The organism is Streptomyces sp. NPDC012637, from assembly GCF_042954805.1.
Taxonomy (GTDB): domain Bacteria; phylum Actinomycetota; class Actinomycetes; order Streptomycetales; family Streptomycetaceae; genus Streptomyces.
In genome coordinates, this window is sequence record NZ_JBIBDS010000004.1 from 694,927 (window position 1) to 738,654 (window position 43,728).

34 protein-coding genes, 2 tRNA genes, 1 pseudogene and 1 riboswitch are annotated in these 43,728 nt (G+C 73.9%); of the genes and pseudogenes, 20 read left to right on the forward strand and 17 right to left on the reverse strand.

The window, feature by feature from the left end; translation table 11 throughout:
* Window positions 1-508 (forward strand): annotated as a pseudogene (locus ACFY8W_RS20250) (hypothetical protein); the annotation flags it as partial.
* A gap of 98 nt (window positions 509-606) precedes the next feature.
* A tRNA-Lys gene (locus ACFY8W_RS20255) sits at window positions 607-679 on the forward strand.
* 77 nt (window positions 680-756) lie between these two features.
* Here the strand turns inward: ACFY8W_RS20255 and ACFY8W_RS20260 are convergent.
* Both ACFY8W_RS20260 and ACFY8W_RS20265 read right to left on the reverse strand, forming a co-directional pair.
* The gene (locus tag ACFY8W_RS20260) at window positions 757-1,767 is read right to left on the reverse strand and encodes an NAD-dependent epimerase/dehydratase family protein (protein ID WP_391106726.1); all 1,011 of its coding nucleotides are present in this window, start codon (window positions 1,765-1,767) and stop codon (window positions 757-759) included.
* Window positions 1,764-2,378, reverse strand: a complete 615-nt coding sequence (locus ACFY8W_RS20265; RefSeq protein ID WP_391106729.1) for a ScbR family autoregulator-binding transcription factor — start codon at window positions 2,376-2,378, stop codon at window positions 1,764-1,766. The genes ACFY8W_RS20260 and ACFY8W_RS20265 overlap by 4 nt, the downstream gene beginning before the upstream one ends.
* Before the next feature lie 129 nt (window positions 2,379-2,507).
* Here ACFY8W_RS20265 and ACFY8W_RS20270 point away from each other — a divergent pair, with 129 nt between their 5' ends.
* On the forward strand, window positions 2,508-3,437 hold the full coding sequence (locus ACFY8W_RS20270) for a ScbA/BarX family gamma-butyrolactone biosynthesis protein (RefSeq protein ID WP_391106732.1): 930 nt from the start codon (window positions 2,508-2,510) through the stop codon (window positions 3,435-3,437).
* Window positions 3,438-3,449: 12 nt separating this feature from the next.
* A complete protein-coding gene (locus ACFY8W_RS20275; protein WP_391106735.1) occupies window positions 3,450-4,661 on the forward strand; it encodes an FAD-dependent monooxygenase in 1,212 nt (403 codons plus the stop codon).
* Between the two features lie 300 nt (window positions 4,662-4,961).
* Here ACFY8W_RS20275 and ACFY8W_RS20280 read toward each other — a convergent pair whose 3' ends face one another.
* From ACFY8W_RS20280 to ACFY8W_RS20310, 7 genes are all read right to left on the reverse strand, one after another.
* Entirely contained in the window at window positions 4,962-6,032 is a 1,071-nt protein-coding gene (locus tag ACFY8W_RS20280; RefSeq protein ID WP_391106737.1) for an alcohol dehydrogenase catalytic domain-containing protein, read from the reverse strand.
* Window position 6,033: 1 nt separating this feature from the next.
* Window positions 6,034-6,861 (reverse strand): TIM barrel protein, encoded by an 828-nt coding sequence (locus ACFY8W_RS20285; protein WP_391106740.1) that lies wholly within the window; start codon window positions 6,859-6,861, stop codon window positions 6,034-6,036.
* On the reverse strand, window positions 6,858-7,649 hold the full coding sequence (locus ACFY8W_RS20290; protein WP_391106743.1) for an SDR family NAD(P)-dependent oxidoreductase: 792 nt from the start codon (window positions 7,647-7,649) through the stop codon (window positions 6,858-6,860). Before ACFY8W_RS20290 ends, ACFY8W_RS20285 begins: the two co-directional genes overlap by 4 nt.
* A complete protein-coding gene (locus tag ACFY8W_RS20295; protein WP_391106746.1) occupies window positions 7,643-8,788 on the reverse strand; it encodes an alcohol dehydrogenase catalytic domain-containing protein in 1,146 nt (381 codons plus the stop codon). Before ACFY8W_RS20295 ends, ACFY8W_RS20290 begins: the two co-directional genes overlap by 7 nt.
* The gene (locus tag ACFY8W_RS20300; RefSeq protein WP_391106749.1) at window positions 8,785-9,858 is read right to left on the reverse strand and encodes an ROK family protein; all 1,074 of its coding nucleotides are present in this window, start codon (window positions 9,856-9,858) and stop codon (window positions 8,785-8,787) included. Before ACFY8W_RS20300 ends, ACFY8W_RS20295 begins: the two co-directional genes overlap by 4 nt.
* Window positions 9,855-11,078: an iron-containing alcohol dehydrogenase gene (locus tag ACFY8W_RS20305; protein WP_391106751.1), complete on the reverse strand. Its 1,224-nt coding sequence runs from the start codon at window positions 11,076-11,078 to the stop codon at window positions 9,855-9,857. The genes ACFY8W_RS20300 and ACFY8W_RS20305 overlap by 4 nt, the downstream gene beginning before the upstream one ends.
* 336 nt (window positions 11,079-11,414) lie before the next feature.
* Window positions 11,415-11,873 carry a MarR family transcriptional regulator gene (locus tag ACFY8W_RS20310; RefSeq protein ID WP_391106754.1) on the reverse strand — a complete coding sequence of 153 codons (459 nt, stop codon included), beginning with the start codon at window positions 11,871-11,873 and terminating at the stop codon, window positions 11,415-11,417.
* A 162-nt stretch (window positions 11,874-12,035) separates the two neighbouring features.
* Between ACFY8W_RS20310 and ACFY8W_RS20315 the strand changes: the two genes are divergently transcribed.
* Window positions 12,036-13,271 (forward strand): MFS transporter, encoded by a 1,236-nt coding sequence (locus tag ACFY8W_RS20315; protein WP_391106757.1) that lies wholly within the window; start codon window positions 12,036-12,038, stop codon window positions 13,269-13,271.
* A 165-nt stretch (window positions 13,272-13,436) separates the two neighbouring features.
* Here ACFY8W_RS20315 and sigJ read toward each other — a convergent pair whose 3' ends face one another.
* Window positions 13,437-14,339 carry an RNA polymerase sigma factor SigJ gene (gene sigJ / locus ACFY8W_RS20320; RefSeq protein ID WP_391106759.1) on the reverse strand — a complete coding sequence of 301 codons (903 nt, stop codon included), beginning with the start codon at window positions 14,337-14,339 and terminating at the stop codon, window positions 13,437-13,439.
* A gap of 208 nt (window positions 14,340-14,547) precedes the next feature.
* On the opposite strand from sigJ, the gene ACFY8W_RS20325 reads away from it, so the two are divergent.
* The 9 genes from ACFY8W_RS20325 to ACFY8W_RS20365 all read left to right on the forward strand — a co-directional run bounded on the left by ACFY8W_RS20325 (window position 14,548) and on the right by ACFY8W_RS20365 (window position 22,783).
* The gene (locus tag ACFY8W_RS20325; RefSeq protein ID WP_391106762.1) at window positions 14,548-15,042 is read left to right on the forward strand and encodes a rhodanese-like domain-containing protein; all 495 of its coding nucleotides are present in this window, start codon (window positions 14,548-14,550) and stop codon (window positions 15,040-15,042) included.
* Between the two features lie 64 nt (window positions 15,043-15,106).
* Window positions 15,107-15,180 (forward strand) — tRNA-Met (locus tag ACFY8W_RS20330).
* Window positions 15,181-15,329: 149 nt separating this feature from the next.
* Window positions 15,330-16,070 (forward strand): TipAS antibiotic-recognition domain-containing protein, encoded by a 741-nt coding sequence (locus ACFY8W_RS20335; RefSeq protein ID WP_391106765.1) that lies wholly within the window; start codon window positions 15,330-15,332, stop codon window positions 16,068-16,070.
* Window positions 16,071-16,173: 103 nt separating this feature from the next.
* The gene (locus tag ACFY8W_RS20340) at window positions 16,174-16,575 is read left to right on the forward strand and encodes a hypothetical protein (protein ID WP_391106768.1); all 402 of its coding nucleotides are present in this window, start codon (window positions 16,174-16,176) and stop codon (window positions 16,573-16,575) included.
* A gap of 83 nt (window positions 16,576-16,658) precedes the next feature.
* Window positions 16,659-17,684: a pyridoxal-phosphate dependent enzyme gene (locus tag ACFY8W_RS20345; RefSeq protein ID WP_391106770.1), complete on the forward strand. Its 1,026-nt coding sequence runs from the start codon at window positions 16,659-16,661 to the stop codon at window positions 17,682-17,684.
* Window positions 17,681-18,958: an MFS transporter gene (locus tag ACFY8W_RS20350; protein WP_391106773.1), complete on the forward strand. Its 1,278-nt coding sequence runs from the start codon at window positions 17,681-17,683 to the stop codon at window positions 18,956-18,958. The genes ACFY8W_RS20345 and ACFY8W_RS20350 overlap by 4 nt, the downstream gene beginning before the upstream one ends.
* An 83-nt stretch (window positions 18,959-19,041) precedes the next feature.
* Window positions 19,042-20,283 carry a SpoIIE family protein phosphatase gene (locus tag ACFY8W_RS20355; RefSeq protein WP_391106776.1) on the forward strand — a complete coding sequence of 414 codons (1,242 nt, stop codon included), beginning with the start codon at window positions 19,042-19,044 and terminating at the stop codon, window positions 20,281-20,283.
* Between the two features lie 202 nt (window positions 20,284-20,485).
* Window positions 20,486-20,650: riboswitch (cyclic di-AMP (ydaO/yuaA leader) on the forward strand.
* Between the two features lie 11 nt (window positions 20,651-20,661).
* Window positions 20,662-21,759: a peptidoglycan DD-metalloendopeptidase family protein gene (locus ACFY8W_RS20360; protein WP_391106778.1), complete on the forward strand. Its 1,098-nt coding sequence runs from the start codon at window positions 20,662-20,664 to the stop codon at window positions 21,757-21,759.
* A gap of 67 nt (window positions 21,760-21,826) precedes the next feature.
* A complete protein-coding gene (locus tag ACFY8W_RS20365; protein ID WP_391106780.1) occupies window positions 21,827-22,783 on the forward strand; it encodes an aldo/keto reductase in 957 nt (318 codons plus the stop codon).
* Here the strand turns inward: ACFY8W_RS20365 and ACFY8W_RS20370 are convergent, their stop codons facing one another.
* From ACFY8W_RS20370 to ACFY8W_RS20385, 4 genes are all read right to left on the reverse strand, one after another.
* The gene (locus tag ACFY8W_RS20370; protein WP_391106922.1) at window positions 22,784-24,079 is read right to left on the reverse strand and encodes a PrsW family glutamic-type intramembrane protease; all 1,296 of its coding nucleotides are present in this window, start codon (window positions 24,077-24,079) and stop codon (window positions 22,784-22,786) included. It abuts the gene before it with no gap.
* 249 nt (window positions 24,080-24,328) lie between these two features.
* Window positions 24,329-25,156, reverse strand: coding sequence for a tRNA (guanosine(46)-N7)-methyltransferase TrmB (gene trmB, locus ACFY8W_RS20375; RefSeq protein WP_391106783.1), 828 nt, complete (start codon window positions 25,154-25,156; stop codon window positions 24,329-24,331).
* Between the two features lie 184 nt (window positions 25,157-25,340).
* A complete protein-coding gene (gene lhgO / locus ACFY8W_RS20380) occupies window positions 25,341-26,540 on the reverse strand; it encodes an L-2-hydroxyglutarate oxidase (RefSeq protein WP_391106786.1) in 1,200 nt (399 codons plus the stop codon).
* Window positions 26,541-26,627: 87 nt separating this feature from the next.
* Window positions 26,628-28,130 carry an MFS transporter gene (locus ACFY8W_RS20385; protein WP_391106789.1) on the reverse strand — a complete coding sequence of 501 codons (1,503 nt, stop codon included), beginning with the start codon at window positions 28,128-28,130 and terminating at the stop codon, window positions 26,628-26,630.
* A gap of 552 nt (window positions 28,131-28,682) precedes the next feature.
* Between ACFY8W_RS20385 and ACFY8W_RS20390 the strand changes: the two genes are divergently transcribed.
* The 3 genes from ACFY8W_RS20390 to ACFY8W_RS20400 all read left to right on the forward strand — a co-directional run bounded on the left by ACFY8W_RS20390 (window position 28,683) and on the right by ACFY8W_RS20400 (window position 34,798).
* On the forward strand, window positions 28,683-30,803 hold the full coding sequence (locus ACFY8W_RS20390) for an asparagine synthase-related protein (protein WP_391106792.1): 2,121 nt from the start codon (window positions 28,683-28,685) through the stop codon (window positions 30,801-30,803).
* Between the two features lie 131 nt (window positions 30,804-30,934).
* Window positions 30,935-31,519: a Uma2 family endonuclease gene (locus tag ACFY8W_RS20395; RefSeq protein WP_391106925.1), complete on the forward strand. Its 585-nt coding sequence runs from the start codon at window positions 30,935-30,937 to the stop codon at window positions 31,517-31,519.
* 93 nt (window positions 31,520-31,612) lie between these two features.
* The gene (locus ACFY8W_RS20400; protein WP_391106927.1) at window positions 31,613-34,798 is read left to right on the forward strand and encodes a BTAD domain-containing putative transcriptional regulator; all 3,186 of its coding nucleotides are present in this window, start codon (window positions 31,613-31,615) and stop codon (window positions 34,796-34,798) included.
* Between the two features lie 108 nt (window positions 34,799-34,906).
* Here ACFY8W_RS20400 and ACFY8W_RS20405 read toward each other — a convergent pair whose 3' ends face one another.
* Both ACFY8W_RS20405 and ACFY8W_RS20410 read right to left on the reverse strand, forming a co-directional pair.
* Window positions 34,907-36,898: a sigma-70 family RNA polymerase sigma factor gene (locus ACFY8W_RS20405; RefSeq protein WP_391106794.1), complete on the reverse strand. Its 1,992-nt coding sequence runs from the start codon at window positions 36,896-36,898 to the stop codon at window positions 34,907-34,909.
* A 206-nt stretch (window positions 36,899-37,104) separates the two neighbouring features.
* Window positions 37,105-37,863, reverse strand: a complete 759-nt coding sequence (locus ACFY8W_RS20410) for a TetR family transcriptional regulator (RefSeq protein ID WP_391106796.1) — start codon at window positions 37,861-37,863, stop codon at window positions 37,105-37,107.
* Window positions 37,864-38,216: 353 nt separating this feature from the next.
* Between ACFY8W_RS20410 and ACFY8W_RS20415 the strand changes: the two genes are divergently transcribed.
* Both ACFY8W_RS20415 and ACFY8W_RS20420 read left to right on the forward strand, forming a co-directional pair.
* Window positions 38,217-39,605: an FAD-dependent oxidoreductase gene (locus ACFY8W_RS20415; RefSeq protein WP_391106799.1), complete on the forward strand. Its 1,389-nt coding sequence runs from the start codon at window positions 38,217-38,219 to the stop codon at window positions 39,603-39,605.
* 106 nt (window positions 39,606-39,711) lie between these two features.
* Window positions 39,712-41,364 (forward strand): SpoIIE family protein phosphatase, encoded by a 1,653-nt coding sequence (locus ACFY8W_RS20420; protein ID WP_391106802.1) that lies wholly within the window; start codon window positions 39,712-39,714, stop codon window positions 41,362-41,364.
* A gap of 41 nt (window positions 41,365-41,405) precedes the next feature.
* Here ACFY8W_RS20420 and ACFY8W_RS20425 read toward each other — a convergent pair whose 3' ends face one another.
* A complete protein-coding gene (locus ACFY8W_RS20425; protein WP_391106930.1) occupies window positions 41,406-42,683 on the reverse strand; it encodes an MFS transporter in 1,278 nt (425 codons plus the stop codon).
* A 142-nt stretch (window positions 42,684-42,825) separates the two neighbouring features.
* On the opposite strand from ACFY8W_RS20425, the gene ACFY8W_RS20430 reads away from it, so the two are divergent.
* Window positions 42,826-43,392, forward strand: a complete 567-nt coding sequence (locus ACFY8W_RS20430; RefSeq protein ID WP_391106805.1) for a MarR family transcriptional regulator — start codon at window positions 42,826-42,828, stop codon at window positions 43,390-43,392.
* Window positions 43,393-43,728: the final 336 nt, after the last annotated feature.

The window sequence follows — 43,728 nt, forward strand, 5'->3', positions numbered from 1 at the left end:
GCGCACGGCGGCGTCGAACCTCAACTTCACGGCGGGCCAGACCGTCCCCAACCTGGTCGTGGTCCCGGTGAAGGACGGCAAGGTCACCTTCTACAACCACGCCGGTTCGGTCGACCTCATCGCCGACGTGGCGGGCTACTTCAAGACGGGAGCCTCGGGCGCCGAGTACAAGCCGGTCACGCCGGCCCGCCTGATGGACACCCGCGCCGGCCTCGGCGTCCCGCAGGCCGCCCTCGGCGCGGGCGAGACCGTGGACCTCGCCGTCGACCGCCCCGGCGCGTCGGCGGTGGTCCTGAACGTGACGGCGACGGGTCCGACGGCCGGGAGCTTCGTGTCGGTCTACCCGTACGGCACCGAGCGCACGGCGGCGTCGAACCTCAACTTCACGGCGGGCCAGACCGTCCCCAACCTGGTCGTGGTCCCGGTGAAGGACGGCAAGGTCACCTTCTACAACCGCACCGGCTCCGTCCACCTGATCGCGGACATCGCCGGCTACTACCGGAACTGACCGTCCTCGGCCCCGGCGCGCCCACGGTGCGCCGGGGCCGATACCCGATCGGTTTCGCAGAGCTCTCCGGCTATGCTGCACGGGTGTGCTTGTGCCACGGGCCGTTAGCTCAATTGGCAGAGCAGCGGACTTTTAATCCGTTGGTTGTGGGTTCGAGTCCCACACGGCCTACCGAACGGCCCCAGGTCAGAGACCATCTGACCTGGGGCCGAGCCCTTTCCGGAGCCCGTCCGCGCGGGGCGCGACCGTCAGGTGTCCGCCGTCGCGCGTCGTGCGGCGAGGTGACCGCGGTACCAGGGCGCGGCCGCCCGCAGGCGGGCCAGCGGGCCGGGGCCTGGCGGGCAGTCGGCGAGGGGCCAGATGTCGTCGCTGCGGAACCAGTGCTCTCCCGCCAGCAGTTCGAACTGACGCTCGCTCACGCCGCGCGGACTGCGCCGCAGGGTCTCCACGCAGGTCTCCCAGGACAGGTCCGCCCCGGGCGTGGGGAGCACGCCGAGTTCGCCGAGGGCCGCCATCAGGTCGCCGTTGCGGACCGGACGGGGGTGGGCGGCGTGGAAGATCCCGGCGGGGGGCCGGTGCGGCAGGACGGCCAGCGCGGCGACCAGCCGGGCCAGGTCGTCGGCGTCCACCAGGGACAGCAGTCCGCTGCCGCCGTCCCAGCGGCCGGGCAGCTGTTCCAGCAGGGCGGCGAGGGCAGGCACCACCCAGCGGTCGCCGGTGCCGGTGACGAGTCCCGGCCGGAGGACCGTGGCCCCGGCGTCCAGCGCGGCGCGCTCGCCGAGCAGCCGGGTGCGGCTGGCGGGGGAGGCGGGGGCCGGCGCCTTCTCGTTCACGCCGATCCCGCGGTGCGGCCCGGGGCCGTACACCGCGGCGGTGGACAGGTGGACGATCCGCTCCACGCCGCAGCGGCGGGCCTCGTCCATGAGCGCGGCGGTGCCGTCGACGTTCACCGCCGCGCACTCCTCCTCGGTCCCGGAGATCCGTGAGGCGAGGTGGAGCAGCACGTCCGCGCCCTCGCAGACCCCGCGCAGCGACTCCGGGCGGCTCAGGTCCGCGGGCAGCCACGACAGGCGGGGCGCGCCGGACGGCCCGGGCGGTCCGGGCTGTGGGGGCGGTCCCGGCGGCCGGGACGGCCCGGGCACGCCCGGCGGGGGGTTCCGGGCGAGGGCCCGGAGTTCGGCTCCCGGCTCCCGCAGGGCGCGCAGGACCTTGGAGCCGATGAACCCGGTGCCACCGGTGACGACGACCCGCAGGGTCATGCGCCGGCCTCCGCGCGGGCCCCGGGGATCGTGATGCCCGCGATGACCTCGGCCGGCGCGAGCGCCGGCAGGAGACATCGCCACATGTCGGAGATCCGGCCCGGCAGGTCGGCCCGGTTGGTGGAGAGCTGCGACATGATCTGGGTGCCGGTGTACGCGGCCACCAGCAGGGAGGCGAAGACGGCCTCGTCGGCCGTGGGGAGGAGCTGACCCTTGCGGCGCGCGGCGAGGAGTTCCTCGTGGAACTGCTCGGCCCACCACTCGTAGATCGCGTACTCCTGGAGGTCGGCCTCGTTCTGCTCGACGGCGAGCCGGACGCCCGCGCGCAGCAGGGTGTTCTGCTGCATCTCCACGGCGAGGTAGTCGGTCATGTCGATCAAGTGCTGGAGTCCGGGCTCCCCTTGGGGGAACTGCAGGTCCTTCGCCTGCTCGTGGATCACCGCTCGGGCGAGCCCCTCCTTGGACTTGAAGTGGAAGTACACGGCTCCGGCGGTCAGCCCGGCCCGGTCGATGATCCTGGTGATGCTCGCCCGGGTGTAGCCGACGTCGTCGAACACCTCCGCGGCAGCTCTGAGAAGGGCCTCCCGGGTGCGAACGGCGCGCTGCTGCATGGGTCGTGTGCCCTCTTCCACCTGCACTTTTTCCCTCTCGACAAATAAGAATAATCATGGCTATGTTATTCGTGGCGTACGTGGAAGCACCAGTGCGAGCGAGCTCACGAGCCAGTTAGGGGAACTGCCTTGCCAGCGCTTGACCTTGCCAACGACGAGGCGGCCTTACCGGCCGCGCCCGTGCCCCAGGTCTACATCCACAAGGTGAACCCGGCGGAGGTCCTCCTCACCGGCTGGCGCCGGACCGGGCCGGACGCCTTCACGGTCACGGCCCGCTGGCCGCACGCCCACGAGTTCTACGCCGCGCGCCACGGCCTGCTCGACCCCCTGCTGCTGAGCGAGTCGGTACGGCAGACCCTGCCGCTGCTCTCGCACGCCGCGTACGACGTGCCGCTCGGCCACCAACTGCTCTGGCAGGACTTCCACTGGGAGCTCGACCCCGCCGCGCTGCGCGACGAAGGGCGCGGCGCCGACGTCGAGTTACGGATCACGGCCACCGACGTGAGGTACCGCAGGGGGAGAGCCGCGGACCTGGTCCTCCAGGTACAGGCGTGGCGGGGCGGCGCCCGACTGGCCGAGGCCCGGACGCACTTCACCGTCCAGGACCGTCCCGTGTACGACCGCATACGCGGTCCGTACGCCGACGTCGCCCTCGCCAACGCCCGCGCCCTACCCGCCCCGCCCCCCGCCCCCGCGTCCGTGCTGGGCAGGTCCCGCGACGAGGACGTGGTGCTCTCCTGCGTCGACGGCGAGGACCACTGGCGGCTGCGGGTGGACACCTCGCACCCGATCCTCTTCGACCATCCCGTCGACCACGTCCCCGGCATGCTGCTGCTGGAAGCGGCGCGCCAGGCCGCGCAGTTCACCTCGCGTCCGCGGGCCGCCGTCGTCGTCGGCATGGAGACCCGCTTCATCCGCTACGCGGAACTCGACGCCCCGTGCCGGATCGACGCCCGCCCGCTCCCGGACGCCCCGGCCGGCCGCCAGCGGGTCCTGGTCACCGCCCGGCAGCACGACGAGGAGATCTTCACCGACGTCGTCACCCTGGGCGAAGTCTGAAGGCATGGACACATGGACGCCGCGTTGATCGACCCTTCCTCTCCGGGCTGCGCCACCTCTCCGCGAGCGACCGGCGCGGGCGCCCCGGACCCGTCGGCCCCGCGCGTCCTCGTCGCCGGCGGCGGCATCGGCGCGCTGGCCACCGCGCTCGCCCTGGGCCGACGCGGCCACGAGGTCCTCGTCCTGGACCCGCGGCCGGCCCTCACCGAGAGCGGCGCGGGCGTCCTGCTGGCACCCCGGGACTTCCACCTGCTCGACCGACTGGGCGTCGGCGACGCCGTACGGGACCGGTCGCTGACGCTCGACGCCTTCCGCGTCCGGGACGGCGCGACCGGGGAGCTGGTCACCTCGGTGACGCTGCCCGGATCCCGCCGGGGCTCCGCCCCGCCCCACGCGACGGCCCACCGGCTCGACGTGTACGAGCCCCTGCTGGACGCGTGCTGGGAGCTGGACTCCGTCCAGCTGGCCACCGACAGCCGCGTCATCGGCTACACCCAGCGCGGCGGGACGGTGCGCGCGGCGCTCGCCGACGGGCGCACCGTGACGGGCCACGCGCTGATCCTCGCGGACCGCGCCCGCTCCGGCGCCGACCGCGACGCGGACCGGGCCCACGGCGCTCCCGAGGGGCGGCTCGCCGTCTACCACTCGGTCGTCCCCATGGACTCGGTCGACGACCGGTGGCAGGACGGCGCGGCCACCTGCTGGGTGGGACGGGACTGGCACCTCTCCCACTTTCCGCTGCCCGACCACCGCTATCTGAGCCTGACCGCGACCCGGCTCCGGCACACCGGCGCTCCTCTCCGGGGCGCCCGGGTCGGTCTCGACGAGGTGCTCGACGCCTTCCCCGGGATCGGATACGCCGCCCGCAACGTCTTCACCCTGGGCAGGCACTGGCGGGCGCGGACGCTGCCCGTCCGGCAGACCGCCGCGGACGCCGTGCACGGCCGGATCGCGATGGTCGGTGACCCCGCGCACGAGGCGCGCCGGCCGGAGACTGGCAGCTGTCTGCACCGGACGCTGGACGACGCCGTCGCGCTCGGCGGCTCCTGGGACGTCTCGGGCGGCGGCGTCCTCAGGTGGCTGGCCGACTACGACGCCCGGCGCGGCGAGCGGGTGCGGCAGAGCCACGAGGGGCACGGCCCCGGACACCCGCGGGGCCGCTGGGCCGAGGACCGGGTCCTCGCCGACCACTTCCTGTTCCTGTCGACGGGCTGCGCGGGCTAGGACCGGTCCGGCCAGGACCGGTCCGGCGGACGACGGCCGGACAGGCCCCGGGGCCGGTCGTCCGATGCGCGGACGGGTGGCGGGGCGGTCGTCCGGTACGCGGGCGAGCGGAGGGCGCGCACCCGGCCGGACCGGCCAGGCAGGTCCGACAGGTCCAGCCCCGGCAGGTCCGGCTCCGGCAGCTCCGGCAGGTCCGGCCAGGCAGGTCCGGCAGGTCCGGCCCCAGTAGGTCCAGCCTCGGCAGGTCCAGCCCCGGCAGGTCCAGCCCCGGCAGGTCCGGTAGGTCCGGCCGGGCGGTGCTCAGCCCTGCGGCGCGGCCTCGATCAGGACCTTCCCGGGGTGGTCCGTGCGGCCCGCGGCGATGTCCATCACGAACTCCGGGAGCTCGTCGAGGGTGATCCGCCGCGAGGCCATCCGGTCCAGGGGGAAGTCGGCGGGGTGCTCCGCGCGCAGCCGGAAGCCCTCCTCGTAGTCCTCCTTGAAGCAGCCGTACGCGCCCGAGACGCCGAGCCGCTTGCCGGCGCGCTCCACCCACTCGACGAGTTCGCCGCGGCGGACCGCGTCGACGTCCACCGAGGTGCCGGGGAAGCGGTCGCCCTTGCGGGTGCCGCCGTAGACGAGCACGACCGCTCCGTCCGCGGCCATGCCGGCCGCGGTCTCCAGGAGCTCCGCGGTGGCCACCGTAGGAGCGACGACGACCACGTCGAACGCGTCGGGGTGTGCCCCCGCCTCCGCCAGCGGCCGGATCTCGTCCGCGGTGAGGATCCCCTGCTCGCGGGCGAAGGCGCGGCGGGCCTCGCCGCGGTTGAACACCGTGACGGACGCCCCCAGGTGACGGGCGTACATGGCGAACATGAGCCCGGCGCAGCCGGCGCCGACGATTCCCACCCGCTTGCCGGCGAGGGAGTCGAGCCGTGCGGGTTCGAGCAGCTTCCGCACGGCGTGCACGATGCAGGCGAAGGGCTCCGGCATCCAGACGTCCTGCCGGGGATCCGGCCCGGGGACCCGTACAACCGCCTGCTCGAGCTGCTCCTTGGTGCCACGCACGAAGACGTACTCGGCGAAGCCGGTGGTGCGGGCGGGGGTGATGTTCGGGTTGAGGGTGACGGTCTCCCCCTCCGTGAAGCCGCTGGCGGACCCCGCGAAGAAGACGGAGCCCACGAGCTCGTGGCCGAACAGCGGCCCGCGGTCCTCGGGGACGTCGCGGGAGCCGAGGATCTCCTTCACGTCGGCGCGGCAGATGCCCATGTGGTGGGGCCTGATGACGACGGCGTCGTCAGCGAGCGCCTCGTGCGGGAAGGGGTGCGCACCGAAGCTCACCACGCCCTCCCTCAGCCTGGTCGTCCGGTATGTCGAGGGAACGCTGGACATGTCAACTCCTGGGGTGTGCCGGGTCGGTGGCGAGGCGGGCCGCGCGGGCGCGCTCGACATCGAGCGCGAGACGCCGTGGGTCGCCGTCGCGGTAGTCGTTCTCGAGGACCAGCGCCCGGGGTGCGCCCGCGTGCCCGACGAGGGCGGCGAGGGTCTCCCAGACCCCGCCGTCGCCGTCACCGAGCAGCTCCCGGTCCACGACGCCGCCGGTGCCGTCCTTGAGGTGGACCTGCGGCGCGATCCACTCGTGCGTCGCTTCGATCAGCGCCAGGACGTCGATCCCGTGCGCCACCGGGTTGTAGGTGTCGAGCACCAGCCGGAAGGACGGCTCCGCCACCTGTTCCACCAGGGCGCGCGCGGCGGCCGGCCCGAGGGCGTTCTCGCTGGCCAGGAGCAGTCCGCGGGCCTGCGCCTCGCGCGTCGCCCAGGCCAGGACGTCCGCGGTGCGCCTCAGGTCCTCCGCGTCCTCGATGGCGCTGCGGCGGAAGCTCGGCGCGAACGCCAGCGGTGCGCCCAGGGCCCGCGCGGCGTCGAGGACGCGGACGAGGACGTCCCGGGCGCGCCGCGCGTCCCGGCTGCCGGAGGGTGCCGTGAGCCCGATGTCGTTGAGGGTGTTGCCCGCGACCGCGAGGAGCTGCAGGCCGTGCGCGGCGCAGTCCTCGCGGAGCCGGTCCACGGTGCCCGGCGCGTCGAGCCACGGCCCGCGGCCCGGGCCGCCGAGGTCGAGCTGGAGGCCGTCCGTACCGGCCCGGTGGGCCAGTTCGACGGCGTCGGCGTGGTCCCCCGGCAGCCGCCAGCCGGCGAGCGCCACCAGGGGAGGCCGGGTCACGGCGCCGTCCGCGCGGTGAGGGTACGGCTCTGGGAGACGGGCATCGCCTCGGCGACCGGGCGCCAGCTGCCGTCGCCGTCGACCACGAGGTGGGCGCCGTGCAGTCCGGCGCCGGACGTCGCCGCCAGCTCGCGGGCCAGCGGTCCGAAGCTCGCGGGCGTCATGTAGGCGCTGTAGTCGAAGTCCTCCGGGCGGCGGCGCCGGATGCCGGGGGTGTCGACCATGCCGGCCGGCAGGGCCTGGACGACGCGCAGGGCCTCCGCGCCGGGCGCCTCGGACGTCTGCTCCTGGGCGAGGGAGTCGAGCAGCGCCGCGGCGGCGGCCTTCGAGGCGGCGTAGCCGGACCGGCCCGGCCCCGCGTTGTAGACGACCTCGGAGGACACGCCGAGGAAGACGCCGGGGGACCCGGTACGGCGCAGGGCGGGGAGCGTACGGTCCAGCGTCAGCCAGAGCCCGTGCAGGTTGACGTCGATCTGGCGGCGCCACTCGCTCACGTCGCAGTCCTGGAACAGGGCGCGCCCGGAGCCGTAGTGGACCGCCGAGTAGCAGACGGCGTGCAGGGGTTCGGCGGCGGCCGCGGCCAGCGTCTCGGTGACCCGGTCGGGGTCAGTGAGGTCGGTGGCCGTCCAGCGGAGCCGGTCGGCGCCGGGTCCGGCCGGAGCGGACCGGCTGAGCACCGTCACGTCGAGTCCCGCGGCGGCCCAGGCGTCCGCGACGCCGCGGCCGATGCCCGTCGATCCGCCGACCACCAGCGCGCGGCGGTGGTCCTGTCCTGGTGCTGTCACCATCTCTCCCTGGGTGGGGCCGGCGCCGGGGCGAAGCGCACGGCGAGTTTGAGCAGCCGGTTCCCGTCGACGGTGCGCCGGCGGCCGGCCGCGAGGTCGTTCATGATCCGGGCGGCTTCGGCGGGTTCCACGACATGGGTCACCAGGTCGCGGTACAGCGCCGGTCGGCGGCACAGCTCGGCGGCCGCCTCCAGGAGGTGGCCGTTGGCCACGCCGCGGTGGCCGGTCAGCCGGACCCGCCGGCCCTCGGTCGTGGTGGCCTCGGTGAAGGAGGCCGGCACCGGGTGCCCGGCGCGGTTGGCGGCCCGTACCGCGGTCAGGTCGACCCCGGGCAGCAGGGGGCTGGAGGCGCCCGGCGGCAGGCCGCCGAAGAGGTTGACGGTCAGGTCGCCGCCGCCGAGCCGCAGGGCGGCGTCGAGGGCGGCGAGGGTGCCGTCGCGCGGGGTGGCGAGCAGCGCGGCCACGGGTCCTTCGGCGATCTGCGGCAGCGCGTGCGGCTTCCCGCCGCCCAGCAGTTCCGTGCCGGGAACGGGGTGCCGGGCGCTCCACTCCAGGCCCTCGGGCGTGTGGTGTACGAGCAGGACGCGGACGTCCGCCCCGAGCAGGCCGCGGGCGGCGCGCACGGCGAGCTGTCCGATGTTCCCGTCGCCGTACACGACCAGGGTGCGCGGGCGTGCCGTCGCCAGCAGGCCGAGGGCGTACCGCACGCCGGCCAGCGGCTCGACGAGGGTGCCGAGCACGGCGTCGGGCACCTGCTCCAGCGGGACGACGAGGCCGGCGCCCACCGCGGTGGCGGGGATGCGGGTCAGCTCCTGGAGCAGGCCGTCCACGTTGTGCCCGAGCAGGAAGGACGGGTCGTCCCGGTGCGTCGGGTTGATCACGACGGGGGTCCCGGGCGGCGGCCCGGGCACGCCCGTTCCGGCTGCGACCACCCGGGCGATGCCCTCGTGGCCGATGACGGGTGCCGGGTCGTCGCGCAGCCCGCGCAGCATCTGGATGTCCGTCCCGCACAGCCCGGCCACGGGGGTGGTCACCAGCAGCTCGCCCGGGGCGGGCCGCTGGGTGGGGCGCAGGGCCAGCCGGACCCTGCCCGCCTCGCGGACGAGGGCCCGGTGGCTGGGTATCTCCTCCGGCGCGGTCATGCCGCCGCTCCGGATGCGGCGGTCGCGGCGGCGGCCTGCGCCTTCGCCTCGGCGGCACAGGCCGCTATGCCGGCCCCCACCAGTCCGTCGGCCTCCCCGGGAGCGCTCACGGTGATGCGGCGTTCCCACCAGCCGGGGGTCCGCTCGCTGGTCAGGTACAGCCCCTGCCGGGTCAGGTGTCCCAGCAGGGAACGCCGGTAGTGCTCGCCGAGGCCGTGCACGACGCCGCCGGTCAGCACGGCCTCGTCGATCTCCGGGTCGAGGCACAGGGTGGTGCGCAGCACGTCCGCCACGGGAGCGGTGACCGCGTCGAGCAGTTCGCCCGCGAGGTCGTCCCGTTCGTCGAGCGCCCGGCGCAGCGCCGCGTCGAAGCCGAGGCCGCCGGAGGTCAGCGCTCCGAGCCGGGACGCCGACCAGCTGCCGGGTTCCCGTTCCCGGAGGATGTCCGCGGCGCGCGCGATGCCGGGGCCGGAGGAGTACGCCGCCAGGTGCCCGGTCCGCCCGCAGTCGCAGCTCAGTTCGAGCGGCCGCCCGGCCAGTTCGGCGTGGGCGGGCAGATGGCCGATCTCGCCCTGCAGGCCGCTGCTGTCCACCGGGATCAGGCCCTGCCGCTGGTCGATGACCCGGCAGGCGATGCCCGAGCTGATGGTGGCCAGCAGGACCTTGCGGTGTGCGCTGCGGCCGGGGTGGGCGGCGGCGTGCAGGAGCGCGGCCGTCACGTCGTTGACGATGTGCCAGCGGACGTCGCTCCGGCGGGCCGTGAGCGCGGCCCGCAGGTCGTACGGCTCGCTGTGCGCGCCCCACAGGGGCGCGGAGGCGTAGACGATTCCGGAGCGGTGGTCGAGCGCGGCTCCGAAGGAGATCCCGGCCACCGCGTCCGGCGTCTCCGGAACCGCGTCGCAGAGGTCCTTGACCATCATGGCCCGGAGCTCGGCGGCGCTCGCGTCGGGGAAGCGCCTGAAGCTGGGGGAGGGGCGCGAGGTACGGGCGCGCAGCTCGCCCTCGCGCAGCCACCACGCCTGGCGGATGTGGGTCCCGCCGACGTCGAAGACGGTGACGGCGGTGCTCATATCGCGGCGTCGGCGAGTGCGCCGTCCCTGGCAGCCTGCCAGCCGGCGATGAAGTCCAGCGCGCGGCCGAGCTCTTCGGAGGTGAGGTCGTTGGCGAAGACCACGGAGCCGATGCCCTGCGTGAGGGGCACCCGCTGGAGCCCGTCGCGGTGCTTCACCGCGTCCTCGAGGGCCTCTTCGAGGAGCTCCCGGGTGAAGATCGGGTGGGCGATGGGCAGGTCGAAGCCCTGCATCAGCTTCAGTGCCCGGTCGGTGTCCTCCTCCGACAGGTGTCCGCGCAGGTGGGCGAGCGCGAGGCAGATGGCCATGTCGACGGCGACGGCCTCGCCGTGCAGCAGGGGAGGGTCGGCCCGCAGCTCCAGGGAGGGGCTGAAGGTGTGGCCGTAGTCGACAGATCTCTCCAGGATCTGCTCCCAGAGGTTCGGCTCCAGCTCGTCGAGCATGCCGGAGATCGCCCGGGACAGGACCTCGCTCACCGCGGAGCCGCAGCCGGCGAGGGTGTCGGAGGTGATGGTGCCGACCGTGGCCTCGAGGAGGCCGAAGAGGGCGGCGTCCTTGACCAGCGCCATCTTGATGATCTCGGCCATGCCGTTGGCCACGTGCCGCGCATCGATCGTGCGGAGGAACTCGGGGTCGATCAGGGCGAGTTCGGGCGCGAAGTAGGAGCCGAGGCGGTTCTTGTGGTGACCGTAGTTGATGCCGGTCTTGACCCCGATGCCCGCGTCGATCTGGCCGATCAGCGTGGTGGGGACGCGGATGTAGGGCACGCCGCGGCGGTACATGCTCGCGGCGAAGCCGACGATGTCGAGGACGACGCCGCCGCCCACGGCGATGACCTTCTCGGCGCGGCGCAGGATCCCCATGCGCGACATGGCCTCGGTGACGCGGATGGCCTGTTCCAGGTACTTCGCGTCCTCGTCGCCCCGGACGACCTGCCAGGTGACCTCGATCTGCCAGTGGGCGAAGTACGTCTCGAACCGCTCCCGGTAGAGCGCGTCGACGGCGGCGTCGATCACCAGGAGGGAGCGGAAGGGCCGGCCCCGGCCGCCGCCGCAGGCATGGGCGAGGGTCGGGTTCTCGGGTTCGAGCAGCCCGCGCACCATGCTGACGCTGTAGGCGACGGGCTGCTTAGCCCGGACGTTCCAGTGCAGCCCGGGCGGCTTGGGAAGGTCGGCGACCTGGTCCGGGCCGGCGGGCCGGGACAGAGCGGTACCAGACATGACAGGACCTCCATGAGGGATCGATGGGGACCAGAGATGGCGAACCGGCCGGAGCGGGCTGACCGTCGCGTTCGAACGCTAGAGCGTCACTTGGATGGATTTCAACGTGAGCACGGTCACGTTACATGCATTCAAATGCATGAATCTGCTTCTTGTGAACCCCTGGTTCGGGCAGGACGGAAGGGCGGTACGCCGATGTGGCGGGGGGTCGCCCGGGGGTGGCGCGGCGGTTGGTCCCGGGGGTGACGCAGCGGTTCGCCCCGCACGTGACGGAGCGACCCGTCGCGGGCGTGGTGCCCGCGGCCGGGCCGCTTGCGGGGTTTCGTAGGCCGGTCGTCAGTCCACCGGCATGGCCGGCGCGTACCTGAGCCGGGCGACCAGCGAGGCCGTCGCGTCGTTGACCGCCGCCGCGTCGAGGGCTTCGGCCAGCGCCTTGCGCAGGGTCTGCTCCGCCGCCCTGGCGACCTCCCGGCCGGCCTCGGTGACCTGCGCGTCCACGCCGCGCCTGTCGTCGACGGCGCTGCGGCGCACCACCCATTCGGCTTCCTCGAGCCGGGCGACCATGCGGCTGACGGAGGGCTGGTTGCTGCCCAGCGTCTTGACGAGCTCCGAGATCCGGAGGGTGCCGTCCCGTCGCTCCGACAGGGAGAGCAGGAGCAGCAGCTCGTTCATGGAGATCCCGTGGTTGCGGGCCAGCCGCCGGCCGGCCGCCGCGTTGACCTGCTCCATCAGACGGGCGAGCTGCCGCCAGAGGGTGATCTCGTCCACCCCGCCACCGGGTCCCCAAGTCTCCATTGACGCGGCCCTTCGCTGAGTCTTTCGGACGTTCCGTTCACCCGCCTGTCACGTCGCCCAGCGTAACTCCTTGCGTCGGTTGACCACACCCTCATGTTCGTCCATCCTTTATATGCAATCGGATGCATTGAAGGAATGGTCTCTAGGAAAGGCTCGGTCACCATGCCCCTGCCCCTACTTGCCCTCATGCTCGGGGTCTTCTGCGTGGGCACCGCCGAGGTCGTCATCGCGGGGATCCTGCCCGAGATGTCCGCTGATCTGGACGTGTCCATCCCGACGGTCGGCCTGCTGGTCACCGGCTACGCGCTGGGCGTGACCATCGGCGGCCCGATCATCACCCTGCTCACCACCAAGTGGTCGCGGAAGGGGCTGCTGCTCGGGCTGATGGGCATCTTCATCGTGGGCAACATCGTCGCGGCGCTGGCGCCCAACTACGGGATGCTGATGGGCGCGCGCGTCTTCACCTCGCTCAGCCACGGCACCTTCGCCGCCGTCGCCTGGCACGTCGCCGCTCTCATGTCGCCGCCGGACAAGCAGGCCACCGCGATGGCCAAGATCGCGCTGGGCTTCAACTTCGCCAACGTGCTCGGCTCTCCCATCGGCACGTTCATCGGCCAGCAGTTCGGGTGGCGCTCGACCTTCGTCTTCATCACGGTCTTCGCCGTGGCCTGCATCCTGCTCATCTACAGGTTCGTGCCGAGCGGCCTGTCGACCGGCAACGAGGAAGGCGCCGAGGAGAACACCTCGCTGCGGGAGCAGCTGAAGGTGTTCCGCAAGGGCAGCCTGCAGCTCTCGATGCTGATCACCGTCCTCGCCCAGGGAGCGGTCTTCACCACCTCGACCTACCTGGCGCCCCTGCTGCGCGACGTCGGCCACTTCGTGCCGGCCATGGTCGGCATCCTGCTGATCGTCTTCGGCATCGGCTCGGTGCTGGGCAACATCCTGGGCGGCAAGGCCGCGGACGCCAACGTCATGCGCGGAGTGCTCACCGCCCAGACCGCCCTGCTGGTCTCGCTGGTGCTCTTCTGGGCCGTCAGCCCGTACCAGATCCCCGCGGTCGCCGCGCTGTTCCTGTTCGGCGCCGCCGGCTTCTCCATCATTCCGGCGCTGCAGGCCCGGATCCTCTCCGTGGCCGCCGCGGCACCGGCCCTCGCCCTCTCGGCCAACGTGTCCGCGTTCAACCTGGGCAACGGACTCGGCGCGTGGCTCGGCGGCACGACCATCGACCTCGGCTTCGGCGTCCGGGACGTCACGCTGACGGCGGCCCTGGCCACGACGGTCGCCCTGCTCCTCTCGGTGGCGATGTGGGCGCACTCCCGGCGGACGAGGCCGGAACTCCCCGTCCTCGACACGAGCACGGCCGACGCCGGCACCCCGGTGCGCCAGAAGACCCCCTAGACGGCGCGGGTTTCCCCCGGCCCGCGCACGACGCCCCGCCCGGCGAGACCGGGCGGGGCGTCTTTCCGTGGCGCGTCTTGTCGTGCGGTCGTGCGGGGCGTCTTTCCGTGCCGTCGTGCGGGGCGTCCTTCCGTGCCGTCGTGCGGATGGTCGGTCCGTGGAGCCCTACCCGTCGGACGGGTCACCGGCCGTCCCGTGGCCGCGCACTCCCAGCGCCGCCAGGCGCTCCGTGTCCGCCACGATGTCGATCTGGACGATGCGGGCGCCGACGATCGTGAAGGCCATCAGGCCGACCGGGGCGCCGTTCACCAGGGAGACGAGGCCGGCGGCGCCGTTGACGGTGACCTCGCGGGAGTCGTGGCGGAACTTGGCGAAGGTGAGCGCCTGGGCGGTCACCGCCTCGGCGCCGCGGATCAGCTTGGAGGCGGCCGCCGCGAGGTCGCCGCCGTCGACGCGGAGGAGCACGTCGGGGTCGAGGACGGCGAGGAGGCCCTCGAAGTCGCCGGCCTGGGAGGCGGCGAGGAACGCGTCGACGACCCGGCGCTGGCGGGCCGTGTCGGGCGCGGGGGCCGGGGCCGCCCCCTGGACCCGGCGGCGGGCGCGGCTGGCGAGCTGGCGGGTGGCGGCGGGCGTGCGGTCGACGATGGGCGCGATCTCGTCGAAGGAGACGGAGAACATGTCGTGGAGGACGAAGGCGAGCCGTTCGGCCGGGGCCAGGGTCTCCAGGACGACGAGGAGGGCCAGGCCGACGGAGTCCGCGAGCAGGGCCTCCTGCTCGGGGTCGGCGGCGCCCTCCTCCCGTACGACCGGGTCGGGGACGTGGTACTCGAGCGGGTCCTCGCGCCGGGAGGCGCGCGAGCGGAGCATGTCGAGGCAGACCCGGCCCACGACGGTCGTGAGCCAGCCGCTGAGGTTGCGCACGTCGCTGACGTCGGAGCGGTCCAGCCTGATCCAGGCCTCCTGGACGGCGTCCTCCGCCTCGCTCAGCGAGCCGAGCATCCGGTACGCCACCGCCCGCAGGTGGCCGCGGTCGGCCTGGAAACGTTCCGCCAGGAGGTCCTTGTCCATCGGTCCTTCTCTCCCCTTCGCGTCCGGTGCGACGACGTGCGACGACGTCGCACAGTGATGACGGACGGAAGAGCGGGAACGTGACACGTCCCGGTGCGTGAGATTCCCGCCGCACGTCGGCCAACGCGCGGGAATCCCCGGCCGTACCCCCCGACAAGCCGTGGATCGCCACTTCAGCGCGATGATCATCGTCCCTAGATTGATCACCATGACGACGACAGCGCACCAGGTCAACCCCGTTCTCCGGACGCCCCCGGCCTCCCCGGCCGCCGCCGCGGCCTACTTCTCCGCCAGCCTCGCCTTCCACGCCGACGTCTCCGACGTGGCCTCCGCCCTCGCCGACGCCCGCGCCACCGGCGGCGACCCCGGCTTCGTCGTGATCGACTCCCGCTCGACCGCCTCCTGGGACCAGGGGCACGTGCCCGGCGCCGTGCACCTGCCGACCGCGCTCATCCCCGAGCAGGCCGAGCAGCTCCTCGACAGGAGCGTCCCGGTCGTCACGTACTGCTGGGGCCCCGGCTGCAACGGCGCCACGCGCGCCGCGCTGGCCCTCGCCGAGCTGGGCTTCCAGGTGAAGGAGATGCTGGGCGGCTTCGAGTACTGGGTGCGCGAGGGCTTCGCGTACGAGACCTGGGAAGGGCCCGCGAAGAAGGACGCGGACCCGCTCACGGCGCCGGTCGACGACGAGGACTGCGGCTGCTGAGAAGGGCGAGCCGGGAATGGATTTCCTGACCTGGGCATCCATGCCGTAAGGTGGTGTTCACCGACGCGGGGTGGAGCAGCTCGGTAGCTCGCTGGGCTCATAACCCAGAGGTCGCAGGTTCAAATCCTGTCCCCGCTACTCAGTAGCACGAAGGCCCGGATCGTCTCGACGATCCGGGCCTTCGTCGTGCTCGCCCGTTCTCATCGCTCCTCGTCGCCTCCCCCGCCCTTTCCCTCCACCTTTCGGCGCTTGACCTTTACGCAACGTCAAGATCTAGCGTTCTCGCCATGGAGTGGTCGATCCAGGAGATCGCCAGGAAGGCCGGCACCACCAGCCGCACGCTGCGCCACTACGGCGAGCTCGGGCTGCTGGAGCCGAGCCGGACCGGCGCGAACGGTTACCGGTACTACGACCAGGCGGCGCTCGTCCGGCTGCAGCGGATCCTGCTGCTGCGCGAGCTGGGGCTCTCCCTCGCCGCCATCGCCGAGGTCCTCGAAGGCCAGCGGGACCCCTCGGCCGCCCTGCGCACGCATCTGGCCCTCCTGGAGCAGGAGCGCGAGCGCATCGGGCGGCAGATCGAGGCCGTGCGCACCACCCTCCACAAGACCGAGAGAGGAGAACGGCTCATGGCCGAGGAAGTCTTCGACGGCTTCGACCACACGCGGTACGAGGCCGAGGTGACCGAGCGCTGGGGGCGCGAGGCGTACGAGAAGGGAGACCGCTGGTGGCGCTCGCTCAGCGACGCCGAGAAGAAGGCCTTCCAGGACCGGCAGGCCGGCATCGCCCGTGACTACGGCGCGGCCGCCGCGCGCGGGCTCGCGCCCGAAAGCGACGAGGTGCAGGCGATCACGCGGCGCCACTACGAGTGGCTGTCGATCACGACGACGCCGAGCAGGGAGTACTTCGTCGGGCTCGGGCGGATGTACGTCGACGACCCGCGCTTCACCAGGAACTACGACAGGCACGGGGACGGCACGGCCGTTCTCGTGCGGGACGCCATGGCGGTCTTCGCCGAGCGGAACCTGTAGCCGCAGGCAACCGGTAAGTCGGTACGGCCGCAAATAAAGGGTGGCCAAAAGCGCGCATGTCCTTTTGCGTGGCCCGTGTGTCGCCCGTAACCTCGCGCACACCATGAGTGACCGGGCTGTGACGGTGCGCGAAGCAGGACGGCGGGCGCCCGCCGTCCTGCTGCTGTTCGCGCTCGTCGCCCTGCTCGCCGGCGTCTGCCACGGCGCGGACGGGCACGCGCTGCCCCTCACCGCCGGACCCGCCGGGTCCGCGGGCGTCAGCGCCTCCGCGCCCGTCCTGCCGCACGGCTGCGAGCGGCCTGGCGAGGGCTGGTCCTTCGACGCCCACCTGCCCGCGCAGTCCGCCGGCACCCAGCTGTCGGCGCCGGACGCCACGGGCGCCGTCCTCCTCGCGCACGACGAGGTGTTCCCCGAGGCCCCGCACGCGCGCTGCGTCCGCGGCAGGGCCGGGCCCGGGCCCGAACCGGGAAGTCTGCTCACCGCCCTCGGAGTGAACCGGAACTGAGCCGGGTCGCGCACCACCACGACCACGGCTCCTTCCGTACGCCCGCGCACGCGCGGGACCTCACCCAAGGGACGCAAACCCCCATGACGCACCCCGCCAACCTCCTCTCCGTCGCCGAGCAGACCGTCGGCAACACGCCCGTGCTGTGGATGGACGACGGCTACTGGGCCAAGCTCGAAGGCTTCAACTTCGGCGGCATCAAGGACCGCGCCGCGCTCCACATGGTCGAGCAGGCCCGCCGCCGCGGCGAGCTGCGGCCCGGCGCGCCGATCGTCGAGTCCACCTCCGGCACCCTCGGGCTCGGGCTCGCGCTCGCCGGGATCCTGCACGGCCACCCCGTCCACGTCGTCACCGACCCGGGTCTCGAACCGATCGTGGAGCGGATGCTGACCGCCCACGGCGCGCAGGTCCACGTCGTGCCGGAGCCCAGTCCGCAGGGCGGCTGGCAGCAGGCACGGATGGACCGGGTGGCGGAACTACTCCTCGCCCTCCCCGGCGCCTGGTGGCCCAACCAGTACGGGAACCCCGACAACCCGGAGGCGTACGCCGGGCTCGCCGCCGAGCTCTCCGAGCAGATCGACCGCGTCGACGTGCTGGTCTGCGCGGTCGGCACCGGCGGCCACTCGGCCGGGATCTCCCGCGCCCTGCGCGCGACCTCCAGCCCCGCGCTCGAACTCGTCGGCGTCGACTCCGTCGGCTCCACCGTCTTCGGGCTGCCGGCCGGCCCGCGGCTGATGCGCGGGCTCGGCTCCTCCATCCACCCCGGCAACGTCGACCACGGTGCCTTCGACGAGATCCACTGGGTGGGTCCCGCGGAGGCGGTACGGGCGGCCCGCCGGCTGGCCGCCCGGCAGTTCGCGACCGGCGGCTGGAGCGTCGGCGCGGTCGCGCTGGTCGCCGGCTGGCTCGCCCGCACCCGGCCGCGCGGCACCCGGATCGCGGCGGTCTTCCCCGACGGGCCGCACCGCTACTTCGACACCGTGTTCAACGACGAGTTCTGCGCGGCGCACGGCCTGCTCGACGGTCCGGTACGGGAGGAGCCCGTGGCCTTCGCCGAGGGCGAGCCGGTCAGCGGCTGGACCCGGCGCGTCGTGGAGCGGGCCCGATGAGCCGTCGGACGGCCGGGCCGGCGGGCAGCACCACCGCGGCCCCGAAGGGCGGCATCGGGAAGCGGTCGCGCGGCTTCGAACCGGCCGTGCGGCTGCTGTTCCTCAACCAGCTCACCATCAACCTCGGCTTCTACATGCTGATGCCGTACCTGGCGGCCCATCTGGCCGACGGGCTCGGCATGGCCGCCTGGGCGGTCGGCCTGGTGCTCGGCGCGCGGAACCTCTCCCAGCAGGGCATGTTCCTCGTCGGCGGCGCGCTCGCCGACCGGCTGGGCTTCAAGCCGCTGATCGTCGCCGGCTGCGCGCTGCGGACGGCCGGCTTCGGGGCGCTCGCCTTCGCGCAGTCGCTGCCGATGCTGATCGCCGCCTCGCTCGCGACGGGCCTCGCGGGTGCGCTGTTCAACCCGGCGGTGCGGGCGTACCTGGCGGCGGAGGCGGGAGAGGAGCGGCGCGTCGAGGCGTTCGCCCTGTTCAACACGTACTACCAGGCGGGCATCCTGCTCGGGCCGCTGGTCGGGGTGGCCCTGACGGGGGTGTCGTTCCGGCTGACGTGCGTGGTGGCCGCGCTCCTGTTCGCCGCGCTCACCCTCGTACAGCTGAGGCATCTGCCCGTACGGCACAAGGACGACGGGGCGGCCGGGGCGGCCGGGCAGGACCGGGGGCAGTTCCGGACGGTGCTCGCCAACCGGGTCTTCTGGCTGTTCTCGCTGGCGATGACCGGTTCGTACGTGCTGTCCTTCCAGGTCTACCTGGCGCTGCCGCTCGCCGCGGGCGGCACGGCGGCGACGACCGCCCTGTTCGCGGTGTCGGCGCTGGTCGCGCTCGCCGGACAGCTGCGGATCACCGCCTGGTGCAAGGCGCGGCTCTCCCGGGAGCGGTGTCTGGTCCTGGGGCTCGCCCTGATGGGGGCGGCGTTCCTGGTGCCGGCCGCGCTGGGGCGCTCGCTGCCCGCGCTGCTGCTGTGCGCGGCGGTCCTGGCGGTCGCGAACGCGGTGCTCTACCCGTTCGAGATGGACACGGTCGTCGCCCTGTCCGAGGGCCGCTGGGTCGCCACCCACTACGGGCTGTACAACACGGTCTGCGGGGTCGGCATCACCCTGGGGAACCTGGGGACGGGCGCGCTGCTCGACGTGACGGGCTGGTCGGCGGTGCCCTGGCTGGTGCTGTGTGCGGTCGGCCTCGGCTGCGCGGCCGCCATGGCGGCCCTGGCGCGGGGCGGGCGGCTCGCCGTACGCCAACCGGCCGAGGAGGAGTCGCCGAGCCGTACGGCCTGACGGCACCCTGAGGTGGGCGCGGAACGGTCCGCCGCCGTGGACGGACGGGCGGACCGGCCGACCGACCGGGCAGGAGAGCACAGGTGGGGCGAGCAGCGGCGGCCGGCGGAGCGGGCGGTGAGGTCCCGGGCGGCGGCGCGGGCCCGTACCGCGGTGCCCGGCGCTTCCTGCGGGCCCTGCCTCCGCTGCTGATCCTCGGCGGCGTGGCGTACGACCTGTCCACGCCGCCGACCTACACGGCGGCGCCGCTGTACTCGGCGGCGCCGCTGATCGCGGCCCCGTTCTTCTCCATGCTGACGACGCTGGTCACGGGGCTCGCCGCGGTCCTCGCGAGCATCGGGCTGCACCTCTACAACGGGACCGCGGACAGGATCCCGGCGCTGACGGAGACGCTGACGGTCGTCACGGTCTCGGCGCTCGCCGTGCTGATCAACCGGGTGGTGCGGCGCAGCGGGGAACGGCTCGCCTCGGCGAGGGTGATCGCCGAGACGGCGCAGAAGGCGGTGCTGCCCACGCCCGCCGAGCGGATCGGCGGCCTCCAGATCGCGGCGCGGTACGTGGCGGCCCAGGCGGACGCGTTCATCGGCGGCGACCTGTTCGCGGTGCAGGACACCCCGCACGGGGTGCGGATGGTGGTGGGCGACGTGCGGGGCAAGGGCCTCGACGCGGTGGAGGCGGTGGCGGTGGTCATCGGCGCCTTCCGGGAGGCGGCCGAGCAGGAGTCGACGCTGGAGGGCGTGGCGGCGCGCCTGGAGCGGGCGCTGGCCCGGGAGGGCGCGCGGCGGGCGGGTCTCGACGCCTTCGAGGGCTTCACGACGGCGGTGCTGGCCGAGATCCCGGGCGGCGACCGGGTCGTACGGGTGGTCAACCGGGGGCATCCCGAGCCGCTGCTCCTGCACGCGGACGGCGGTGTCGAGCTGCTGCGGCCGAGCGAGGCCGCGCTGCCGCTGGGCATGGGGGACCTGGGCGTGTGGCCGGACCGGGCGGACGTGACGCCGTATCCGCAGGGCGCGACGCTGCTGTTCTACACGGATGGTCTCTCGGAGGCGCGGGACTCGGCGGGGGTGTTCTACGAGCCGGGGGCGCGCCTCGCGGGGCGGATCTTCCCGGGGCCCGAGGAGCTGCTCGACGCGCTGGTGGCGGACGTGCGCCGGCACACGGACGGGGGTACGACGGACGACATGGCGCTGCTGGCGGTGAGCCGCCGGGCGGCGGGGCAGCCGGAGCGGCGGCGGACGATGCCGGTGGTGCCGCCGGACGGGGCCGGGCCGCAGCATCCGGAGGCCCTCTCGTCGCGACCTCGGGCGGACGGTGACCGGCCGTAGTCGACAGGTGTCCCTCCGATAACAATTGACGTAACGTCAGTTCCGGAGTTTGCTCCTGACGCTTTTCTGAGTGGGGGTCAAATCGGGCGATGCCCTCCCAATTCAGCTAATGATCAAGGGGAACAGCTTGGAATCGGGTGGTCGAGTCTATTAACGTTCGATAACGCAGCGCGGTCGTCACAGCCGTCGCAAGAGACGGCACCGTGCGCGCGCGCCGAATCCCGCAAGGGAACCGGGGAACCACCACTTGGGGTGAATCGGGCCCCACCGCACTCGTCCGCCTCGTGCGACCGTGCGGCACAGCCCGTAGGAGACCTTCCTGCTCCGAACCCGTCAGCTAACCCGGTAGGCGAGAAGGAAGGAAAGGAGAGCGCCTCCGTGGCGTCCAACACCCCGGCTCCGCAAGCCCCCTTCGCCTCCTACGACGCCCCCGGCGCGGCGGGCGCCCTGGACGGGGCCGCGGAGGAGTGGAACCCCACCGAGGACTCCCTGCGGGACCGGAACCGCTCCGGCGGACGCCACCGCGTCGTCAAGCAGCGCTCCAACTTCGCCCGTTCCTCCACCGTGCTCGGTGTCGGCGTCATCGCCGCCGTCGGCGCGGGCGGCCTGGCCACCGCCCAGCAGAAGCCTCCGGTCTCGATAGCGCTGCCGGACCTCGACCTGCCCGACGCCTCCGAACTGCCGGGCGTCGGCGACCTGATCGGCTCGGACGCCGAGAGCAAGGGCATCGCGGACAGCGCCGGCAACAACGCCCAGCCGCTCACCGCGCTCACCTACACCACCGCCGCGAACGAGGGCGCCGGCACCGACGGCGCGGACACCCGGGCCGGGACCAGGACGTCGACCGACGCCGGCGAGGCGCTGCGCGCCCGCATCCTCCAGCAGGCCGAGCAGCAGCAGGCCGCCGCGGACGCCGCGGCCAAGGAGGCGGCGGAGAAGGCCGCGGCCGAGAAGGCGGCGGCGGAGGCCGAGGCCAAGGCCGACGCGGCGGAGCAGGCGGCCGCCGAGGCGAAGAAGAAGGCCGAGGAGGAGGCCGCGGCGAAGGCCGAGGCCGAGCGCCTCGCCCAGCTCGCCGCCAGCTACGCGCTGCCGACCTCCTCGTACACGATCACCTCGACCTACGGCCAGGCCGGCTCGATGTGGTCCTCCGGCTACCACACCGGCCTGGACTTCGCCGCTCCCACCGGCACCCCGGTCAAGGCCGTCCACGGCGGCACCGTGCAGTCCGCCGGCTGGTCCGGCGCGTACGGCTACCGCATCGTCCTGGAGCTGGAGGACGGCACCGAGGTCTGGTACTGCCACCTCTCGTCGATGACCGTCGGCGCCGGCCAGTCCGTCGGCACCGGCGAGACCATCGGCCGTGTCGGCGCCACCGGCAACGTCACCGGCCCGCACCTCCACCTCGAGGTGCACACCCCGTCCGGCGACGGCATCGACCCGGCGGCGTGGCTGAACTCCAAGGGCCTGAGCGTCTGACCTGCGCAACCGCGGATCCTGCCGCACCGCCGGAATACGCCCGGTGGTGCGGGAGGTTGATCGACCCATGACTTCTCTTCGCCAGCTGGGCACCTCCGACCTGCACGTCTTCCCGCTCGCCCTGGGCGGCAACGTCTTCGGCTGGAGCGCCGACGAGGCGCAGTCCTTCGCCGTCCTCGACGCCTACGCCGCCGCCGGCGGCAACTTCGTCGACACCGCCGACGTCTACTCGGCCTGGGCCGAGGGCAACGAGGGCGGCGAGTCCGAGACCGTCATCGGCCGCTGGCTCGCCTCCCGCGGCAACCGCTCCGACATCCTCGTCGCCACCAAGGTCGGCTCGCACCCGCAGTACAAGGGCCTGAGCGCCACCACCATCAAGGCCGCCGCCGAGGAGTCGCTGCGCCGCCTCGGCACCGACCACATCGACCTCTACTACACGCACTTCGACGACGAGTCGGTCCCGGTGGAGGAGATCGTCACCGCCCTCGACCAGCTGGTGAAGGACGGCAAGGTGCGGGCCGTCGCCGCCTCCAACATCTCCCCGGAGCGGCTGCGCGCCTCCCTCGACTTCGCCGAGGCCGAGGGCCTCGCCCGCTACGTCGCCCTGCAGCCGCACTACAACCTGGTGTCCCGCGAGACCTACGAGGGCCCGCTCCTCGACACCGCAGCGCAGGCCGGGCTCGCGGCCGTGCCGTACTTCGGCCTCGCCTCCGGCTTCCTCACCGGCAAGTACCGCCCCGGTGCCACCGTCTCCAGCGTCCGTGCCGCGGGCGCCGCCAAGCACCTGGAGACCGAGCGCGGCCAGAAGGTGCTCGCCGCACTCGACGCGGTCGCCGAGGCGCACGGCGCCGAGCCCGCCACCGTGGCCCTCGCCTGGCTCGCCTCCCGTCCGACGGTCGTCGCCCCGATCGCCTCGGCCCGGACGGTCGAGCAGCTCCCCGCGCTCGTCGCGGTCGCCGACCTGACGCTGACCGAGGCGGAGCTCGCCACGCTGACCGAGGCCTCCGAGGCGCCCGCCGCCTGATCAGCCGCGGTACGGGTTGTAGCCGCCGTAGTCCAGGTACTGCGGCGGCACCCACACCCGGCCGGTCGCCCGGGCCGCGTACGTCAGGGCGGGCGAGGCCACCTGCCGCCGCTGCCACAGGTGGTGCAGCAGCTCCTGCTCGCGGGCCGCGAAGTCCGGCGCGGCCTGCCCGCGCCGCGCCCGGTGGCGAAGGAACGCCAGCGTCGTCGCGAACGCCTCGTACTCGCCGACGGCCTGCGCGCCCGGCTTGCCGAAGGTCCGGGCCGCATAGCCGCGGGCCATCGAGCGGGCCCGCATCGAGGAGAGCGCGAGCGGTTCGTCGTGAGCGAGCCAGCCGGCCGTCGCGTAGGCCGGGAGCTCGCCGGATATCGTGCGCAGCTCCTTCTGCCGGCTCCATATCGCGAGCCAGGTGAGCAGTCCGAACACCGGCACCATGAACATCCCGTAGACGAGGACGAACGCCAGCGGGTGGAAGGTCGCCGAGCCGTTCCACAGCGCGTGCAGGCCCATCGCGAGGAGCAGGCCGGCGGACGGCAGCAGCCACAGGCGGGTGCGGCGGAACCGGGCACCGGCCGGGAGCAGCGCGGCGAAGCCGAGGCCGAGGCCGGTGAGCGACGTGAACAGCGGGTGCGCGAACGGGGACATGATGACCCGGGCGAAGAAGGTGGCCATGGTGACCGAGCCGAGGCCGTCGGCGCCGAACTCCTGGTCCTCGCCGAAGGCGTTGCCCAGGTAGAGGATGTTCTCGGTGAAGGCGAAGCCGGTGGCCGTGAACCCCGCGAAGACCAGGCCGTCGACCGGCCCCGTGAAGTCCCTGCGGCGGAAGAGGAAGAGCAGCAGCAGCGCCGCTCCCTTGGCGGTCTCCTCCACGACGGGCGCGACGGCGGTGGCGCCGAGTGACTCGGCGGAGCCGGGGTCGGCGGTGGCGCTGCTGATCCACTCCACGGCGAAGGAGTTGGCGAGGATCGCGACCAGGGTGGAGGCAAACGCGCCCCAGGCGAGCGCGAACAGCAGGTTCTTCCACGGGGCCGGCTCGACCCGGTCGAGCCAGCGGAACGCGGCCATGAGCAGCGGCACCGGCAGCACGGCGAGGCCGAGGCCCACGAGGAAGCCCTCGGTGCCGGTCTCCTCCCGCACCATCGCCAGGATCGCGAGCGCGCACAGCGCGAGCGCGGCGATCAGGGCGACGGCCCGGACCAGCCGGCTGCGCCAGAACGCCTTGCGCGGCTTGTAGCGCCACTTGGACCGCTCCGGCACGGCACCGAAGTCCGGCTGGTCGCTCTCGAGCGAAGGCACGGGAGCGGGCGCGGGAACCGGAGCGGGCCCGGCGGCGACCGCTTGGGCGACCGGTGGGGCGACCGGAGGGACGACCGCCTGGGCGGGGTCCGCCGCCTGCGCGGGGACGACCGCCTGTGCGGGTGTGGGGCCGGGCTCGGTGGCAGGTCCGGCTCCGGCGATGGGATTCGACGACACGGAACGACCCTAACCAGCGTCACCGACAGCGGCGAGGGAGTTCCGGCAGCCTGTGGAAAACCCGCCGGAGCGTCAGCGCCTGTGGAAAAGCAGGTCGTGGACCACGTGCCCCTTGTCCAGGCCCTGGCCCTCGAAGCGGGTCAGCGGCCGGAACGCGGGCCTGGGCGCGTAACCGCCGTCGGCCTGGCTGTTCTCGAAGTCGGGGTGCGCGTTCAGCACTTCCAGCATCTGCTCCGCGTACGGCTCCCAGTCCGTGGCGCAGTGCAGCAGGCCGCCCTTCTTCAGCCGGGGCGCGAGCAGGCTCAGGAACTCGGGCTGGATCAGCCGGCGCTTGTGGTGGCGCTTCTTGGGCCAGGGGTCGGGGAAGTAGACCCGGCAGCCGGCGAGGGACTCCGGCGGGAGCATCTCGCGCAGCAGGATGATCGCGTCGCCGTTGGCGACCCGCACGTTGGTGAGTCCGTTGCGGTCGGCGAGCCCGAGCAGATTGCCCTGGCCGGGCGTGTGGACGTCGACGGCGAGAATGCCGGTTCCGGGGTCGGCGGCGGCCATCTGCGCGGTGGCCTCGCCCATGCCGAAGCCGATCTCCATGACGACCGGCAGCCCGTCGAACATCTCGTCCAGGTCGAGCACCCGCTTGCCGTCGATGTCGAGCCCCCAGTCGGGCCACCGCTTCAGCATGGCCTCGGCCTGGCCGGCGGTGACGCGGCTGCGCCGGGGCTGGAAGCTGCGGATCCGCCGCTCGAAGTGGGCGCCCGCCGGATCCGGCGCGGGCCCCTCGCCCGGCGCGAACATCCGGCTGCCGCGCCGCGCGACGGGACGGTCGTCCGCGGCGGCGACGCCGGCGGGGCTGTCGTGGCCGTCGGGGACGGAGTACGGGGAGTTCTCAGGCTGCTCAGACACAATGCCCCGATTCTACGGCGCCGGGCGCAGCGCCCGGCGGGGCCGCAGCCGTCGGAGCGGGGCTCCGCCGGGAGGAGGGGGCCTCGCCGGGGCGGGGCTGCGTCGGGGAGGAGTGCGGGGCCCGCCCGGGCGGGGACGGGACTACAGCAGCGCCAGCGCCCGGCCCGCCCGGGCGGGGACGGGACTACAGCAGCGCGAGCGCCCGGCCCGCGACCTCGCGGCCGATCGGCAGGGAGGCCGTCGCCGCCGGTGAGGGCGCGTTCAGCACGTGGACCGTCCGCACCGACTCGCGGATCAGGAAGTCGTCGACCAGCGTGCCGTCCCTGAGCACCGCCTGCGCCCGCACGCCCGGCGCCGCACGCCGCAGGTCGCGCTCCTCCACGAGCGGCAGCATGCGCCGCACGGCCTCGGTGAAGGCGCGCTTGGACAGGGAGCGGTGCAGCTCGCCCGCGCCGTAGCGCCAGTGGGCGCGGGCGATGGCCCAGCTGCCGGGCCAGGCGAGGGTGCCGGCGAGCTCGCGGGGGCGTACGACCGACCAGCCGTAGCCCTCGCGGGCGAGGGCCGGGACCGCGTTCGGCCCGACGTGGACGCCGCCGTCGATGCCGCGGGTGAGGTGGACGCCGAGGAACGGGAAGGCCGGGTCGGGCACCGGATAGACCAGGCCGCGCACCAGGGACGGGTCGGCCAGCTCGTAGTACTCGCCGCGGAAGGGGACGATCCGCATCTCCGGGTCGTCGCCCGCGAGCAGGGCGACCCGGTCGCAGTGCAGTCCCGCGCAGTTCACCAGGACCCGGCCGCGCACCACGCGCCCGGCGGCCGTGCGCACGGCCACGCCCCAGGTCCGCCGGTCGATCGTCGTGACCGCGGAGCCGTACAGGATCCGCGCCCCCGACGCGTCGGCGAGCTTGGCCGCCACCGCCCCGTAGTCGACGATGCCCGTCGTGCCCACGTGGATCGCGGCCAGGCCGCGCACCCGGGGCTCGTACTCGCTGATCTGCGCCGGGCCGAGCTCGCGCACCGGGATCCCGTTCTCCCGGCCGCGCTGCACGAGCGCGTGCAGCCGGGGCAGCTCCTCGCGCCCGGTGGCGACGATCAGCTTGCCGGTGACCTCGTGGGGGATGCCGTACTCCGCGCAGAACTTGACCATCTCGGCCGCGCCCTCGACCGCGAAGCGGGCCTTGAGCGAGCCGGGCCGGTAGTAGATCCCGCTGTGGATCACGCCGCTGTTCCGACCGGTCTGGTGGCGCGCCGGGGCGTGCTCCTTCTCCAGGACCGTGACCCGGGTGCCCGGCGCGGCGCGCGTGATCGCGTACGCGGTCGACAGACCGACGATCCCGCCGCCGATCACGAGCACGTCACAGTCGTAGCGGTCCGACACGGACACCAGCGCCACCTCCCACCCCTGATAGTGCACTGGCCCACTGACATCCCGGCTAAACCGACCGCACCGTGGGACGAGTGTCACGCCGCGTCATGCCGGAGCCACGAGCAGCGGGCGGGCCCGCTCGCGCAGCTCCATGACCCGGGGCTCGTCCCCGTACGGCTCCAGGCGGTGCAGCAGGTCCCGTACGTACTCGGTGGTCCGGGCGGAGGAGATCCGTCCGGCGACCTCCACCGCGCGCGTGCCGGCGGCGCAGGCAGCGTCCAGGTTGCCGGACTCCAGCTCGGCCACCGCCGACACGACGAGCCGCAGCCCGTGGGAGCGGACGTACTCCTCGGTGGGCTGGGACAGCGCCTGCTCCGTGAAGCGGCGCACCTGCCGGGGCAGCTTCAGGTCGCGGTAGCACTCGGCGGCGTCGGCGCAGAACCGGTCGTACGAGTAGAAGCCGAGCCAGGACGGGTCGGGGTCGCCGTCGCGGGAGCGTTCGAGCCAGCCCTCGGCCGCCTTGAGCGCGGCGGCTGCCGCCGCTCCGTCGCTCGCCTTGGCGTGCGCCCGGGCCTCGACGAGCCGGAAGAAGGACATGGTGCGGGCGGTGGCGAGGCCCCGGTTGCGTTCGAGGGCGGCCTGGGCGAGGTCGACGCCCTCGTCGGCGAAGCCCCGGTAGGTCGCCTGGAGCGACATGGAGGCGAGGACGTAGCCGCCGAGGGGCACGTCGGCGGCGGCGCGGGCGAGCCGCAGCGCCTGGATGTAGTAGCGCTGGGCGGCCTCCTGCTGGCCGGTGTCGAAGGCCATCCAGCCGGCCAGCCGGGTCAGCTCGGCGGTCGCGCCGAACAGGGCGCGGCCGACCTCGTCCGAGTACGAGCCGAGCAGCAGCGGCGCGGCGTCGACCCTTAAGCACTCGGGGACCATGGAGGAGCGCCAGTCGCCCCCGCCGTACTTGGAGTCCCACCGGCGTGCGTCCTCGGCGGCCTCGCGCAGCTTGGCGACGTCGCTGTGCCCCACGCGCGCGTGCTCGACGGTCTCGGCGGCGGCGCTCGGGGTGCTCGCGGCGCCCGAGGGGCTCGTGGCGCTCGCCGGGTCCGCCGTGTCCGTGCCGCCCCCGCCGGCCGGGCGCGGGGCCAGCCGCTCCACCGACGGGTCGGCGGGCGTGATGAGCCAGCGTGAGGCGGGGGTCGCGTAGGCGCTGACGGAGAAGGAGCCGGCGAGCGACTGCCATATGCCGCCGCCGCCCCGTCGGCCGGCGAGATCCAGCCGGTACAGGTCGGTCGCGGAGCGGACCGCCTCTCCGACGTCGCGCGGGAAGGCGAGCCCCACTTCGGGCGCCGGGTCGGCGTCGGCGAGCCCGATCTCGTGCAGCGGCACGGGCCGGCCGAGCTTCTGGCCGATCGCGGCGGCGATCAGATGCGGGGCGGCGCCCTGCGGCACCATGCCCTTGGACACCCACCGGGCCACCGACGTCTTGTCGTAACGAAGCGTCAGGCCCCGTTGCGCACCGAGGTCGTTGACGCGCCGGGCGAGCCCGGCATTGCTGATTCCCGCGAGGGCGAGAACCGTGCCGAGCTTGTCGTTCGGCCCGCGTTGCTCCCTGGACATGACGCCACCCCTCGACACGACACCCAGACGGCCGCCGCACGCCGGGCACAACGCCGGGCATAGGCGTGCGGCATTCGTAAGCACAGCGTAGTTCGCCGGATCCTGACCGTTAAGGGGTGGTGTTCCGTATGGCGAGATTGTTGTGGGATGGAATGAGTGGCGCCCCGCGGTCCGTCCGTCGTGCTCCTGCCGTGTGGCCGTGCGCCCGGCCGTGCGCTCTCGCCCGGGCCGAGGGGGGACGCTTCCATGAGTGCTGCGTGGGTCGGCCCACTTGGCCGAGGACCGATGTCCCGGACCGGGTGGGCTGGGGGACACCGTCGCCCCATTCCCCGCGGGCGGCGGACGGCTCCGGGAGGCGAACGCCTCCCGGGCTGCCGAGGAAACCCCGTCCTGCCGGGCAGTTGAGAATGGCCGAAAGACAGCGGTTCGGCAGCGCTTCGCAACTGGCCCATGCCAGGGGCGCATTCGCGTTGTCGCGAAGCCTCCTGTGACACCTCCTGTGCGCCGTTGTCATGGCAGCATGTCCTCCACTCGACCTTTGTGGAGGCGGCGATGCGGTGGCTGGTGGGCTGGAGCAGTGTCGCCGCGCGCTTCGGCACCTCGCACACGGTGCCGCCCGGTTCGGCCGGCGCCGTCGGCGACCCCGCCGAGGGGCGCACGGTGCATCCGGTGGGAGCGCAGCTCCTGTGGGGCGACCCCGATCCGCTGTGGGCGGTCGGCGACTGGCGGCCCGACGAGGTGCGCCTGGTCGACGTCGACGCCCAGACCCGGCTCGCCGTGCTCGGCTGCTGCGCCGCGAGCGACGAGGAACTGCGGCGCGGGCTGCTGACCGCGCGCGGGGGCGCACTGCGGCACCTGACCGCGTGGGCGGGCAGCTACACCGCCGTCGTCAAGGTCGGCCGCCGCATCACCGTGACCGGTGATCTCGCCGGCGCCCGCCCGGTGTTCCACACGCCGTGGGCGGGCGGCACGGCCTACGGCACCGCCGCCCTGCCCCTCGCCGACCTCACCGAGGCCCAGCTCGACATCGGTCACGTGGCGGCGCTGCTCGCCTGCCCCGAGACCCCGGAGGCGCTGCGCGACTCCACGCCGTACGAGGGCGTGCGCCGGGTGCCGCCCGGCCACGCGCTGATCCTGCGCGAGGGCTCCCGTGAGATCGCCGGCTACGAACCGGTCGCCTCGCTCGCCGTGGCCGCGCCCGAGGCGGATCCGCGGCAGGCCGTGGAGGCCGTGCGGGACGCGCTGGTCGAGGCGGTACGGGCCCGGCTCACCGCACCCCGGCACGCGCCCGAGGTGCCGCTGCCCGACCCGGGGCCCGTGCCCGGCATGGGGCCCGCCGACCGGCGGGCGGCCCGGGGCGTCGCCCCGGCGCCCGGGATCGGCGCCGACCTGTCCGGCGGCAGCGCCTCCGGCACCCTCGCGCTGCTCGCGGCCGGACTGCCCGGCGTTCCCGGCACGATCCTCGGCCACGGCACGGGGGCCGGCGAGCGGCTCCTCGCCGTCACCTTCAACGACCTGACCGGGCCCGGCAGCCAGGAGGAGCTGGCCCGGGCCCGCGAGATCGCCGCGAACCCCCGGCTGCACCACGTGGTCGTCGCGGCCGGCGAGGAGGCGCTGCCCTACACGGATCTCGAAGGGCCGCTGACGGACGAACCCGGTCCTTCCCTGGTGACGGCCGAACGGCACCGCCGACGGCTCGCCGGCGGCAGCGCCGACCACTTCACCGGCTTCGGCGCCCGGCAGGTCCTGGACGCCCATCCGGCGCGCCTCGCCGACCTTCTGATGGACCGCCGGCGCCGCTCCCTGGTGCGCCCGGTGACGGCGCTCGCGAAGGCGACCGGCCCCTCGGCCGGGGCCCTCCTCGTCCCGCTCCAGGTGTACCGGGCGGCGCGCCGGCTCGCCCGTACGCCGTACCGCACGGGCCTGGAGGCGGCCGCCACCCGCGTCCTGGAGGCCAACCGGGCGCCCGCCGGGGCCTACGGGCCCCTGGAGGCCTCGCTGGCCGCCCTCGCCTGGTCCCGGCCGGGTCCCGCGGCGCGCTGGCTGACGGGGGAGGCGCTGGCCGAAGTATCGGTTCGCCTGAACCGGGCGGCGACCCTGCCGACCTCCGTCCAGCGGCCGGGCGAGGCACGCGCGCGTGCCGCCCTCGCCCGCGCGGCCGCCGACCACCGGGTCCTGGAACAGGCCGCGGAGATCCGCAGCCAGCGCCTGCACGCCCCGTTCCTGGACAACCAGGTCGTACGGGCCTGCCGCGACCTGCCCGAGTCGCTGCGGGTCCAGCCCGACGCCCGCGCGAACGTCCTGCGCACCGTCCTCGCGGGCTCCGGCATCCACGACCTGCCGGCGGGCTGGGGCGCCCCGCACCCGGCGGTCCCGGCCGCCGCCACGCGCGCGGGCCTGCGCACGGCCCTCCCCGAACTCATGGCCCTCTTCGACGCCCCGCTCCTCGCCGACGCGGGCCTGATCGAGGCCCGCGTGGTCCGCCGCGCCCTGCGCGCCGCCGCCGACGGCGACCGCGTCCCGCTCGACGGCCTCGCCGACCTGGTCTCCACCGAACTCTGGCTGCGCCGCCTCCTCGCCCGCCGCGGCTCCTGCTGGACGGGCACGGCCGCCCCGAGGCACCGCGCGGTCCCGGGCCCGCTGATCCCGACGGCACGGTCGCTTCCGGCGTGAGGGCGCCCGAGCCGGTCCGGGCCACCGAAACGTCACAGCACGCTCGTTCGAGCGAACGGTCTCCCGTTCCTGTGCGAGGTGTGGGCCTAGGCTGAGAGCGTCGCACCGAGCGAAGGAGGTCCGTCATGGCGATGGCGCTGCCGGTTCCCGGGGACGAGTTCCCGGGCGATGTCGCGCCCGACAACGAGGGTGCGTCTGTCGAGCAGACCTTCGAGCTGTTCAGTGCGCTGGCTCCCAAGGGCTGGCGTGTGGAGCTGATCGAAGGGGAGATCAAGGTCGTACCACCAGCGAATGGTGAGCACGAGGAGATCGTGTCGGAGCTGAGCGGGCAGGTCCGCGACCACGACAAGGGCTTGGGGCGGTACACCGGCATCGGTCTGCACCTGCCTGACGGCTCAAAGGTCATCCCCGATCTCGTCATCGCTCCCAAGGGCAGCTACTCCGACAAGCAGGAGTGGCACGCCACAGCGGCTGTCCGACTCGTCGCCGAGGTGACGTCCGCCTCCACGGCCGGTCGCGACCGGGTCCAGAAGATCCGCGGCTACGCCCGTGCCGGCATCCCCGTGTACCTGTTGATCGACCGCGAGGCAGGCGAGACCGTCGTCTGCTCCGAACCCGTTGGCGACGATTACGTGCACAAGGCCACCCACAAGCTCGGAACCACGGTCCCCCTCCCCGCCCCCCTCGGCTTCGACCTCGACACCGCCGAGTTCTGACCGCGCCCCGCGCCCCGTCCGCGCCCCCCTCTCCGGGGAAACCCCGACGGAAACCCCGAGGCGTACGCCATGCCCACCCGCGACAATGATCCGGTGCGGTACCTCATCCTCGGCACCACGGAGGCCCTCGACCCCCACGGCGCCCGGCTCCCCCTCGGCGGTGCGCGGCTGCGTGCGCTGCTCGCCGCGCTCGCGCTGCGCGGCGGGCGGACGGCGGCCGTCCCGGAGCTCGTCGACGACGTGTACGGGGACGAGCCGCCGCACGACGCCAACGCGGCGCTGCAGGCGCTCGTCGGCCGGCTGCGCAAGGTCCTCGGGAAGGACGCCGTCGCCTCGGCACCCGGCGGGTACCGGCTCGTCGCCGAGCCCGGCGACATCGACCTGTACGCCTTCGAGCGGCACGTCCGCGACGCGGACGCCCGCCTCGACGCCGGCGACCCCGACACCGCCGCCGCACTCCTGCGCACCGCCCTCGCGCTCTTCCGCGGGCCCGCGCTCGCCGACCTGCCCGAGCCCGCGGGCGTGCGCCCCGAGGCGCAGCGGCTCGCCGCGCTCCGCCGCCGCGTCGAGGCCGACCTGCGGCGCGGCGCCACCGCCGGACTCGTCCCCGAGCTGGCCGAACTGACCGGCGCCCACCCGTACGACGAGACCTTCCACGCCCAGCTGATCCGCGCCCTGCGCGCCGAGGGCCGCCCGGCCGACGCCCTCGCCGCGTACGAGAACGCCCGCCGCACCCTCGCCGACGCGCTCGGCGCCGACCCGGGGCCCGAGCTCACCGCCCTGCACGCCGAGCTGCTCGCCGGGGAACGGCCCCCGGGGCCGAGGCCGGCTCCCGTCGCCGAGCCGGGGAACATCCGCCCCCGCCTCACCTCCTTCGTCGGCCGCGAGCCGGAACTGGCCGCGCTCCGGGCCGACCTCGGCCGCTTCCGGCTCGTCACGCTCACCGGACCCGGCGGCTCGGGAAAGACCCGGCTCGCCGAGCAGGCGGCGCTCCAGGCGGTCGGCCCGGCGGCCTGGATCGCCGAACTCGCCCCGCTCGACGACCCCGACGCGGTACCCGGCGCCGTCCTCTCCGCCCTCCGCCTCCGCGAGACCAACCTGATCACCCGCGACGGCGTGCCCCTCCAGGACGACCCCACCGCCCACCTCGTCGAACACCTCGCGCGCCGCCCGCTCCTCCTCGTCCTCGACAACTGCGAGCACGTCGTCGGCGCCGCGGCCGCCCTCGCCGAGACCCTCCTCACCCGCTGCCCCGACCTGCGGATCCTCGCCACCAGCCGGGAGCCGCTCGGCGTGCCCGGCGAGGCCGTCCGGCCCGTCGAACCGCTCCCACCGACGCCCGCGCACCGGCTCTTCGCCGAGCGCGCGCGGGCCGTCCGTCCCGCCTTCCGCCCCGAGGACGACCTGCCGGCCGTCGACGAGATCTGCCGCCGCCTCGACGGCCTGCCCCTCGCGATCGAGCTCGCCGCCGCCCGGCTGCGGCTGCTCACCCCGCGCCAGATCGCCGACCGCCTCGACGACCGCTTCCTCCTCCTCACCTCCGGCTCCCGCACGGCCCTGCCCCGCCAGCAGACCCTGCGGGCCGTCGTCGACTGGTCCTGGGAACTCCTGGAGCCCGAGGAGCGGGACCTGCTCCGGCAGGCCTCCGTCTTCGCCGGCGGCTGGGACCTCGCCGCCGCCGAGGCGCTCACGGCCGACGCACCCGCCACCGCCGACACCCTCGGCGCCCTCGTGGACAAGTCCCTCGTCGTCGCCACGCCCACCGACGACGGCGAGATGCGCTACCGCTTCCTGGAGACCATCCACGAGTACGCGGTGGAGCGCGCCGCCGAGACGCCCGAGCTCCTCGCCGCCGCCGAGGCCGCCCACACCGCCCACTTCACCGCCCTCGCCGAGACCGCCGAACCCCTGCTGCGCACCGGCGGGCAGCTGCCCTGGATCGCCCGTCTCGAGCGCGACCTCGACAACGTCCGCGCCGCCTTCCACCGCACCACCGTCACCGACCCCGACGAGAGCGCCGCGCTCCGGCTCGTCTTCGCCATGGGCTGGTTCTGGTGGCTGCGCAACTACCGCCCCGAGGGCCTGGCCTGGGTGGAGCGCGCCCTGCGCCTCGGCGACGACCCCGAGGACCGGGCCGATCCCCGCTTCTGGCCCCGCATGCAGCTGCGCATGCTGCACTTCTTCCTCGCCGTGGAGAGCCAGAGCATCCCGACGCTGCGCGACGACCCGGTGACCGCCGCCCTCGTCGCCCGGGTGCGGGCCGCGTTCGCGACCGACCCCGGCCCCGAGTCCGCCCGCTTCCCGGGCCTGCTGTGGCCGTTCACCGCCTACCTCACCGAGGAGCCCGCCGACGTCCGCGACCTCCTCGACCTCGCCGTCGCCAACGCCCGGCGCCACGGCGGCGAGTGGGAGATGGGCGTCTCGCTGATGTTCCGCACCCACATGGTCATCGACATGCCCGGCGGCATGCCGGGCGTCGACGAGGACCTCGCCGAGCTGCGCGTGCTGTCCCGACGCGTCGGCGACCGCTGGATGCGCGCCCAGGTCGCCAGCGCCGCCGGCGAGGCCCACATGCTGCGCGGCCGGCACGAGGAGGCCCGGGAGGCGTACGAGGAGGCGCTGGGCCTCGCCCGCGAGGTCGGCGCGCACGCCGAGGCGCCGTTCCTCATCGCCCGGCTCGCCGAACTGGACTTCCGCCTCGGCGACGTGGACGCCGCCACCAAGAGCCTGGACGAGGCGACGGCGGTCGCCGAGCGCCACCACGTGCAGGACACCACGACCTACGTCCGCTTCCTGCGGGCGGGTATCGCGCTCTACGCCGGGGACGTCGCCACCGCTCGCGCGCACATGGAAGTGGCCGGCGCGATGGTCGTCGAAAGCACTCCGCCGCCGCACTTCCAGGCCCTCGTGACGGGCCTCGCCGCACGGATCGAGGCCCATGAGGGCGCGGGTCCTGTGGCCGTCGCGCAGGCCGTCGAGGCGCTCGGCATGGCGCGGGCCGCCCAGTGCGCCGAGTTCTTCACGGCCGCTCTCGCCGAAGGCCTCGCCACCGCACTCGCCCTCGCCGGCGAACTCGCCCTCGCGGTATCCGTCCTGACCGCCGTCGACGGCTGGCGCGGCGAGGTCCCCAGGGCCCGGGACGAGCTGCGCGAGGCGGAGGACGTCCTCGCCCGGGCTCGCGCCGGACTGGACGCGGCGGCGTACGAGGCGGCCCGCGCGGAGGGCCGCGGGCTCACCCTCGACGACATCCTGGCCCGCGCGGAGCCGTTCACCCGCTAGGTCCTGTCGGCAGACTCCCGTCGTCGCCCGGAGGGCGTCGCGGGGCAGGCGGGAGTCCGACGACAGGGTCTGGCGGAGCCGGTCACGCGTGACCGGTCGGCAGGTGCCTCAGGAGCAGCTGATCCGGGAGTTCGCCCAGTCCGCGACCGCGGCCGTGCCGAACGGGGTGTGCTCCTCGACCACCAGGCGGAGCGTGCGGCGGCCGGTGAGGGCGACATGGACCGGGACGGGGGCGTCGCCGCGGCGCATCACCTGCGAGCGCCACAGCTGCTCCCCGTCCCCGTAGACGGAGAAGCGGACACCGCCCGGGCCGATCGGCACGGTGATGTCGTCGATGCCGACGAGCGCGTCGTAGCCGGTGCACTGCCGGTTGAGGTCGATGAGCAGCGAGGACGGGGCGTGGACGCTCACGCCGTGGGCGTAGCGGGTGCCGGCCACGGTCAGGCCGGAGCGCTGCCACATCCAGCTGCTCCGCGCGAGGTTCACCTCCGGCTCGGTGCCGTCGCCGAACACGTCGTACTGGAGCCGGTTGACCTGGTAGACGGTCGGCCCGGGCTTCGGCGTCGGGGACGGCTTCGGCGGGGTGGGCCTGGGGAGCGGGGGCGTGGCCTTCGGCTTCGGGGCCGGCGTCGGGCTCGGCGTCGCCCTCCTCGTCGGCGTCGGCGTGGGCTTGGGGCTGGGCGACGGCGGGGGCGCCTGTACGGGCGGGGGCGTCGGCTTCGGCGTGGGCTTCGGGCTCGGCTTCGGCGCGGGCGGCGGCGTCGTGACGGGCGCGACCGCCGACGGCGTGGCGGCGGGCTGGGCGACCGGCTGAGGCTCGGAGCCGGACAGCGCCCACACCAGACCGGCGGTCGCGGCGACGGCGGCGACCGCCGCGATGCCCGCCTTGGCGGGAATGCCGAGGCCCTCGGCAGCGGCGGCGGACGAGGCCCCGGCCGTCGCGCCGCCGGTCGTTCCCGTGGCGGCCGCCGCGGCACCGGCCGCGCCGGCCCCGGCGACGCCGCCCGCGGCGATCCCGGCGGCCTTGAGCGAGTACCCGGCGGCGAACCAGCCGATGACGGCGACCGGCAGCAGCGCGGGGATCCCGGCGTTCACATGCGCCAGCTCGCCGGCGGCGAGCCGGCACTTGGCGCACTCGTCGAGGTGCTTGCGCAGCCCCCGCTCGGCCCGCATCCGCAGACCGCCGCGCGCGAACGCGCCGAGCCGGTCGGCATAGCGGGCGCAGTCGCCGCCCGCCGTGAGCGACTGGCTCACATGGGCCTGCAGATAGGCCTGCTTGAGGCCTTCGCGGGCGCGGCTGGCGAGCACGGCGGTCGCGTTCGCGGTCAGCCCGAACAGCGGCGCGACCTCGCTCGGAGACTCCTCCTCGACCGTGGTGTGCCACAGCACGGCCTGCCAGCGCTCGGGCAGCGAACGGAACGCCTGCATGGCGAGCGACTGCTCGGCCTCGTGCATGGCGAGGACGTCGGCACCCAGATCGAGGCCGGCGCCGAAGGACGCGCTCTGGTCGGAGGACTCGGCGGCCCGGGCGGCGTCCTCGGCGAACACCGCGAAGTCCTCGACCAGATGCTCGCGCTTCTGGGTCCTGATCCAGGTCGCGGCGACCCGGCGCACGGACGTCAGCAGATAGGCCCGCACGGCCTGCTCGGGCCCGGCCCCGCCCCGCACCGCCTGAAGCGTGCGGGCGAAGACCTCGGCCGTCAGGTCGTCGGCGGTGTCCGCGTCCCGGCAGCAGCTGCGGGCGTAGCGGCGGACGGCGGCGGAGTGCCGGCGGAACAGCTCCTCGTACGCGCTGTCGTCGCCCTCCCGCATCCGCTGCACCAGCTCGGCGTCGGACGGCGGCAGATCGAGCGGCGGCGGCAGTACGGAACCGGAGTCGGCGGCGTCCGCCGTGTACTGCGGTCCGCTCGTGCCGCCCTCGCGCTGCTGCGGGACGCTGGCCTCGGCGGTCCCGGCACCGTCGGCGACACCGTGAGCCGGAGCGGAAGCCGGAGCCGGACCCGGGAGCCCGCCCTGGCTGGGTACCTGTCCGGCGGGCAGACCGCCGGACTCCGCGGTTCCGGCGGCGGCCGGCGTCTCGTCCCGACTGTCACCGCTCATCGCGGAAGCCCCCGTATGCACGCTCGGACCCGAACATCGGCCAACAGCGGCCAAGCCTGCCACAGAGCGCGAGCACGCCGAACCCTCGCGTCCACTTACCACTCGTCCGGGGCGACTTCCCGTCTCCGGGCGTAACCGCTCATCCGTTCGTGTCATGCTCGACGGTCCACCGGACCATCGAGAACCGCGCATCCCTCAGCGGCGCACTACCGCGAGCGCAGCCCCTCCAGAAGGATGTCCAGGAGCCGGGCCGACGCCGCCGCCTGCTGGGCCGCGTCCGGCAGCGCCGGCGCGGCGGTGGCTATCACGAGCAGCACGTCGGACACCGTCACGTCGGTGCGCAGCTCGCCCGCCTCCCGCGCCCGGTCCACCAGCCGGCCCACGACCTCCAGGAGCTCCGCGGCCCCCGCGTCGTCCTGCTCCGCCGCCGGCACCGCGCGCGGCGCGCCCACCCGCTGCTCGGCCTGCTCCCCGTACCCCGCGACACCGTTGAGGCCCGCCGGGACGGACGCCCGCTGCTGCGGCACCCGCGCCGCGTCGTCCGGCGCACCGGCCGGCAGCACCACGTCGTCGACACCCACCCGCAGCACCTGCGGCGGCAGCAGCCGGCCGGCGCCCGAGGCGACCGAGGTGCGCAGGAACCGGGACAGCGCCGACCACGGCTCGTCCTCCTGGCCGAGGGCGGTCCGCGCCTGCTCGGTGAGCCGCGCCGTCTCCTCCTCGGCTATCCGCCGGACCAGCACGTCCTTGCTGGGGAAGCGGCGGTAGACCGTACCGACGCCGACCCGGGCGCGACGCGCCACGTCCTCCATCGGAGCCCCGTACCCGAGCTCGCCGAACACCTCGCGCGCGGCCCGCAGCACGTGCTCCAGATTCCGCTGCGCGTCCACCCGCAGCGGCGCGGACCGGCCGCTCGCCATCGACTGCGCCGTGCGGACCTGGCCGTACGAATCCTGAACCTGCATAAGCGTTCCCCCGCTCACGATGTCTCCCCCCGGAGACTCCCCGCCCTGACACGGGGGCCCGACCTGGCCGCGCCTCTGGTCCACGCACGGCGATCCGACACCCCGATGAGGTACGAACATAGTTGAGTCGGGGTCAATTCAGAAGGGGCAGTTCCGTACGGTGCGCCCCCCGATCGGAGCAAGGACCCGGACCCTCCCGATTCCGACCCCGCACTCCACCCGGCACCCGCACCCTGACCTGCGGACTTCCCCGTACACCGGGCCCTTTCGCCACCCTCCGCCTCCGTACCCCTCCGGTCACACAATTTGCCGGGCCTGTGGACAAACCCCGGACGGCGTTGCCTCATGGGACAGTGACCGAACCTGTGCGCATCCTCGTCGTCGGCGGCGGCTACGTCGGTATGTACACCGCGCTGCGCCTGCAGCGGCAGCTCAAGGCGGAGCTGCGCGCCCGCACGGCCGAGATCACGGTGGTCACGCCCGAGCCGTACATGACGTACCAGCCGTTCCTGCCCGAGGCCGCGGCCGGCTCCATCTCCCCGCGCCACGTCGTCGTCCCGCTCCGCCGGGTCCTCGACCACTGCCGGATCGTCATCGGCGAGGTCCACTCCCTCGACCACGCCAAGCGCACCGCGACCCTCTCCACCCTCGCCACCGAGGAGGAGGGCACCGGAAGCATCCAGCTCGGCTACGACGAACTCGTCATCGCGCCCGGCTCCGTCTCCCGCACCCTCCCGGTCCCCGGCCTCGCCGACCACGGCATCGGCTTCAAGACCGTCGAAGAGGCCATCGGCCTGCGCAACCACGTCATCGAACAGATGGACATCGCGTCCTCCACCCGCGACCCGGCCATCCGCGACGCCGCCCTCACCTTCGTCTTCGTCGGCGGCGGCTACGCGGGCGTCGAGGCCCTCGCCGAACTCGAGGACATGGCCCGCTACACCGCGCGGTACTACCACAACCTCAAGCCCGAGGACCTGCGCTGGATCCTCGTCGAGGCGTCCGACCGGATCCTGCCGGAGGTCGGCGAGGAGATGGGCCGCTACGCCATCCGAGAGCTGCGCGGCCGGAACATCGACGTCCGCCTCGGCACCCGCCTCGACTCCTGCGAGAACCGCGTCGCCGTCCTCAGCGACGGCACCCGGCTGCCCACCCGTACCGTCGTGTGGACCGCCGGGGTCAGACCCGCGCCGCTCGTCGCCGCGACCGACCTGCCCCGCGACGAACGCGGCCGCATCGTCTGCACCGCGCGGCTCGCGGTCGACGGCGTCGAACACGCCTGGGCCGCCGGCGACGCCGCCGCGGTCCCCGACGTCACCGCCGAGGAGCCCGGCACCACGTGCGCCCCCAACGCCCAGCACGCCCTCCGCCAGACCAAGGTGCTCGCCGAGAACATCGCCGCCTCCCTGCGCGGCCGGCCGCTCAAGGACTACGCGTACGCCTACGCCGGGTCCGTCGCGTCCCTCGGCCTCCACAAGGGCGTCGCCCACGTCTACGGCCGTAAGCTCAAGGGCTATCCGGCCTGGTTCATGCACCGCGCCTACCACCTCAGCCGGGTCCCCACGTTCAACCGCAAGGCCCGCGTCCTGGCCGAATGGACCCTGTCCGGCCTGTTCAAACGCGAGATCGTCTCCCTCGGCTCCCTGGAACACCCACGTGCCGAATTCGAACTCGCCGCCGCACCACCACCCGCGCCGAAGGACCCGTCCCCCGACGAGCCCCGGGACGAGCCCGGGGGCTGACATCACTGTCAGTGCACTCGTCCACACTGGACGTGTGACCATAGGTGGGCTCACACCTGCACAGAGTGACTCTGCACGGCAACGACACCACGAGGCATACAGATCCGTGAACTTCACCCGTTGGAGCGCCCGGCTCCCCGGTACGCAGCGCCGCGCGGCGTCCCGCGGGACCGAAGGCTCCGTGCCCGCGGCCCGCGGTGAGTACGGGCCCCAGCCGGACCAGCCCGCCGACGAGGCAGGAGGGTCCGACGGTTCCGCCGAGGGCCCCACCCTCGAGGACTTCACCGTGCGGGAGATCGTCGGCCGCCTCCCCGGCCTGGTCGCGCTCGTGTACGGCCCGGAGCACCGCATCGCGTACGTCAACGACGCGTACGCCGCCGCCTTCGGCCCCCGCCCCGCCGGAGCCACCGTCGCCGACACCTGCCCCGAGGCGGAGGAGCTCGGCCTGCTCCCGCTCCTCGACCAGGTGCTGCGCAGCGGCAAGCCCCGCACCGTGAAGTCCCGCCGCACCCAGGACGGCGGCTCCTACACCGTCACCTGCCTGCCCGTGGACAGCCCGCACCTCGCCGACGGCGGCGTCCTCGTCCACGCCGCCGACGTCACCGACCACGCCGAGGCAGCCGAGCGGCTCCGTGCCAGCGAGCGCCGCCACCGCGAGACCGCCGTCACCCTCCAGCGCTCCCTGCTCCCACAGGAGCTGGAGCAGCCCGACGACCTGCGCATCGCCGCCACCTACCAGCCCGGCGGCACCGACGCCGCCGTCGGCGGCGACTGGTACGACGTCATCACCCTCGGCGCCGGCCGCACCGCCCTCGTCATCGGCGACGTCATGGGCCGCGGCGTGCGCGCGGCCGCCGTCATGGGCCAGCTGCGCACCGCCGTCCGCGCCTACGCCCGCCTCGACCTGCCGCCGCACGAGGTGCTCCAGCTGCTCGACGGCCTCGCCGCCGAGATCGACGCCAGCCAGATCGCCACCTGCGTCTACGCGGTCCACGACCCCAACGAGGGCAAGCTCGTCTACGCCTCCGCCGGCCACCTCCCGATCCTCGTACGGGACGAGGACGGCACCGTCCGCCGTGCGGAGGACCCCACCGGCCCGCCGCTCGGCACCGGCGGCTGGCTCCACACCTCCGGCAGCATCGCCCTGCCTCCGGGTTCCACCGCCGTCCTCTACACCGACGGCCTCGTCGAGCGCCGCCGCGAGGACATCGACGAGGGCGTGAGCGCCCTGGAGCGCGCCCTCGCCGGAGCCACCGGCACCCCGCAGGTCGTCTGCGACCGGCTGCTCCGCTCCCTCGGCGTGACCGCCGAGCACGACGACGACGTCGCCGTCCTCGTCCTCCAGCACCCCGCCCGCAAGGGAGCCGACGCCGAGCTGTTCCACAACGCGGCCCTTGAGCTCCTCGGCGGCGTCGAGGCGGCCCCACGCGCGCGTGCCTTCGCCTCCGGCGTCCTCGCCAGCTGGCGCTTCCCGGTCGAGCTGCGGGACCTGGGCGTCCTCGCCACCAGCGAGCTGGTCGCGAACTCCCTCCAGCACGGCACCCCGCCCATGCGGCTGCGGCTGCGCCGCACCGACCGCCGGCTGATCATCGAGGTCACGGACGGGGACGACCACCTGCCGCGCCGCCGCCGGGCGGAAACAGAGGACGAGGCGGGTCGCGGAATCTCGATCATCGCGACGATCGCCTCGTCCTGGGGAAGCCGCCGCACTCCGGGCGGCGGCAAAGCGGTGTGGTGCGAGTTCGCCCTGCCGGACTGAGCCCGTAAGGAACGGGCCCGTGGGAATCGGGCCCGTACGGGTCAGGCGGCGGCCGTCTCCTTCGCGGGCTGGTGCTGGGCCACCACCCGCGAGGGCTTCACGGCCAGCGACGGCTGGTTCTGCACCGGCGTGAGCCGCTTGCCGAGCCGGACCGCCAGGACGGTGATGCCCAGCGAGAACAGCACGAAGGTCACGATGTACGGCCCGTGCAGCGACGCACCCATGGGCCCGCCGACCGCCGGACCCACAGCGAGGGCCAGCTGCTTCACCAGGGCGAAGGCCGAGTTGTACGTACCGACCATCGACTCCGGCGCGAGGTCGGCCACCAGCGGCGCGACCGTCGGCGACAGCATCGCCTCACCGAGACCGAACAGGGCGTACGTGGAGACGAACGCCGCCGTCGCCATCGCCTGGCTGCCGTGACCCAGGCCCGCGTACCCGGCGAACAGCCACGCCACGGTCCAGATCAGGCCCACCGCGGCGATGACCCGGGTCCGCTTGCGGCGCTCGACGAACTTCAGCACCAGGAACTGCGCGGCCACGATCACCGCGGTGTTCGCGGCCAGGGCGATGCCGAGCGTCGACGGAGCGATCCCGGCGGCCTCGGTGCCGTACGCGGCGAGACCCGACTCGAACTGCCCGTAGCAGGCGAAGAACAGCACGAAGCCCAGCACGCACAGCTGCACCATCGCCTTGTGCCGGAGCAGCGCCTTCACGCCGCCGCCCTTGCCGGCGGCTGGCCGCGCGCCCTGGAAGGCGGGCGAGCCGGGCATCCGCACGGTCAGCACGATGGCCCCGAGGACCAGGAACATCGCCGACTGGATCGAGAACAGCAGCAGGAAGCTGCCGGGCCGGCTCACGTCGACCAGCTGGCCGCCGATCAGACCGCCGACGCCGAGACCCAGGTTCTGCAGGAAGAACTGCCAGGCGAAGGACCGCGTACGGGTCGCTGGCGTCGAGCACCAGACGATCATCGTCGCGAGTGCCGGCTGCATCACGGCCGTACCGGCGCCGAGCAGCGCCGCGGAACCGACCGCCGCGGGCACGGACGCCGCGAGGCCCATCCCGAGCGAGCCGAGCGCGGCGAGCAGCGAGGCCACGAGCAGCACGGGCACCGGCCCGCGCCGGTCGATGGCGCGCCCGCTGAAGGGCAGGACCACGAGTGCGGCCATGGCGAAGACGGCCAGGACGACACCCGCGGTGCCCGCGCCCAGATCCCGCACCTGGGCGACGTACACATAGAGGTACGGCACGGTGAAGCCGAGTCCGAACGCGCTCAGCGCGCTGCCTGCCTGAATCCGGCGCATCGCGGCGCCCATCGCCTTGGTCACACTCACCCACTTCGGTCGCGGGTTCAGTGCTGTAGCCCTGAACCCTGAAGACTTCAATCCTAAAGTTCGATCCTTAACGATACACATAGAAGGACTTCAACGCCAACGAGCCGCGTGGGATACTCGCCGCATGTCCGACACCCCCGAGCCGTCCGGCCCCCAGGCCCCCCAGGAGCCGAGCCTCGACGAGCAGATCGCCGCCTACCAGCGCGAGTTCCGCGACCTCGACCCCCAGGTCGAGAAGGTGGTCTCCGCCCTCGGCCGGCTGAACCGCCGGATGAACGTGGCGTACGGCCGCCAGGTCGCCGACCTCGGCATCAGCAACGCCGAGTGGGAGGTCCTGAAGACCCTGGTCCTCTCCGGTGCTCCCTACCGGCTGGGCCCCGGCGAGCTCGCCAAGCGCCTCGGCCTCACGCCGGCCGCCATGACCCACCGCATCGACCGGATGGCGGGCGAAGGCCTGGTCACGCGCGACCGCGACGAGAACAACCGGGTGCGCGTGATCGTCGAGCTGACGGACGAGGGCCGCCAGAAGTGGCTGGAGGCCATGCGCATGGCGACGGACTTCGAGGAGAAGCTGCTCCAGGACCTCTCGTCGGAGGAGCGCGGCAACCTCGGCGAGATGCTGATCCGCCTGCTCCGCCGGGTGGAGCTGACCCAGCCCGACGCGGGCGGCCGGCTGACCGACCTGGACTGACGGACCGGGCCGGCGGAACCGGCCCGAAGGCCTCCCAGGGCGGCCTTGACACGCCCCTCGGGGATGCGTAGTGTTCTCCGAGTTGTCACGGAGCCGGAACGGTTCTTCGACAGCCACTCCCGCCGCAGTAGCGGCACCTCAACTCCGCACGATCTCCCTACCGGGATGAATTTCGGCATGCCGAAATTCATTTCGAATGACTCGATTATGAGTCGCCGGGGAAATCCGCTAGAGTTCGAGACGTCGGAACGGCCCAACAGCCGGGAAGACAACCCCCTCTGACTGGGAATCAGACGCCGAAAGGATCTGATAGAGTCGGAAACGCCGGAAGGGCCC

Excerpts from the sequence above, each read along its gene's own strand:
- ACFY8W_RS20260 (WP_391106726.1), bottom strand. The coding sequence starts at position 1,767 with ATGACCCTGCGGGTCGTCGTCACCGGTGGCACCGGGTTCATCGGCTCC.
- ACFY8W_RS20265 (WP_391106729.1), bottom strand. The coding sequence starts at position 2,378 with ATGCAGCAGCGCGCCGTTCGCACCCGGGAGGCCCTTCTCAGAGCTGCC.
- ACFY8W_RS20275 (WP_391106735.1), top strand. The coding sequence starts at position 3,450 with ATGGACGCCGCGTTGATCGACCCTTCCTCTCCGGGCTGCGCCACCTCT.
- ACFY8W_RS20280 (WP_391106737.1), bottom strand. The coding sequence starts at position 6,032 with ATGTCCAGCGTTCCCTCGACATACCGGACGACCAGGCTGAGGGAGGGC.
- ACFY8W_RS20290 (WP_391106743.1), bottom strand. The coding sequence starts at position 7,649 with ATGGTGACAGCACCAGGACAGGACCACCGCCGCGCGCTGGTGGTCGGC.
- ACFY8W_RS20295 (WP_391106746.1), bottom strand. The coding sequence starts at position 8,788 with ATGACCGCGCCGGAGGAGATACCCAGCCACCGGGCCCTCGTCCGCGAG.
- ACFY8W_RS20300 (WP_391106749.1), bottom strand. The coding sequence starts at position 9,858 with ATGAGCACCGCCGTCACCGTCTTCGACGTCGGCGGGACCCACATCCGC.
- ACFY8W_RS20305 (WP_391106751.1), bottom strand. The coding sequence starts at position 11,078 with ATGTCTGGTACCGCTCTGTCCCGGCCCGCCGGCCCGGACCAGGTCGCC.
- ACFY8W_RS20310 (WP_391106754.1), bottom strand. The coding sequence starts at position 11,873 with ATGGAGACTTGGGGACCCGGTGGCGGGGTGGACGAGATCACCCTCTGG.
- ACFY8W_RS20315 (WP_391106757.1), top strand. The coding sequence starts at position 12,036 with ATGCCCCTGCCCCTACTTGCCCTCATGCTCGGGGTCTTCTGCGTGGGC.
- sigJ (WP_391106759.1), bottom strand. The coding sequence starts at position 14,339 with ATGGACAAGGACCTCCTGGCGGAACGTTTCCAGGCCGACCGCGGCCAC.
- ACFY8W_RS20325 (WP_391106762.1), top strand. The coding sequence starts at position 14,548 with ATGACGACGACAGCGCACCAGGTCAACCCCGTTCTCCGGACGCCCCCG.
- ACFY8W_RS20335 (WP_391106765.1), top strand. The coding sequence starts at position 15,330 with ATGGAGTGGTCGATCCAGGAGATCGCCAGGAAGGCCGGCACCACCAGC.
- ACFY8W_RS20340 (WP_391106768.1), top strand. The coding sequence starts at position 16,174 with ATGAGTGACCGGGCTGTGACGGTGCGCGAAGCAGGACGGCGGGCGCCC.
- ACFY8W_RS20345 (WP_391106770.1), top strand. The coding sequence starts at position 16,659 with ATGACGCACCCCGCCAACCTCCTCTCCGTCGCCGAGCAGACCGTCGGC.
- ACFY8W_RS20350 (WP_391106773.1), top strand. The coding sequence starts at position 17,681 with ATGAGCCGTCGGACGGCCGGGCCGGCGGGCAGCACCACCGCGGCCCCG.
- ACFY8W_RS20365 (WP_391106780.1), top strand. The coding sequence starts at position 21,827 with ATGACTTCTCTTCGCCAGCTGGGCACCTCCGACCTGCACGTCTTCCCG.
- ACFY8W_RS20385 (WP_391106789.1), bottom strand. The coding sequence starts at position 28,130 with ATGTCCAGGGAGCAACGCGGGCCGAACGACAAGCTCGGCACGGTTCTC.
- ACFY8W_RS20390 (WP_391106792.1), top strand. The coding sequence starts at position 28,683 with ATGCGGTGGCTGGTGGGCTGGAGCAGTGTCGCCGCGCGCTTCGGCACC.
- ACFY8W_RS20395 (WP_391106925.1), top strand. The coding sequence starts at position 30,935 with ATGGCGCTGCCGGTTCCCGGGGACGAGTTCCCGGGCGATGTCGCGCCC.
- ACFY8W_RS20405 (WP_391106794.1), bottom strand. The coding sequence starts at position 36,898 with ATGAGCGGTGACAGTCGGGACGAGACGCCGGCCGCCGCCGGAACCGCG.
- ACFY8W_RS20410 (WP_391106796.1), bottom strand. The coding sequence starts at position 37,863 with ATGCAGGTTCAGGATTCGTACGGCCAGGTCCGCACGGCGCAGTCGATG.
- ACFY8W_RS20425 (WP_391106930.1), bottom strand. The coding sequence starts at position 42,683 with ATGGGCGCCGCGATGCGCCGGATTCAGGCAGGCAGCGCGCTGAGCGCG.
- ACFY8W_RS20430 (WP_391106805.1), top strand. The coding sequence starts at position 42,826 with ATGTCCGACACCCCCGAGCCGTCCGGCCCCCAGGCCCCCCAGGAGCCG.